Origin of the sequence: Neobacillus terrisolis, from assembly GCF_051233475.1 — a bacterium.
Taxonomy (GTDB): Bacteria; Bacillota; Bacilli; order Bacillales; family Cytobacillaceae; genus Bacillus_BU.
On sequence record NZ_JBKFGH010000039.1, the window covers coordinates 1 to 57,671 of the forward strand.

Below are 57,671 nucleotides of genomic sequence, written 5' to 3' on the forward strand. Positions count from 1 at the left end.
AATGGAACCTAAAAAAGATGACTCCTGTACAGTACAGGAATCATCTTTTACAGGTAGCCTAGGCCTTTTTTAAAATGTCCTTTACAAAGGGTACACTTTAAGGGTAACGGGTTCTATTTTGAAGTACAAAACCTGGAATGGCAGGTAAAAAAGCAAGTAATTTATCGTCAAAAAAGCACTGCATCTATCTCTAAAGGGTTGTGTTTTGAGGTGCATATCATATAAATAGCAATTAAAAAGGCTTGCAAACTGACATCAGTTTTGCAAGCCTTTTTTGGGGTTTATGGAGCTTTATTGACATATATCTTCTTATTCAACTTAACTGCTCCGTTCGTTTAAGTGAAAATCTTTACAATTAATAATTCCCTTTCCAGTTGTAATGCAAAAATCTGGCCCATAATAAAATAGGTTCATCACTTGTTTGAGATTTGCGCCCGTTTTGTTTAAGTACATTACTTAACAAACACATTATAAGAATACTGCCCAATAAAGAAAAAGCGATTGCTTTTAACTCTAAATCGCCACTATTCCTTCATATGATGGTAAATATCCCCTCTTATTAAAAAAGCTTATTCACTTTCAATCATAGACAACAATACTTTTTCCATTTCTTCTTTTGACAAATTATCTGCAGTCAAGATAATTTTGTACCCTTTTTCTAATACAGTTACCCTCATGACACCCCATTCTTCTTTTGGGGATAAATAATCCAACTCAAAACCATTTTAAAGTCTCCAGGAATGCTTTTGCCTGCAACAGTTGTAGCACATTTTTAATGTATATACATTATTATCCAGTACAAGCTTCTCATTATTGCATATGCTGTAACAAATCTATCAGAAAGGAGTAAAAAAAACATTTAGTGCAAGTATAAGGGTTTTCAAGAAGTTGGTGCCTTTTTATTTTCCACAAACATCTGTCCTTAAGGCTGTACCATGATGAATTTTCGAAATTAAGGATAATAGGTTTATAAATACATTTTTAGGAGGAATATTATGAGCGATAGTTTATTTATCGAAGACGGTAGCGACAACACCGTCAAACGTTTCGACGCAATATCTGGGGATTTCTATGGAACTTTTGTCGTACCAGGTAGTGGTGGCTTGAATGGTCCTCGCGGTCTTCTATTTGACCCTGTGGGCAATCTTCTTGTCTCAAATCAGAACGTGGACAAGCATAAGAATGGCAGCGTCTTAAAGTTCAACGGCCAGATCGGGGTGTTATTAGGCGAGCTAGTCAGTTCAAAAGATAAAAACGCACCTTTCTCACCGCGAGGCACCATCCTATCCGACGACAACGTTCTGTTTGTGGCGGATCAGATCAACAAAAATAACAAGAAGCCCGGAGAGGTACGGGCATATGATGGCTCCACCGGGGCATTTCTAGGTAATCTCGACCATTCTGGTTTCGACGGGGAGTTCTATCCGCGCGCTGTGATTATCGGTCCCGACGGCTTGTTGTATGTATCTGTCCGCAATAATCCCAATACAATTGAAGGTCAATTAGGAGGTTCAGTGCTGCGCTTCAACCCAGTGACGAGGATGTTACATGATGTGTTCGTTGAGAGCCATGATGACCTCCATCGTCCTGAAGGATTGGTTTTCGGCCCCGACGGCAACCTCTATATCACGAGTTTCCGAGAGGACTCCGATGACACGGACAAAATCCTTATCTTCAACGGCGAAGGCGATTTTCTCTTCAAGATAGACCTATATATTGCCGGACAACAGCCTCGCGCATTCGCACAAGCAATTCTGTTCGGACCGGATGGGAAACTGATTGTCCCTATTACAGGACCAGGTCCCCTTACAGGCAACCCTTTAGGACCTGATACTGGTTCAGTACGCCGATACACTGTCGACGTACTGAATAATAGTTTTGAATTTGAAGTCATCGTGCCTCCCGCAACAGAGAATGGACCATTAGGGGAACCATGGTATCTATCATTTGGAAATACGAACCACGCAACACTGGCTTATGGTTTTGAAGAGATGGGATAACAGCGATTGATGGATGAATCAGATAAGCGCCATTGCACCGGTGGAGCTGGTGCCTCTTGTTTACAAGGGGCACTTTACCGTTTTCATCTACTTTAAAGATTGTTATATTGCCCAATCGTATGATATAGTCAGCCAGTTTTTACAGTCTGACCGCCTTTATTTTAAGAGGGTATAAATTGGAAGCTCGGGAAGAACGATATTGCCTGTTGGACATAAACTGAATACTAAAACCATTCCTTATGCATTCCTTTTAGAAATTGTTCAGTGATGGGAAAACCTGAACTCTCACCAATTATGGAATCGATTCCACAATATGGACATAATGCTGTATTTTCATCATCACACCAATCTGTAATTTGAGAGGGATTAAAGGTTTTCAGACAATAAAAGCAGCCACATATTTTATCCTTTTCTAATCGCTTTCGATGATGGCTACTAAAATTGTGTGCAATTTCAAATTGTTTCTCCACTTTTTTCACCTTCTTTTAATTACACAAAGCCCCCGCCTTTTTATATGTATTCTTGACTTAGGACATAGAATCCTTCTTTAACTAGAGCCCCCGTTAGTGTAAGTACATCTCTTCACAAAGTACCCTTTTCTCTATGTTGACTGGCTCAATCTTTCTAGTAAAAAGAGCATTGATGTCGATTTAATGCTCTTTTTACTTGTTATCGTTTTTAACACAAAGCTGTGAAGCTATCTCTTGTACCCGTTCTATAGTTACTCCATCTCTAAATTCCACCGATAAAGGATGGTCGATTGGTTCGAGTTCTATGAAAGGTCGAATTCCATCTGGTCGAGGATGGACCATTGTTTTTAAGTTTACTGTTTCAGGATAACAAGGCAAATCGGTAGATAACCACCCAAACATTGGTTCCAATAATTCTTGTTTATCCCAGTGATCTTTTATATTGTTAAAATTAGCTTTGCTTAATGAAACCCATACACCCCAAATTAGGTGTTCATCGGTCCCAATAATAGGAATCTCAATACATCCACGAATAAAGCAATGTTCATTATCCATAATGCATAAATCGTCATCTAGCTCAAACCTATCCTCTCGCTCTTCAGGTGCAGCATCATAATAATAGACAGGAGCTTGATCTCCGTAACTTGTAGGAAGTTCTTCGTGATAATTACCGCAACAACTACAAGTGTATCCCTTAATTTTAGTCATTTTGTTCCTCCATTAACTAATTTCACCATTTAAATCTTCTTTAACTTCTTATTCATAATTCGTTATCCAAAATACTTATTCCTTCACTCAACTCCATCCGTTAGCTGACCAAGCAAAAAGACCGCCGCAGCGATCTTATCTTTAACTATTGCCCCCATTAGTTCAATAAAAATTAATAACTTCACCAAATGCTTGTAATCAAGCGAATTATCATTCTTGGTATAAACATTATGATGTTCCAGAATACTTCAAATATTATAGATCCACCAATCTCATCTAGCATTTCTTTAAAAATACCATCCTTCTTTTCTTTTTTTTCCTTTGTCATCCTACGTCTCCCAATCACATAATTTATACCATCTGTAACTAAACTGACCCGTTTGTTCAATAAGAAAAGTGTTGCCTTCGTAACTCCTTGTTGAGCTCTCGTACCCGTTGCGGAGGAAAAACTAAATTCTTTTATATAAATACCTTGTCTATTTCATTCCTGTCGTAATCCAAGATCCAATCATTGTATTCTTCATAAATATTTCTAATTGATTCGAGCGATGTCGCTAATAAATCACAACCTCTGTCATCGTAAACGTGTAAGATAGTTTTCTTATTGATATTTATGAAGTAAACTCTATGGAAAATACTCGGTTTCAACCCCAAGTCTTGATTGCAAATTGCGTTTAATAATGGGACGTATTTAAAATCAGATGTTTTGCAGCATAGAGAAAATCTATGAGTTTTATATGTACCTTCTTCATCATCCTATGGGAATATATAAGGTATTGCTTGGTGTTTTAACCTTAACAATAACGATTTTTCAACATAGCGAGAAAATTTCTTTAACTGATGTCTAATGTTTTTGCCCCTATCAAAATCATTTACATCCATCACGACAAAAATATCATCCATAGGAGAATGTAAAGCTTCAAATAACGTAATTGCCCTTTTATAACATCCCAGCACATAAGGGTAATTGGGGTAGTCATATTCTCTTTTCCACTCCACCCCTAGTTCAAACCGTATACCAATATCCCAACAATAAAACAAGGGTGGTCTAAGTTCTAAGTTTGGAAAATTCTCATTCATAAAACTGTTTAAAAGCATTTTGCACCTCTTTTCTGACCATCATAATAACATCGCACTTGAACTATCCTGCTTCTTTAGTTCAATAACAACATAACTTCATCGAATATATCTTTGTATTTCCTATAAATTTATCCATATGGATCGAAGAGTTTTCCTTTTGGTGTCTTTGGTAGACTTCCTATGTTCTGTAATGATTTTATATGATGTTCTAAGCATAAATTAAGACCTTTTATGGCTTTGTTATAATTTCAAACCTAATTTTCGGTAAAATTCAATTGGCACTTCTAAATTTTTCACAGGTAAATGTGCTTCATAAAGCCCCTTTATCAATTCTCCCATCCCCTATATATAGAAATTATTTACTTTAAAAAGAATATCTTCTTCAACAATCCTGCCCATAACAAAAATAGGCGCATCTCTTGTTTGAGATTTGCGCCCTTTAGCCGAATAAACTTTAAAAAATATTAAAGAATTTGTACAATTACATACCCGTAAAAAATAGGATAATTACGAGCTTTTTTTCTAGTTTTCGTTCTGCTGCTCATGTATTCTCCTTCTTCACTTTGTTCCTCTCAAAGCCTAAATATCGAGTCCCTTGAAAGTTTAGTATTCCAATGTCATCTTCAGAAAGTAAACCATACTCTTTACCAGAGACATGGAACTCAGAGCGGTCACCACTTTCGAACTCGAAAGTAACAAAATATCTTGTATGTGTGCTTAAAGAATGATGGTGATGGTTGTCTTGTAGATGATGCATATTGGAACTTTTGGAAACATCTACTCGTTTTGATTTAACAATAGCTGGCACACTTTGTTTCGGAGACTGCTCATTTTTGTGCCACTGACCAATCCCTTTGAAAACTGAAAATAAAATACTACCGATAACTACCACCAAAATAATTCCAATAAAAATAGGGACGATTTGAAACATAAGATCACCCATAAAAAATGGTTCTGACATGTAAACACTCCTTCGGTTACATCTTTGAATTATATACGAGTATAAATATGAAGAGTTTCATAAAGTAGATACTTCTAAATTCTGTATAGGTATTCCTTCTTTAATAAAACTGAACCATTACTTTCAATAAGAAAAAGCTCCTCAGTTATTGCTTCGGTTATCCTCAACAATCTGATCCGTTAGTTCAAGAACTTCAAAAAAAAGAGCGTCAAACCCTTCTTGATAAACGCCACCTATAGTGCAATAAGATAATAATAAACGTGCTTTATTTTATTAGCTCGATAGTTTCAAGCTTCCCATTGTCTGGTGAACGTTTAAAAGCTATAACTCTATAAACGCAAAATAAATAAATCCTAACATCCAATATAATGCAATTTTTTGATCTCTAAATAATTTGTTTATTTCTATCTCTTCTTTTTTATTTATATTCATATTCATTCCTCTCAAATAAATACTATTCCAGATGATACATTAACTAACTTGCTTGTAACTTCAACGAAATAATGTATTACTCCTTATTGAAGTAATGCCCCTGATAGTGAAATTAAAATCCATTGCCTTGAAAAAGGACCCTCAACAATTCAACACCAAGAAAATAAAAGAAAGTCAAAATAATGGAAATAGCTAATGAAACAGTTTTCCATTTCCCAAGTGGACTTAGTATAAAAAGAATAAGTGATGAAAGAGTGCCGATAATCATAATAATTCTAAATAGTGTCACATCCAGGCGTATATAAAAATTGGCAATAAAAAAAGTAATAATGAACAAACATAGAACTAAAGAAATTTCCCCAAACCTTTGTTTCACTTATGTTTCACCTCCTGTAAACTTCCAAAACTCTATTAGAATAGTATGTGGTGTCCTAATAAAGCCTCCACTAAGGAAATTAAGAAAATAGTTACAACAAAAGTTTACGTATTTATTTAATCCGAATTAGCAACAATTCCTTCTAACTTGTTAAAGGTTCAATAGCAAAAAAACAATTAATGTTCCCACAAACACAACTGCCTTATTTACCAAATATTAACACAATCGACCATCATTTTTGATTTTTTCTGTGAATTCTTATTGAACAAACCTGACCCGTTAGCGCAAAAAGAAAAGGCCGTTGGTAATGACAGCTCCAATCTCCAACTCTTGCAACCTGTTACTTTAATAAGCTACTTAATAAATTGGTGTCCAATTATAAATAACCGCTAAATAATGAGCACTTCTTAAAAATATTTCGGAATTTGATCTATTGACAGTCTTGAAATCAGTTTGTAATTCTCATCACTGCAGCGTACCATACAAACGGATTTGGGATATCGCTGCAAATTTTCGGGAAGTTCTTTAAAACCTAGCCGATCATAAAACATAGGGGATATATCGCTGAAAAGCATAAAAATAGGCTCGATGCAATTTTGTTCGATATGAAATAAACACTCTTTGAGCATTTCGTTCCCGTAACCTAGTCCACGATAATCGAGGTCTATGACAACGGAACCAAGCCCAAAAAGAGGAACAATCTTATCGGCAACTTTTATCTTCAAAGACAGAACAATGAGTGAACCGATAATATTGTTTTCTTTATCGACATAGACATATCGACTGCCAAAATCATCCTCTTTTTTATTTTCTTCGACATATCGCTCAAAGGTTCTCCCTTTTGACCACTCCTTATAGCCCATTTTATAAACATATTCCAGTTCCTGCGGTGCAATCTCTCGAAATATCATACTACTCACCTAGTTTCATTTTTATTTATCATAAACCAATCCATAATTACCTGATAGGTCCAATTATAATTAGAAGTCCTTCATCGGATAACCGGGAAGAAATTTACGAAAATCACCTGTGAATTTGGATAGAACTCGAATTAGGATTAAACTCAATCCATCCACCTAAAAGCATGATAAAAAGAACATACATTTATTCATTTTCTACATCTAAGGTTGATAAATTGATATTCCTTAATTTTACAAAATCATCTTCAAATTGTCCTTGGGAAGGGTGATAAAGAAAGAGAGGTCTATTTTAATATACGTTGTGACATTAGTTGAAATGATACTTAGATCTACTTCAAGCTAAAGAACCGACTATTTTTGTTACTGAACGGCATCCACATAAAATGAGCATCATTGCCCAGTTAGGTACATTATTAAACGAATTTCAGCCGTGCAGGGATCAACAAAGAAATCCACCTACACCAATTATTCCATAGCTATGCTACGCAACTATTGAATAATGGAGCTCCTATTGATGTAATACAAAGTTTACTAGGGCACGAAATCAGCGAGACCACTAGGTTTTATGCTCAATTTAGTGGAAGTATTAGAAGAGAATTTTATAGAAAAGATTTTTAGCTAAGTAAGAGAAAAAAAGCAACGGATCCGCTGCTTTTTTCTTTTCTGCCCACGTTTGTTTAAGTACAAAATTTCACAACTTATTTCTAAATAAGTTGTCAAAACAGATTTATCTTTAGATTTAAACACCCGTTGTTAAAGAACTTATGCTGTCTAACATTATCAACAATTCATTATAATTAGATAATGTTTCTATATCTTCAACTTTAGAACCAGATTTAAAAAACAAAATCTCCCCTGTACCATCGTTAATTTGATTTCTTGCTTCGAGAATTCGTTTTAAGTTTTTAGCAGTTCCAATACTTCCAGAAATAATATCCACTTCTTCAGGAAATATTTTCTTTATACTTTTTTCAAAATATGGGAAATGGGTACATCCAAGAACAATCGTTCCAAATTTCTTTAAATCAAACGAAGATAGTTTTTCTTTTAAATATGGTAAAACCTTCTCTTCTCTAAATTCAAAATTCTCAGCGAATTCTACAAGACCAGGAAGAGGTAGACTTTCAACAATATCTTGATGGTCTATACTTTTCACAAGGTTATGAAACTTTTCCTCTCTGAGAGTCAAATTAGTTGCCAACACTAATACCTTTTTTCGTTTTCCTCCACAGCTTTGAACAGCAGGTTTTACGGCTGGTTCAATACCCAAAATAGGGAAATCATACTTTTGGCGAAGGTCATCCACTGCGATACTGGTTGCAGTATTACAAGCAATGACTAATGCTTTAATTCCTTGATTTGCCATAAAATCAACAGCATTAAATATGTATTCCCTTACCTCTTCTTTTGGTTTTTCACCATATGGAACGTGTGAAGTATCCGCATAAAATATGTAATCTTCATTCGGTAGAAACCTCAATGCTTGATGAAGGACGGTCATTCCACCTATTCCAGAATCAAAAAAACCTATTTTCATGACTTTCACTTCTTTTCCTAAATTAATAACTAATTTAGAATATCATTTTTTAATAATTTTTGTTATTCCTTTATTCTTATTGAACTAACCTGACCCGTTAATACAATAAGAAAAAGCTGCCGGTAATGACAGCTTCGTTTTAGCCTAAATATTTTTAATCAATATAACCTTTACCCTTTAAAAACTCATAAGCTGATGTTTGATTTTCTTCCTTTATTTGAAACTCAAGTGAACCCTCAACCAGTTTAGCGCACCGTCCACCGTAAGGTTTAATAACTTCTTTAATTTCTTTTAAGTCAACAGTTTTTTTTAGTTGATAATTTACTTTTTATTAGAATAACATCTCCAATAGCATATAATAATGACTAAATTTATATTTTATTCAAAAACAATAATTCATTTCAAGTTACCCCTACTTTATTATTTTAAGCATGTCTTGAAGCCAGAACGCCAAGAAGGATATATTGGTTTCCATCCATATTCTTTCGCCTTACTATTTGAAGCTCCGCGTTCACCTCGATCACAACCATCTTCAACTATAGGCTCTGGAGCGTCAATAATAGAAGCATATACAGGTAACCAAACTTTCCCGGAAGCAGGCTCGTCATCGACTATATTCACTGGTCCATTCGGCCATTGTAGAGCTTGTACAGCAGCTTGTGCAGCATCTTCAACAGATAAAAATGAAGTTACACTATCATTTGCCTTTACCTCTTGATTAACGATTTGTTCAGCAATGATTCCTCCCTGCTCATACCAGTCCCCGGTCCATAAAGCATTCCATATCGAAGAATAACGTATTCGGGCATTTCAGCAACAGCTGACTCTAAAGCTGCTACACCATCAACATTAATTTTTCTAGGCATAGGTGCATCAAAAATCTAGAGAAACTTCTTCAGAAGCATGTATCTGACCCGGCTCATATGTGAAAGCTAAGCTTTGAGCAATAATTTTCTTAACACCAACTTCTTTACTTGCATCTACAAGTTTGCGTGTTCCTTCAACCCTTATTTTAGCATTGTCTTCTAAATTGAAGCTCGACAATGATGTTAGTTGATGAATAACAACTTCAGGTTGAACCTTGTGAAATGCATTGAATACAGAATCACGATCCAATGCATCCCCCTTCACTGGAGTAACCCCCATTTCTAGAAAAAAGTTGTCATTTTTGTTTTCTCTAGTCATTGCAAATACTTCGTGTCCTTCTTTCAATAATAATGAAACCATTTTACGTCCAATAACTCCAGTAGCTCCAGCAATAAAAAGCTTTATACTACTACCTCTTTCCGTATCATATAGAATATTTATTACTTAATGGTTGATTCATTAATGTAAAGGGTTATATAAATCTTCATTTGATAAATATGGTAAAAGTATCTAAAGTGGTTCATTGGGATTCCTTCTTTTTAAAATCTGAAACAAACACTATAAGATGTTCATTGGGAGTTGTTATTTTTCAGTTGCTGTATTCCCCATTGCAATAGAAATTCTATTCCAACTGTTGATTTGATTGATTATTAGAACAAGGTCAACATATTGTCTCTCGTCATAATGTTTGCGTACTCGTTGATAAAGCTCATCTGGCACACGTTTTGTCGGGATTAAAGTCACGTACTCTGTCAATTCAAGAGCTACTTTTTCTGCATCTGTGTAAAATGTACACTCTCTCCAAGCACTAATACAATATAAACGTTGTTCCGTTTCCCCCATTTTTCTAGCATCTGCCGTGTGCATATTTAAACAATACGCACAACCATTTATTTGAGAAGCACGAATTTTTATAAGTTCACGAAGTTTACGATCTATGTCTGTAGTTTTTGTATACTTCTCCATTTCCATCATTATTTTAAGTCCCTCTGACGCTACATTGTAATAATCAATTCGTTGTTCCAATTTAATTCCTCCTAAAAAGTTTAAAAGATAGAACCTTAAATACAATTACGGATAATATCAATCGCCGATTAACATTGTCTATAATATCTTATTTATTTTATTATGTCAAACCTCTGTTAACTGTTAATTGATACCAAAAGTACATGTTTGACAAAGAAATAAAACATATCTAAGATTAATTAAAATAGTCTCATTTATGAAGAAGGTGTTTTAATGCAGTATAGTATTGGAGTTGAGTATGCTCTTCACTGCCTCGTCTATTTAATTGATAATCCTGAAGATTCTCCCCTTGGAATAAAGGAATTATCCTTTTTTCAAGGCATTTCAGATACATATCTCTCAAAGATTTTTAGTAAATTATCTAAGGCTGAGATTGTAAGTTCAGTTCCCGGTGTTAAAGGTGGTTTTAAACTTGCTAAATCTCCAGATGAAATTTCGTTTTGGGATGTAATTGAAGCAGTTGAAGGTCCTAAGCCTATTTTTCAATGTAAAAACATTAAGGATAATGGTTATTTTTATAGAGAAAACTGCTGTTCAGCTCCCCCTTCTTGCACTATCAATTTAGTTATGCTCTCTGCAGAAGAAAAAATGCGTGATTTTTTGCGCAGTAAAACACTTTCATGGTTAAATGATGAGCTTGATCGTGTCTTACCAGAACAAATACGTGAAGATACTCGGAAATATTTTTCGAAGAGCGACATATAAAAAAACCTCTCGTGAAATTCCTTAATAAAGAGGAATTTAGAGAGGTTTTTTTAATTCAAGGAAAATGTATCTTTCAATTGTTTATTGATAACTTCAACCAATTCTCAACTAACCTGTTTCCTTTAGTTTAAGAATAATCTTTCATAATCTCTTCTAAATTTTAACCTATAAATCCAATTTTCTTTAAAGGCGTTGCTACACAATCTGGCCCGATTGTTGAATAAAAGCTAAAGACGATTCTTCAACTAAAATGCCTTTTACTTTAAGTACATTCCTTCACAATCTCAAAATATTAATACCCGTCCGAAGTTGAAGAAGTAACACAAAAATAAGCCTTAATTCTTAAAATATGTGTTAATCCTTCTTGAATCAACGCTTAGCTTAATATCCCTTACTGTTTTATTTCATATTATCTTCGTATTATAATTTTACCTTAAATAAAATTGAATTAATTAATTCTAAAAGTAAAAACTATTTATTAAAGGAGGATAATTAATGAAATATAAAGTAGAGAAAACTATCGAAATTTCATCCTGGATAATTGTGTCATTATTATTAATAAAATTTACACCAAAAAATAGAATTCGTGAATCACTAGTTGTATTTTTATTTAAACAAGTATTAACATGGATTTTTGGATTACTAGTGGTAGAAAAAAACTTAATTTCCTATCCTTCTCGCTTATTTTTCAAAAAAGCAAATAAAGCTTCTTTTTCATTTGAATACTTTATATATCCTGGACTGTGCGCTTTATTTAGTTTGTACTATCCAAAAAATAAATCTAACCTTTTAAAAGCCCTGCATTGCTGTATTAGTACTTCTGTAATAGTCATCTTTGAAATAATTGCAGTGAAATATACAAAATTAATTAAATATAAAAAATGGACTTGGTATTGGAGTTTTATAACAATTTGGATAACTGATTACTTAACACAAGCTTTTCACAACTGGTTTTTTAAAACTAAATTTCATGAATAAAAAGGGGCAGTTAGACTGCCCCTTTTATTAAGTTAAATGCACGATATCAGTCAAGTGCTATAAAAGATAGGACTGGATTTTTAACTCTCTAGTTCCACTCCACGTTACTTTACTAAGAAAAGCTGTCAGAGTTGGCAGCCCTAATTATTTAGGTTACCCTTTAATTTACCTAATTTCTTTAAAAATCCGACAAAAACTCTAATTGTAAACATTGTGAAAGTACCGATCTATTTTCAAAAATAATCGTTACGCCAGTTAAAATGTTCACCGTACTAATTTCCCAATTTGTTAGTCTGCTAATTCTATAGACATTAATCATTAGTTCTAGAGGAACAAAAACCATAACAGCGTAGAGAATACTAGTAACATTTAACTTAATGAAATACTTCATTAACTAAGCCCCCCTTTTAGTTAATAAATTATTTAGTTAATTGAATTATTTTTCCTGTTCCGCTTCCCAAGAGAAATCGCAGAAGCAAAAAGAAATATCAATGCTAATCCTCCAACCATCATTGAATAGTCAAAAAATTCTTTAGTACCAGACCACCCGCAATAGATGCAATAAACAACAAAATAAATAATACAGTATAATTTCTTTTCACAATTTTTCACCGGCCCTCAGAAATATTTTACCATAAAAATCCATTTTTACTGTTAATATAACCTGACCCGATGCCCAATAAAAAATGCGTCTCCACTTTGAAGACACGAACATTTGCACAAACTTATTTAATTAGGAAATTGTATAATATTGGAAAAATTTTAAAATTCCATTAAAATACAGTAAAAAGCCAAATACATTGGGAGGTGAATTAAAGTGAAATTCCGTTCAAAAACAGACAGTTTTTTTGTAGTAATCATATCAATCACATTATTGGTCATTCTTACTGTATTAATAATTCCTCTTTTCCTAGATAAAGAGAGAACATCTATTGATATTTTTACTGTACTTTCCTTATGTATTTTATCAATTGGATTTGTTCTGTGGTCTGTATTTTCTATTAAATATGTTTTCGAACAAGACCACCTGTTTATTAAAGGGGGATTGTTTAAGAGCAAAATTCCATATGATGAAATAACAGGATTAGCACCAACAAAAGATATTTTTACTGGTTATCGACTGTTATCATCAAAAGACGCTTTAGAAGTATTTTATAAATCAGCATCTTTTGGAAGTGTAAAAATTACACCAAAAAATAGAGAGCTTTTTATTTCCGAACTAAAAAAACGCTGTCCTAAAGTGTAAATTAATTAATAGACATTTAAGTGAAAAATGGAATCCAAAAAACAAAAGGCTTCAGAGTAAAATGAAGATCTTTTGTTTGTAACATATTTCCACATCCTTATTGAAAGGATAGTAAAAATAATTTAGGTTAAAATCGTTAGGACTAATCTAATTGACATTACTACCACAAAGCAAAAAGGACATATGAAGCTCCCAATGGCGTTTGCATGTATTGCATACGCTTTTTTATTTTTAGATGTTGTTTAAGCAAATCGCTGATTTTGTCCTAATACGATGATGTTTGCCCAATCACTCCTTGTCTTATGAAAATATATATACATAGTAAGAGTGGTTTTCTATCGAATATTCCAATGGGTGGTGAAAAGACATGTGTTGGTCCTATGGCTACGGCAGTGGGTATGGCTACGGCGGTGGGTATGGTGGCAGTAGCTTTGTACTAATCGTTGTATTGTTCATTTTGTTGATTATTGTACTTTCCAGTTGGTGTTAATGTTCAAAACGTACTTTTTAAGTAAATGCTGGAGCTGTTATAAATGAGTGATAGATTGGGAATGTCTTTTGCGTTAATCGTGGTATTGATTATTCTACTGGTCATTATAGGAGCTTCTTTCCTGAGCTACTAAATTATACAGGGCAGGCAAGGTTAATCTGTCCTTTTGTCTGAAATGAAAGGAGGATGAATTAAATGCCATTTTTTAGATTTGACCGAAGAGATCGGTTTAGAAGAAGACGGTTTTTCCCTTTTGTATTTGTAATCGATATAGAGAGAAGAAGACGGTTTGAAATAGAGAGAAGAAGAAGATTCTTTTAAGCAAATGATTTAAACAGTATTTCTAGGATCCAACGGATAAGAATGAGCTGCCACCACAGACAGCTGTTCTTATTGAGTTAAGAAACTGGTTGATGAAGGCTATTCTAGGACCTAAATGGGTCCTTATTGTTTTAGTAAATATCCACTTTAATATTTTACAGGGCTATTATTAAAAAAAATCCCTTTTTGCACTCACCCGATAGTTTAAGTACAAACCTTCACATTCTCAACTATTATATTAACATAAATCTCCAATCTACCCGACTTCGTTTATTGAATAAGAAAAGCGATACCTTTCTTACCCATAAAAAAATCTGATCCACAAGCATAGTTATATGCTGTAGATCAGAATATTGATGGTTTTTATAAATGGAAACTAAACTCAAACAGCGGACTTACTGGCATTTCATCATGAATGCGGCGAATTGCCTCCACCAGCAATGGTGCAACGGATAGTACCTTCATTTTTTCGATCATTTTCTCATCAGCCATTTTAATCGTGTTGGTTACGACTAATTCTTTAATCGGTGACGCTTCAATATCCTTAACTGCTGACCCAGACAGTAAAGCGTGAGTGCAACAAGCGTATATCGTTTTTGCTCCTTCTTTTTCTAAAGCGTGAGCTGCTGTTGTTATCGTCTCGGCTGTATTGATTAAATCATCAATGATAATCGCATTTTTCCCTTTAACCTGTCCGATCACATTAATAGATTCAGGGCTATCTGGCTCTGAATCTCGCTTATCAATTAAGGCGATTGGAGCCTGTAATTGGCTGGCCAGCTTTCGTGCTCTGGTAACTCCACCTTTATGTGCGGCTACCACGACGACATCCTCTAATTTCATTTCTTCATAGTAATGAGAAAGAATCGGAGCGCCTCTTAATTCATCTACAGGGATATCAAAAAACCCCTGCATTTGTGGAGAGTGGAAGTCCATGGTAATCACTCGTGTCGCTCCGGCAGCCTCGATCAGGTTTGCTACCAGCTTCGCAGTGATCGGTTCCCGAGCCCGAGCCTGGCGATCTTGTCTTGCATACCCAAAGTACGGAATCACCACGTTAATCTCTTTGGCAGAAGCCCTTTTCAACGCATCCACCATGATAAGAAGTTCCATCACATGTGTATTGACCGGTGTGCACGTTGACTGGACTACATACACATCACAACCACGTACACTTTCGTCGATACTAATTTGAATTTCCCCATCACTAAATTGAGTGACAGAGCTTTTCCCCAACCCACAGCCCAACAGTTGGGCCATCTCTGCTGCAAGTTCTTGATTTGAATTTAATGCAAAAATCTTAAGATCACTTGTCTGTTTAACGTTCACCTTTTTTCCCCCACGAAAAAAATTAATCAATTACTTGCCTATTAATCTAATATTACTATAACGCTTCCTAGAAGAAAACATGAATGTGAACAAGGGGACGGTTCTCCTGTTTCTTTTGAAACAGGAGAACCGTCCCCTTGCGTCCCTTCACTTGACAAAATCCAGTTATTGAAGCATGTTTTAAGAGAGAAGTGAATAAATTCATACAAAATGACTCTACTGAAAAGAGTGATAATCATGAAAGCCATTTCTTTTAAAGCATTTGCAATCACAAATGAAATTGATTTGAACAAAATTGCTATTTCCTGCGGGATCCCAAAGAAATTCACCTGGGAACAACCGCTAACCCTCAGAGGCGATATTCTAACCTCCATCCTTCAAAAAAAAGTGGACGAGTCCCAAATGGTTTTGATTTTTTCTTTCGGCAGCGTTGTCTTCATCAATCTTATACATATTGAAGAGATTATGGTGTTTTTGGATTACATTCAATCCTTCGAACCGGATATCGACCTCAGAAATGCTGACAGATATTTTGACGATTATAGCCTTCATATTGGGGAAAACGAAACAATAGAGTTGACCGATGAATTTGTCGTCGTTCCTGAACTCGAAAGCTTCCACCCTGAATTAATTTCCACCGTGCTCGCTAAATCAGTGGCACTTGAAAAAACCGAGGAACAACTCGGACAAATTCACGATAAGCTTGAAGCTATGATCGACCGTCTGGAAAAAGGAAAACTGCGTATTGGAAACAAGGAACTGGCAAGAACCACCGCAAAAATTGTTCGCCATGAATATAACACACTCGCGTATATCATGATTCTGGATAAACCGGAAATCACATGGACAAGCAGTGTTGCAGGTGAATTTTATGACAAAATGCTAGAATTCTTTGAATTAAACGATCGATATAAAATATTAAAAAGCAAAACAGAGATTTTATACAATATTATGGATGGCTTCTCCACCATCAGCCACTCAATCCGAGGTCTATTCGTGGAATGGATTATTGTTATCCTCATCGTATTTGAAATTTTCTTAACCCTACTTGAAAAATGGATTTGAATCGAGGGGACGGTTCTCCTGCGTCTTTTTAGTGACGTAGCAAGAACAAATCACTCCGCAATAATTTTTCTACACATAAGCAAATAATCATGAAATGGGGTAATGGTGATGCGGTTACAAATATCGAAAATGTCCCTTGCCATATTTCTTGTGCCCATTGGAATAATCATCATTAGTTATTATGGTGGTGGAATAATTGGAGCTTTACTAGGAATGAACATGGTCAATGAATGCAGCAATTGCGACGATTTCGTCGTCAATGGGTTACGTGGATACGAATCGCTAGGGTATCTTGGTAATATCATAGGCAGACGTATTGGATTAATATTTGGAATTATTACTTCTATCATCATTTTAGGGTGTAGAATCATTAGAAAATCCAAACAGCGATGATGCATTTCAATAACAAGCTAGCCTTATAATCAATCCTCATAAAAACATGAATTTTTTCTGTAATGAAATCCATTCCAAGCCCATAAAACATAATCATGCTGGTTTATTTGGAGGGGTTTTCGTGACAAAAAATTATCATTTGGATCCTGGTTATGTAACCATACCCGAGGCCAATAAAATTGTGCTCCGCATTCTCGGAGTCGCTAATAAAGACGATAAATCTCATTATAATAAAATTTTAAATGGTGCTAAAAAAGGATTGTATGGCGGCAAAAAGCACGGCAGCAGAATGTACCAAGTTCGAAGGGAAGATATCATCCAATATGCCGAAGAACTGCTCCAAGTAGAAAAAATCAATTTATTCGATTTTGATTTAGAAACAAATGCGAAAGAAATCGAGAAACTAAGCAAATTACCAGACATCGATCAAAACACGGCAACAAAACTCTATGTATATCTAAAAACATTAAAATTCCATGAAATCATCACACAAGAGGCCTTTCATGATGCAGAGAAAAAAATCATCTTAAGAATGAATATGGGTAAACTTACTCATCAAACATAAATTTATAATTTGAACGAACCCCATAACCATAATGGGTCTGAGGTTTATTTGTTGTTCTTAACTTACCCTTGGAGCCATGCTATAACTCTATATATAACAACCTCGTTTCATGTTAAAATAGAAGGAACGTTCGTTCTTCAAGACATGATCTGGTTCGATATATTGTCTTTACTATATAAATACATTTGGGGGAAAATTATGGCGGTTTCGTGTTTATTGGAAATAGAACCAAGTCAATCATTTGATGGTTTTTGCCTTGTAAAAGAAGTAAAACAGGAAAAAACAAAAAAAGGCGATCCGTACCTAAACATCACTGTAGCGAAAAAACATAAATTGGTAGTCTGCAAGCTGTGGAATAACGGGTTTGGCGGGAGAACCATTGAAGAGCTGTTGACGATTTTTACAAATGGAGCCATGGTCCACCTTATCGGAGATGCTTCTGAGTATAATGGACAAGTCCAAATGACGATAAGCAGCTTCCGTTTAGCAGAAAAAGGTGAAGTGGATATTCGGGAGTTCATTGAAGCAGCTCCTGAGTCCGTTGAAAGCATGGAAACGGAAATTCGTGCGTTTATTGATGAAATCAAGATTCCTATCCTGCACCAAATCACCTCTGAGCTATTTGAAGAAAATAAAAAGTATTTTATGCATCATGTCGCAGCCGTGAAAATGCACCATAATTTTAAAAGCGGCCTCGCCTATCATACATTATCACTACTAAGAATCGCCAAGAACATTTGCGATCAATACGGCGAAGCGGTTAACCGCAGTAAGATGTATGCAGCCTTAACCCTCCATGATATGGGGAAAATCATTGAGATGACTAGAGATTATACCGCACCGGAATATACGCTCTTTGGCCAATTTTTAGGACATATTCAAATTGTGAACCAAATGATTGACCGAAAGCTGGTCGCCATTCGCAATGATCGCTCCGTTTCCATCGAAGAAGTGACGGTTGTTTATGAGTTAATGAATATTATCTCCAGCCATCATGGCCCTCTCAGCAACGGCTGGGGAAGCACAGCAGAACCGATCACACTCGAAGCTCACCTTTGCCATATGATCGATAACATTGATGCCAAAATCAATATGATTTCAAAAACCACAGTCGATATGCAAGAAGGCGAAATCCAAAAAATCTGGGGACTCGGCAAAATCTATAAACCACCAGCTCATTAGAAAACAAGGGGACATACAGTCCTTTATTTCGGTAAAAACCAATCAAAATTCGTATCACGCGGACATACGTTTCGCTATTTCGTTAATTTGAGGCTGATTTGAAGGAATATTAGGTAAATAACGGAACTGGTGTCCGGATAAATGCTGAAATAGACGTTTTTCATCAAAATAAGGTATTCTGTGTCCGCTTAAATAAAACGAGGCTCAACTCTCCATGAAAAAATCAGATCAGCGCCTCTCCCCCTACGTTACACTTTACTTATAATGAAATCCCTGTTTTTTAACCGTTGGACTCGAGTTTTCTGCATACTCCTCAAATCCGTTATCATAGAAACGAGCAATTTTACTCGACCAGTCACTGGAATCTTGGCCACCTGTCCGTTCAGCCATATAAGAGGAAATAGTCGTATCATATTCATCAATGCTTTCTTTTTGAACCTCAGCATCATACTGTTCTTTATGATGAGTTGCCTTAAGCGGCAGTCTTGGTTTTTGATCTGGGATCGCTCGTGGAACACCAACAACCAATCCGGAAATCGGAAAAACATACTCGGGGAGATTAAACAGTTCCACAAAGGTTTGCGGATTTCTCCTAACCCCACCTATTGGAACAATTCCAAGCCCCATTGATTCAGCTGCAATCACAGCATTAGCCAAAGCGATTCCAACGTCTGTTGATCCAACCATCACGGCCTCGATATCCTCAACGATTTTTAAATGAGTTCCATTTTTTTCAGCAGCCAGCTTCGCCCGGTAAAAATCCATGCAAAACAAAAGGAAAACAGGGGCCTCTTCAATCCACCGTTGGTTGCCTGCCGCTTTTGCCATTTTTGATTTCTTCCGAGGGTCTCTCACTTCGATAATACTCACTTGCTGACCATTAGCCCAATTTGGTGCAGCCATAGCGGCCTTAATCATCGCTTCTAACTGGGCTTCGCTCACATCTTTTCCAGGGTCGAATTCCCGTACACAGCGATGGTTTCCTAATAATTTAATCGTCTCATTCACATTAATCACTCCCCTACTAAGCCTACAAGTTGGCATCCTGCCCCAAAAAATTCTCCAGGTATGTGCGTCTTTCTTTTAAAAATAAAACCTTTCTACTATCGTTCGGCGTTTTCCTTCAAAACAGGCTTACCCATATCAATCAATACTTTGTTGTTGGCTAAGAAAAAGGTCAGAACCATGGTGAGCAATCCGGTACCAATTAACAACCATTCGATTTCGACCACATCGGCCAACGGTCCAAACAACAGCATCCCCGCTGGCATCATGGACGTCGAGATCATCCCAAACACACCAAAGATTCTCCCCAAATAATTCTCCTCCACTGACTCCTGCAATAAAACAGTGGTTGGAGTATTGAAAACCGGCATCGCAATTCCGAAAATGGCCATAAAGGCTAAGTAAATCCAAAACATCGGCACCACCCCAAGCGCTACTGTACATGCACCCATAATCAAGCCGGAAAATGCCATTGTATGGATCTTGTTCTTGAATCCTCCCCAAGCAGCAATCAAGCCCCCGCCTGCCATCATTCCCACTGAAAACGCAATCTCAATAGCCGTCAAGCGCCAAACTTCATCACCAAAGCTGCGCGTCACCTGCAATGGTGTTAAAAAGGCTGCAGGTGCCAGAAGCACAAAGAATATCGCGAAAAACAGAAAGAATTTTTTCAAATAATCGTGATTTTTAATAAAAAGCACACCTTCTTTTAAATCATGAAAATAGCTCGTGGTTTGCTTTTCGGCAGCCTTCGAATGTATGGATATTTTCAAGAAAAATAATAAAATCATAATCGCAATTGCAGCCGTAACCACATCGATAAAGAAGATGATTTCAATCGAAGACATGGTCAAAAGCGCTGCACTCACCATCGGAGCCACAAACATATTGACTGCTTGCAAGCTTCCATTAATTCCGTTCACTTTTGTCAACTGGTCTTTCGGCACCAATTGCGGCAAAATCGCTCCAACGGCCGGTGTTTGAACACCTGTACCAATCGCGCGAACCGCTGCCATCACAAACATTAACCATACTGATTCGTAACCAATTAAAAATAAAATCGCTAAAATCAGTGTCGCAAGGGCAATCATCGCATCGGATATCATAATCAAACGTTTTCGATTATAGCGATCCGCCCACACCCCGGCAACAGGTGATAACAGAAAGGTCGGAATGAAACCGCAAATAATAAATACGGTCATCATCACGCCAGATTTTGTTGTAAGCGTCACATACCACATAATCGCATATTGGACTAAAGACGTTCCAAATAATGAAATGGTCTGGCTGCTGAGAAAGAGAATGATATTCTTTTTCCAATTATCCATTAGCTGTTCAGGTGCATTTGTCATATAATCACAACCTTATCTCTTTACCCTGTTAAATTTCCAAAAATCAACTCTACCTTAACATAACTGAAGTCATAAGCCTATTTCAAGCTACGGAATTCCTGTACACACTGAAATTATTTGATATGATTGAACTATAGGAAAAAACAAAATAAGGAAGTTTATTTAATAAAAAAATAGAGGTGCGTTTTTATGACAGGTACAATTGCAGTCATTATGGTGTTCTCGATTCCCATTCTCGGAATTTTAACCTCACATTTTCAAAAACAATCCAAGATCAAACTAAGAATAATCGAATCTCAATTAGAACTAGAAAAACTCAAACACGAAAACTATATTATAGAAACACAAAAAATGCGCATCGAACTCGAACAAATGAAACTCGAAAACTCCCAAGACAAAATCAAACTTCATTGAGTACACGGGGACGGTTCTCGTGTTCTTTTTCTTTTAATAGATTTTCGTTTCGGCCAAGTTTTGAATACATGGGGACGGTTCTTCTGTTCTTTTTCTTTTAATAGATATCGTTTTGGCCAATTTTTGAGGTTTTGTAAAGTTAATAGGGCCTGTTTATAAATGAAATGAACACAGCAGAACCGTCCCCTTGTTTGCCCCTTGTTTGCTATAATAGGAAGGGTAAAATATAGATAGAGGTGACCTTTCTTGGCAATACATGTTGTACTATATCAACCAGATATTCCGGCTAATACTGGAAATATTGCACTTACTTGCGCTGCAACGGATTCGGCCTTACATTTGATCCGGCCACTCGGCTTTTCAACAGAGCCAGAAATGTTAAAACAAGCTGGTATTGATTTTTGGGACTCTGTAAAGGTAACGTATTATGACTCATTGGATGACTTTTTTTCAAAAAATCAAGGTGAGTTCTACTATATTGAGACCTTCGGTGAAACAACACATTCATCCTTTGATTTCAGTGATGAATTAAAGGAACATTATTTTATGTTTGGTAAAGAAACAACCGGCTTACCTAAGGATTTACTCGAAAACAATAAAGATCACTTTTTGAGAATCCCCATGAATGAGCATGTTCGTTCCCTAAACCTTTCGAGCACCGCTGCTATATTGGTGTATGAGGCATTGCGCCAGCAAGGATTTCCAAATCTAAAATAAAAAATCTTCCTCATTGGAAGATTTTTTTTATGATTTATTTCAAACAAATTTTAACAAAAGACAATGTGTTGTTTATTCCGATTCAGGAGTGAGTTGATAGATTTTTCTGAATATTACAAATAAAATGTATCCGCTTTCATAAAAATCTTATATAATAAATTTATCTAATTTTTTCAAGGAGGGGCATTTGTTGATAATTCCGAAAGAGGACATTCACTATCTAGTAGAACAAATAAGAGAAAAAGATACTCATCTGGTATACCAGCTCATCAGCTACATAATTCAAAAAGGCAATTTTGAGGAAATCGGGTTGGATATCGATTTTTCTCCATTACCAGAAAGAGAACAAACACTGCTAAATCGAGCAAAAATCAATACAGAAATCGATGAACTTATCGGTTGGTATGACCAGCATATATAGATGAATACACGGGGACGGTTCTTGTGTTCTTTTTCTCTTAATAGATTTCGTTTCAGCCAAGTTTTGAGGCTTTATAAGACTAGAGCCTGTATTAACACGAAATGAACACGGAAGAACCGTCCCCATGCACCTGAAAAAATCTTGCTGTTCGCTTTTTGCTCTTCCAGATTGCTCACATTCTTTGCAAATATGCTTTCTATGTCCTTTTCCACTAAACTTTTCGTTGGCCCTTGTACGGGAACAAATGTAGCAAAAATGGCCGCCGCGTTTTTTCTTTGCCATCATAGCCTCCCAAAATATAACTAATGTTAATTATATACATATTATTAATTGATTTTCTGAAAAAGTTAGGCAGTAATCATTTGTGGAAGCTTTTAGCGCTATAGCCACACTTTTTTTGGATTTCACTAGATTACATATCCTTAATATGCTCACTGCAATATTTATTTTTTTACAACATTATCCATTACGGGCTTGTCAATAATGCATACACTATAAATAAACATCAATAGGGAGAGAAACAACTTTGTTCCAATACTTAAGATTTCCTAAATACTTTCTCAATCTACAATTCTCCCATTGTTGAAAAATAAAAATAAGAAAGGTGAATTTTTTTGAAAGAATTTCATTCCACTAGGAATAGCAATCGTCAGGATGTTGATCCATCTAAACCAGATACAATACCCAAATTTGTTGATGAACTTCCAATTCCAAAGGTGCTTAAACCAGAAGATCGTAAAGATGGTTATGATTACTATGAAGTTGAAATGAAGGCTGCAAAGCACAAATTTCATAAGGACTTTAAGGAAACGTTAATCTTTGGCTATAACGGTATGTATCCCGGACCTACATTTCAAACGATGAAAGGACAGGCCGTTAAAGTAAAATGGATTAATAACCTTCCGTTCAATCACTTTTTGCCCGTAGATAAAACAATAGATGGTGCGACGGGCAACCCAGAGGTCCGCACGGTCGTTCATCTTCATGGAGCCAATGTTGCGCCTGACAGCGATGGCCATCCTGATGCTTGGTTTTCACGAAACTACAAGTATACAGGTCGAAAATATTCGAGACAAGTATATGAATATCCAAATCAACAACAAGCCGCGACGCTTTGGTATCATGACCATGCATTAGGAGCTACACGACTCAACATTTATGCCGGGTTGGCGGGCTTCTATTTCATTCACGACTTTCATGAGCAGGCCCTTCCCCTTCCAAAGGGCAAATATGATATCCCTCTCATGATTCAAGATAAAAGCTTTAATCCAGTATTTTGATTAGTTAATCATAAAAAAGAGACTTTAAAAGTAATTAATGAAACAGAATCACTTTTAGGGTCTCTTATAATTACCAGTTAAAATTTAATTGTCTTCAATGAATCATTTTTTCTTTATTCCAGCGAGTCAAGGTATTTTTCTAAGTGGTTTTTTTCAGCGACATTTTGGCACAATACCAAAAGCTTTTCTTAAACCGCCCTATTTTACTGAACAGGTATGCACTTGTTGCTTATTAAACAATCAAGTGCCGTCAAATTAATAAAAGTAAAAGTCAATCAACCTACTGTTGTTTATACTAAGTATTCAACTTCCCATTTATCTTGTTTCTCATCAGGACTAATTTCTGATATGTCATCATACCCATAGTTAAGTTTCATTCGACCCATGTTATCCAAGGTATATGTTAAACTTGTCCACTGTTCTTGGTCTTGAACCTTAAATTCATTCCAAAGGTCCTCAAAACATTCGTATAACTCTTGTTTTAATTTTCTATGCTGAGTTTTATCAATATTAAAAACATCTACAATATCCAAGCTATATACTGGTTGTTTTTGATTTATAGGATAGTAATAGAAATATACTTGAGAAAACCCCTCCCTGACCTCAGCATATAGTAAAATCTTTTCCCATTCTTCTGGTATCATTTCAACTAAAACATTCGCTACCTTTTGGTAGATGACTTCCATGTTTTTTGTCTCCAAATTTAACTACCCCCATAATAATTATTTAAATTAACTTCATACTTCTTGCCGTTAATTTTGTACACTACTTCAAACTTCGAAGGACGAGAAGAATTATATTTATAAATAGGTTCAAGTTTAACTTCCACTGTTTTTCCATCTTCTAATGCCTTTTTCCAAGAAGCCTCTAAAGCTTTGTACTCTTTCCTATTAAGAGTAGCATTCATAGGTACTAAGTTGTCAATTTCACCCGAGCCTTTAAAAATGCTTGCTATCAAATGCCCTCCATCATCATTAGATAATCTGTCCTCTCCACCAACAGTCCTTTGCGCATATTGATTCCGTTCTGCTTTTCCAAGTTCTAACTTTGCTTCTACATTTGATATTCTTCCATTACCATCGGTTTTATACTACTTAAGCTGAAACTTCTATATTGATATTTTCATTTAGCTCTAAAAAAATTAAAGACTATCGCTCATCAAAAGTGAGGGTAGTCTAAATAAAAATAATTATTAGTAAAACCATTAAATTCTTTAAGTTATTGGTCTTTTTTTCTTGTATATATCTTTGAATAATCGCTTTTGGTCTTTCCCCTTCTTTTATAAGCCCTATATTCTTATATTTCCAAATAATCTGTTGTTCATATGAATCCACTTCACACAAATCTTCATGATTATAATCAATATTAAACTCACGTTTACACCCAGTCAGATTCAGTGCAAGAACTCCAGTACAAATATATATTTTAATACCTTGTTGAAAATAAACCCACCTCTGTCTATTTATCTAAAAGCCCTTTTTATACCTAATATTGTTGGATGAAATAAATAATTAACGCTTAAGAAAAAACTAGAGCCCAATTAGCTGGATTTCAGCTAATTGAGCTCTTTTGTGGGCAAAACTTTCAATTGTCCTCACAAAAAACCGTCCACTGGTTCCATTTGACTCTTATTTTTATAGACTAAAATAATATTTTTTCTGTTCTTAATCTTTTGATAAAATTATCTAAAGCATCACTTTCATTATTAAATTTTGTAATAGAACCTGTAACTACACTTGCCCTTTCATCAGTTACATATACTTCCCATTGATAATCATCAACTCTAATTCCTACCTCATTTTCTCTTAAAGGATGTTCATCAAACCAGTTGAAACGTTTTAACATTTCTTTCTGAATTATTTCCATTGCTTCCAATCTCGTCATTTTTTTCTTCTCCTTTATGTAAAAATATTAAATTATCTTTTGAAGTTATTACTTAATTTCTTTTAACATCCCTAATCCCTCAAGCCACTCTACCGGTAAAGGAAGTTCATATTGTATTCCACCACCTGGTGACCCGAAACCTTTTGCAATTACCCCTTTATGTGGTATAACCTTGCTGTAACCTCCATTGTAGTACCTTTCAATCTGAGCTTCGACTTTTAACTTAATTTCCATATTATCACAATTCATAACATACTCTTTTAATCTTGAAAAATCTCCTATTACTTCATACTGATGATATTTCGTTGCATCCTCTACGTAGGGTAATGACCTTTGTACATAGTCATACGGCCTACCCTCCATTACAGGTGATGTATATCTACCATTTGGTGGTCCATACCTGTCAATGATATCTCCTTGTTTTGGTTGAAATTCTTCTTTAATAGCATTCCCTTTCTTATCAAGCACATAACCACCATTAGGCACTTCGGACCAATTTATTGAATAATCTTCGTTTAGTACTCTTGAGTCTTTGGGTATCTGGATATCGTCGGGCCACTTTCCAAATGATACAAATTCTTCAGCAAAATTAGTCCCTTTGTATTCATCTATTTTCTTAAGATAATCTGTTAATTCATCTATACTGCATGTAGATTTCTTTAACAAGCCATCTATATGTTTATCCAAACCCTTAACGTCTTTCCAAACCGATCTATTGTCAGCTACTTCGCTTGCCATTTTAACAAATAAGTCCTTCGCCTCGCCAAAAGCTTCTCCAACTGTTTTCGGAGGCATTGGACCTGTAGCAGTTGCCAATTGCTAACAGACTTCTGGCAAACGAAAATCTGCAATCTGCCTAACAGTCCGATCCAACCAAAGCTCGGTTGCCGCCAGCGGAGCCTTTATTACTTTCTTGTATATCCCATCAAAAACTTCAATGACTTTCTTTGCATTCAAAACATTTTTCAAGGTATTAAAAGTAGGAAGATTTTTCGCAAAAGATGATAACCCGAACTTCAAACCCGCTTTTGCTGCAGCATTCACGCCTTTGACAGCGACTTTCCCCCCAACCACTACAACCTTCGCAGGTGGAAAAAGAGAGAGTGCCAGCATCCCAGTCGCCAGTAGCCGATCTCCAACCGAAACCTTTCCCTCGTGATTGGGTCATACTCACTTAAAATTAGTTGCAAATCATAATACCTCAGCATTTCTCTTACCATCATGAGCTTCTGATTGAATATCGAGTTATATATTAAATATTAAAGAACGTTAATAAATCAAAGAACCTTGAAAGGCATCTAATTACCCCTCAAGGTCCTAATCTTTACAATTTTCTAGATAAATATTACTTAGTCTTTTTATATTTTAATTATTTGTGAGTCAATTTTCATGTTCGGTTCCTAGTAATAAAATATACACACAAAAATTAATGAAACACTTTTTTTAGATATTTCTATCCCTTTAAACACTATTCCGTGAAAGGGTTATAATCAATCTCTGCTTTTTTAAGGCCATCTATTACTCTATTAATCCTATTTGTTAAATCTGTTATTTCATCTTCGGTAAGTTCATCTTTTGCATCTTGCGAGTTAAACATACTTAATCTTTTGTTTATACCTTCAACATATCCAATAAAGACCTTTTCGTGTGATAACAATATTTCACCTATAGCGGTATCAACAATAAAATCTTCTACTTTTCCAATATTTATATACTCGTCAACCGTTCTTGATATGGCATATCCATAACCTCTATTTAATTTTAAAAAATCATTATAGTCCTCATTAATTGCCTCAAACAATTCATTGTATTCCCAGTCTTCCACTAAAATATCCCTCCAATTTTATGGTTTTAGTCTCTCTCCGTTATTGTGTATGACTTCCAATTCAATATTTTTATATTTTGTGGCAAATTCAGCAATTACTTTGCTACAACTATCACACGTATCAAGTTCAGTGAATAGCTTAATTTTCCCAACTGCATTTACATCACCACCAAGTTTTGAAGCTATTTCATTCAAAATTTTATACTCAGTGTCAGAATCTCGCAAATAAGGTTTTCCATCTTTATCTGGTGCTAAGGATGCCTTGAAAATTGGTTCATTTGGTTTTAATGAAATATCCGGAACTATTTCTTCTAAATTCGCTTTAAATTCATCTATTTTACTTAGAGCATAAAATTCTTTTTTGCTTAATCCACTAACGTCCACTTCTGCTAATGCAAAATTACCAGATTTCTTATATTTACTTGTTAAATTACCTCTTAGCTCTTTCACCCTATCAATTATATGTAATTCTGATACTGGATCGATTTGTCTTGTTGGATACACTTTACCAGTACCCTTAGCATCTTTCCAAACCGCCCTATTGTCAGGCTTCTCCCCTACCATTTTAACGAATAAATCCTTCGCCTCGCCAAAAGCTTCCCCTACAGTTTTCGACGGCACCGCTCCCATAGCGCTTGCCAGCTGTGGACCAATTACTGGCAAACGAAAATCTGCAATCTGCCTTACAGTCCTATCCAACCAAAGCTTGGTTGCCGCCAGCGGAGCCTTTATTACTTTCTTGTATATCCCATCAAAAACTTCAAGGACTTTCTTTGTATTCAAAACATTTTTCAAGCTATTAAAAGCAGGGAGATTTTTCGCAAATGACTCAAACCCGAACTTGGAACCCGCTTTTGCTGCAGCATTAACACCTTTAACAGCAACCTTCCCACCAACACCTACAACCTTCGCTGGTGGAAAAAGAGAAAGTGCTAGCATCCCGGAAGCCAATAGCCGGTCTCCAACCGATACCTTTTCCCCAGTGATTGGGTCATACTCACTGAAAATACGTTGCACGTCATAGTAGCCCAACATCTCGAGACCAAACTCCCCAGCCTTCGCACCGAGATTCTTTTCCGCCTGTCTCATCGCCGCTTCAGTTTTCTTAACCAGCAACTGGGCATGATCCAATTTTTCTCTGTATTTATGTATTACTTTCTTATAGGAGGCCTCAATATCCTGAATTCTACTCGTCGATACACCTGGAATGTTCGCTAACAATGAATTCAAATCCACATTCAGATGCCGGAGTGCTTCCCCGCATTTGTCCTCGACATCCCCTATTATACTAGCAAACTGCTTTAAATCCCCTTCATTTACCTTAATTTTGCTCATCTTAATTCATCTACTTTTCCTTGAAGCTTCCGAATCTCCTTGTTTACCTCAGCAAGAAGGTCTTCACCTAAATAATATATATTTCGTTCCAATCCACCTAACTCATTCGCAATCGAATCAAAAGCCCCCCTGGCTTCGCCTTGCCACGGAGTGACAAATGTAGAGTGCGCATTGCGGTACATTCTTTTAGCAATTTCTATATCCTCTTTTGCCTGCTTCACATTCGACCGGTAGCCTTCTAATATATGAATCTTTGCTTGGTATAGCTGCCTTTTTGCGGCCCTTTCCAACTCATCGACCAGTTCGATCTCCATCGTCCCCTCTCTATCTTTAAGTTTTTATGGAATGTGACAAAAATCACCACAAAATCTCTCTGTTTTTTATTTTACCAAAAATATCCATAAACGTAATAGGAAGAAGGCAATTTTAATGAAAATAAAACACAGGGGCGGTTCTTCTGCTCTCAAAAGAGGCAAATGAACAGTCCCTGTGTCTATAGCTACTCCACACTATTAGAAAGGCTAGATATTGGAAAAATGAAAAAAATGTCGATTTATTGACCGACACCATTACTCCCAAATATTGTAAACTGGATTTATGCGGTTTTAGGTTTCTATTATTTGGAGGTGCTAAATTGAAAAGATTAAGAGTATTAATGTTGACGGTTGTATTTATATTGTCTATGGCTCTACCTGCAATGGCCCAAGGTACTCAAAGTAAAACACCAGTACAAAAAAGTACTTATGAAGGTGCGATGTTCTTTGGTAATAAAGACTCTTTCGAAACCTTTGTTAATCTTTCTTCTTATTCTGAGATTAATGGACAATATGATTTATATTTTGGAAAGTACAATTCAAACACTGATGAATATTACTATGGAAGTGCTGTGGTACCAGCTTCAGAGGTAGTTTTCAACACAACCAAAGGTTCTGTAAAAGTAAATAAAACAGTTTCTGTATATAAAGTGGAATTTGTATATGACGAAGAAACAGATTCTTATACTACTAATGAGACATATGTGGGAGATGAAACAGTAAATCTTTCTTGGGCATTCAATCCGAAAGAATTTTCTACCCATAAATACCAGGATAGAAATATTCAAATTGGTTATGACCAATATCTTAAGCTTTCAAAAGGGACCTTTAAAGATTACAATAACGTAGCAGTAACTGGAAATATTGGCGATTCAGGAATTGAAGATTTTGAATACTCCGGTGCTAATGTTTCTACTGGGACAGGTTTTGATTTAATAAAATAATAACAAAGTTCTTTTATCAATAAGCCTAAACCCGCATTCAATACATAAGAGGTCGGCTATTTAACTGGTCTTTTAGAATACAAACCTTTTTTAAAGCCAGCTCCTTCCAAAGATTTGGGAAGAAGCTGGCCTATCTTAACTTTATAAAATTACTATTGATTCATCTAATAGCATCTATTAATTCACTTTCTCAATCCCGCTTTTCTTCTGACTTCTCTCTTCTAAAATCCGATCCAAATACGTTGTGAACTCCGATTCTCCGGAATAAGACAAGCATAGATACTCCTTTGCCCTAGTCATACCGATATAGAACAAGGAAACCTCGCGCTCGTGGTCCTCTTCCAGTTTAAACGGCATCGAATCAACATTGACGATAAACACAGCTTGGAAATCCAAACCTTTACTGCTATCAATCGTACTGATTTTCACTTTACCGTCCTCTTTTTCAAACGTTCGCTTGGAGACATCGTTTTCAGTAATCCAGTAATAAGGGATACCAGAATCGTTTAAGGAACGTTTAATGATATCGACAATCGGAGTTTTATGTGTCCGTTTCACCCTGTATAAAATCAACATTTCCTCAAACGGAATCTTCCGCTCTTCATTCAGCTTCTTAATAGCTCGTGACACCGTTCTCATTTCCTCAAAGAAATTAGCTGCCTTCACAATAGCCGGCACCGGACCATTCCGTTTTGTACTTTGCGGAGCAATGATTTCGCCATCGAGATCACGATTGACCACTTTATTTTTAAATACTGAATGCTCCCGGTAAAAATCCCAGGCAAACTTCACAATTTGTCGGGTATTCCGATAGTTAATCGATAACACCTTGGACCGCCCCTGAAAGCTTAACCCAATATCCTGAAGGTAGGAACGTTTTCGGTTATATATCGTTTGAGCTCTATCTTCAACTAACAAAAGCGACTGAGTATCCGAACTAATTAATAACCCAACTAAGCGCAGCCAATCAGCTTCAAAATCCTGGCCCTCATCAATTAATACCGCATCGTATGTAGGAAGGATCGTCTCTTTCTTCTCAATCTTCTCGATCATTTCCGAAAGCTGAGACTCTTTCATTTTCAAATCATTCTTTAACCAAGAATGGAAATTCCTCACGACAATATTCTGGTTCTGAACCGCCTTCACATTTGGGTCAAAATCAAACAGATCCTCGGGCTCATTCAGCATATGATTGATCATTTGTTGGATCGCATTTGATAGAGAAATATTGTAGCAAAGAATAAGAATCTTCCAGTCTGGATTCTGTTTAGACAGCATTTTCGCCCGGCTGGCCAGAATAATTGTTTTTCCGCTCCCAGCAACTCCGCGGATCAACCGGTTCTTATCTCCAATTTGTTTCGCCATATTTTCCTGATGAAGATCCATCGTCTTAATATCATGAAGCGATAACAAAAGTTGATCCTGGTATGGAACGGGTGCTTTGAACTCCGCACTAATGCGAACTTCAGGAAATAAATGATAACGAATCGCATTGATATCCTCAATGGATAAAGGCTCTCTTAACCGGAATGGAACAATAAACATATTTAAGATTTTTTCCATAAGGATTTCTTCGGAAAATAACTCTTTATCCGGATCGATTTCATCTCTCGTTAAGCACAGACTAGGCTCAATAACAGAATAAAGACTGTTTTCTATAAAATCTTTATTGTACATTCTTGTAAAAACGACTCCATAGCCGTAAGGGAACTTCAAATTAAATTTATACTTACCATCTAATTGAACAAGATTTTTATCTTTTTTCAATACATCCACAACATGAAACACATTCTCCCTTGCTTGCTTCATCGGGCTTTTGATCACTGCTTGATCCCCGGATGTTGTAATGATATGCCATTCATCATGGTTAATTTGGAATAAGGTGTTTTTCGTATAGTCCTTTACTTCCAATACAACAAGTCCGAGATCCGGACCAATAATCACAAAGTCAGGCCGTCTTCCTTGAATGGATGGCTCGAAGTAAACTATATAATCATCCGGGAGAAACAATTTTAGAGTACGGAATAATAACCTCTCCCCTGCAGTGGCAGATGATCGAATCGTTTCAGGTACCGTAATCGCCATAACAACCTCTCCAAAAGTCACATTTTTCCTTTATTATACTACAAAAGGTTAATAGTCCCAGAGTTTTTACAAAAATTAACTATATTTTCGGATAAAAACCTACTAATTTATCAAACTTCTACCATAAATAACAAAAAACTTCCGAATCGCTCGTTTTTAAGGGGGAAATTTTGGTAAGATAATAAAAGACTACTAATACATAGAAAAGACTCTTTGGAAGAGGAGTGGGGACATTGATAAAAGGAATCTTCGATAAACTATTTAAACAAAATCAAAATACAACTCAAACGCAGGTTCAACCGATAAGCCATGAAGAAGTGGAGGCATTGGTTGATGCTAAAATAAAAGAACATGCGGCAACTTTACAAACAAACACTGCGGATCAAAGCAATCACCAAACTCAAGCAGGGGTTGAGGATGATTACGCCTTAACAGCCAAACAAATTGACTACGCCCTATCATTAATAGACAAGGTAAAGGATGAATATGTGCTCGCAATTGAACCATCAAAATTGAGGATCAAAGATTTGAATAGATTAATTGCTTATCAGAGGTATAAGAATAAGGGGACTCTAGTTAATCTTGTGAAAAAAGGGGTATTGAAGCGTAAATAAAAGGTATTTACCACAAAAAAATAAGGGTGGAATAGGAATGACTACATATAAAAAGATTCAGGAATATATTAAACAAAATCATGGCTATACCCCTAAAACTTGTTGGATTGCCAATATGAAAGAAATATATGGTTTAAATCCCCGAGTTGCTCATAACAGATATTCACCAAATTCTAGAACGAACCCTTGCCCAGAAAATAAAAAAGAAGATTTAAAAGAGGCTTTTAAATATTTTAAATTAATCTAAAATTGCATAGATTTCTTACAAAATAATTGATATTTGGAAATTACTTAAGAAATACCCCCTTCCCTTAATGGGACGCGGGGGTATTTCCTTTTCGCTCAAAATGATAATGAAGCCGATATTCACAAATCTCTTTTGTCCAATCAAATAAAATCTGTTGATCTTCTGGAACAACATCAAAATTAAGTGTAAACACATCGTTTTCAAATGAATTTAGTCCCTTTGAACTGCCACTCCATTTTGTCATCGGCATTGTGGCAATTAGTTTACTAACTCCTTCAACATCGTAATCCCATAAACGCTTTGAGGACTGATCGGAAAAATCAATCCGTTTTCGGTACTCCTTTGCCATTAAATATTGATGGAAAAATGGTGCGACTTCACCAAGAGTGATTTGGTTAAACCAATTTGCAGGACCTCTCTCTAACATCGCAAGCAACACAATCATTTTATAGCTTTTGGTCATCCCTGTTTTTTCTGTTTCTTCCAGCCACGGTCTATAGCGATGAAGGACTTCTTTTTCCCTATCATTTAACTCATTAGCCCATTCTAAGAAACCAACATAGGATTTAAACTCTTGTCGGTATTGAACTGAATACGCTGAACCTTTTAAGTGTAATTCTATATAGGTTGGTCTTCTTCCAAGTTCATTTTTCAATGATGTGTAAGCGTTTAACATCATTTCACGGCGTGGATACTTCTTAGCCATCATTTCTTTTAATAGGTCGATAACCTGAACATCTAAATTCACTTCACAAAATTCAGGTACAACAGGATGAATCTTTTTTGTAACTTTTTCTACCGGATTTGTATCAAACAAACTGAGTTTAATATCTGCATTACGGTAGTTTCCGATTAAATCAATAATGACACAGGATTCCTTTTGAACATGTAATCGGAGCCCACGACCAATTTGCTGAGTGAAAACGGTTAGCGATTCCGTTGGCCGCACAAATAACAATGTATCGACTGCAGGAATATCAACACCTTCATTAAATAGATCCACTGTAAAAATGACGTCTAACTCCCCATCCGAAAGCTTTTGTATTTCAGCTTTTCTGCTCAAGCCTATCTGCTGAGAATGGAGACTAACTGTACGATAGCCGTTTTGATTAAAGTAGTGTGATAGATAATTTGCCTGTTTAATTGACGAACAAAAGCCAATTGTCCTTGTTTGCTTCTTTTCCTTCCATGCATGGAGAATTTTCACAGCTAGTTCTTCTTTTAATTGCGCCTGGAGTAATTGTTCCTCATCGTAATGCGTACCTAGCCAGCGGATCTGCGAGTAATCGGTATCATCATAAATGCCATAATATTTAAATGGAGCTAGCCACTTTCTCTCAATTGCATCTAAAAAATCAAGCCTGAATGCCACATTCCCATCACAAATGGCATAAACATCTTTATTATCATTTCGATCAGGAGTTGCTGTTATCCCTAGTAAAAACTTGGGAGTAAAGTAGTCTAATACTCTTTGATAGGAATCAGCAGCTGCATGGTGAAATTCATCAACAATGATTAGATCAAACTCATCCGGTTGGAACTGTTGAAGATGTGTTTTCATGCTTAATGTAAAAATTGAGGCAAAGATGGCGTCCGCATTGCCTTCCTTCACTTTCCCATTGTATATCCCAAATTTCTTTTCAGGCATAATCCTCTGAAAAGAATCTTTGGCTTGGTAAAGAATCTCCTCACGGTGAGCAATAAATAAAACCCGATTAAAATTTTGAGCAAAGAAGCCGGCTAAATAGGTTTTGCCTAAGCCAGTCGCCATTACAACAAGAGCTTTATTGTATTCTTCTTCTAACGTTTTATGTAACTCTTCAAGTGCGCTAATTTGTGCAAAACGAGGGGTGATTTTACCAAATGGTGCCCGCTCTTCTTTAATGATTTCAGGTTGACCAGTTTCTTCCGGTTCAGTTGGTAGCATCAAGTCTAATTCTTCCATATAAGACCACTTTTGGGCCAAATCAGGATTCTTCACATGATACTGATTGTATCTTTCAGCATATTCTTTTAAAGTTTCTTTGTTCAATTGAATCGTTTGTTTTGAAAAAAAGGTTTTCAAGAACAGGTCCAAGGCTTCCTTAAACACTTCTTCCTCATTACTTACAGAAAGATTCCATTCCACCCCATTACTTAGAGCCGATTTTGATAAATTTGATGAACCAATAAATAAGCAATCCTCTTCATTCGTTTGAAAGAGATACGCCTTCGGATGAAAAGAGACTCCGTTACTTTGCCAAAGACGAACTTTGATTCTATCATCAATGAATAGTAATTCTTTTAATGCTTCTGGTTGTGTGACAAATAAATAATCACCAGTGCAAATCTTAATATCTGCACCTTTTTCAGCCGCTGTTTTTAATGAGCTTTTTATGTATTCCACACCCGATTTCATAACGAATGACGTTAAGATACAAATAGATGAAGCAGTTTCAATTTGCTCCAGCACATGTTTCCCTAGATTATTGGTAATTAACCGAACGTTACTCATCTTCAACCTCGATTAGGAAGATTTTTCCTTTGAAGCCGCCTCGCTTTTCTGCTTTTTGCTTTCGGACTGCCTCTAATTTAACAAAGGATGTTCCGTGATATTCAGCGAGCGCGTGAATAATTTCCAGTAGATCAGCTAGCTCTTCTATGGCATCATCATCATTTTGAGTGTTCATATATTCTTCGAGTTCCTCGTAGCTTTTTTTCTTTAGTTCTTTTATGTATTCTTCGTCACTCAGTATGCGAGCCGAAAAGTTTTTTCCTGTTTTTTCGATGATTTCTGGAATGCCGTCCCTAACTAGTTTATTGTGAATCGGCATATTATCCCTCCATTTTATAAATCTTTTCTCTTCAATTCATCCAATGTGCGGTTGTGTTTGTCTTTCCAATCAGTCCAACCGTTGGATGCCCCTTGTAATACAAAGCTTGAAGCAGCAGAAGGTGTGTTAAAAGGATGATCACTTAGAAAAACATATCTACCGTTTTGCTCACCCAATATTCCTTCAGCTAATAATTTCCGTATCTTTTCGTTATGTTTTTCCAATTTCGACTCAAAACCTGGCAATGGACCGCTGGACATCATTGATCCTTTGTAAACAACAAAACCATCACCTGTCCATTTTCCGAATGCTTTAGTATCCCTTCTATTACAATAAAATAATTCTTTATCTTCCTCGTTAGGAAGCACCTCTTCTTGAGTATCTCGATAACTTTCAAAAATCGGGTACCCAAGTGTACCTAATAATAGACTAATCGTTTCAAATATATCTGCCAGATCTTCTTTTCTCCATTCTGGTATAAACGGATTCGTTGGAACTGTTTGATTGATTGTGTACCGACCTGCACTTACTGCTTCATGATAAGCTAAATGTTCCAAAAATTTCACATCGGCCTTAGTAAATTGATTTTGATTATTGTTGGTGACTACCAATACAGCTGTTTCCCAAAAGTCTTTGCCTGCATTATGTTGCTTTAACCGATCATAGCCTACTTCCGCTTCCCCGATATAAGCTTCTGTTCGTGTGTCTTCATCGTTATTTCCAAATAAAAAATACAGGGCGACATTTTTAACTTCTATTCTATCCTTTACTGTGTTTAGAAGGCTCCGCGGGATGAGAATGGCCTGGACGGTTCGGTTTGTCACTTCAGCAAATTTCACCCCTCTTGGATTTCCATTTGGAAGGAATATTTGAATCGTTTTCGCTCTGCTTTTTTTCATCGTGCACCTCCATTATCCTATTAAGAAGGATTGAACTAATTCATGCCTGATTAATTTTATCATGCTAGTTCATATGTAACACTCATATTTCTATACTAGGTACATACAAAAAAGGAAGCAAAAAATCTCTTCATGCTCCCAATTGCTTCCTACTTAATTAACAAATAAACCAAAATCCCCAAAATAGGCAAGGCCATAACTATATTTATAATTGTATATTTTTTATTTGCTTGTGATATTAACTTTAATACAGATTTCTGCTCATCTTGTATACGATTTAGTTCGGTTAATATTTGCTGTTTTAGTTCTGCCAAACTCTCAATAATTCTTTTCTGATTATTCTCGAGGAACTGTTGTTTTGCTTCAAGATTTTTGGATGTAGTATGAAATAATTCAAGTTTGCTTTCGACAATTTCTTGATAAACTTTTAGATTATCGCCTGATTTCTCTAAGTTGACCGATGCATTTGCAACCTCACCCTGGAATTGTTCAATTAATTTTAGGTATTCAGATGCCTTCTTCACTCTTTTTATTTCATCACCTAGGTCATTAATATATGTTTCCAATTGCTCAATTTGTTCTATGTTTCCCATGGGTAACCTCCATAAGATTTCTCTCTTATTGTAGAATGAAGTGTTTTAATCATACTTCCATAACTGAATTTATCTTCTAGACTTACATGAATCTCCTTTAAGTCCTCCATTAAATTAAACCCATTTGAAATTAACACTTCACTTAACTGGTTTTTCTGATCCTTGGTTAAAAAAATATCCGTTTTATTTAATATAGACGTTAACATTTCTTGTCGTAGATTAGAATCTAGATTTGAAATTTCACGGACGGCCGATGCCATTCTTTCTCGCCCATCAAGAGAGTCGAATACCCCTTCGGCTAAACTAATTACGCCATTAATCAGGTTTAAAGAAATGTCATTATTATAGCTTTCAAGGAACCGGCTAACTGTAATCTTTAGACTTTTGAAGGTGCTTGCTGCTCGCGGGAGGTCTGGTTTCCCTTCCTCCTGTACAAAGAAAATCCTAAACCAATCCTTTAGCCTATCCTTTTTTGCAACAATCTGCTCTAATAAATAAACATCATTGTTCCGTTTAAAATAGATCTCTATTTTCTGTTGTAAAGATTCACTATCTGTGAACTCATCTGCATATTGCTTCATCAACAGCATCGAACGTTTTCTAGAATAAATTACATTATCGTTATACCATTTTAACAATACAAATAGCGCTCTTTTTAAAAATGGATCCTTGCTTTCATGAAATTTATTAATTAAATCCGAATACTGTTCTGAATATTTTTCACTTTTATTCAATGTAAACATGTAATCATATTTTCTAATGTAATCCGTTAGTTTCCTTACAACTGTTTGCTCTTTACAATGCGATAATTCAACCTCTATCTGTTTACCTTTCCAATCCAACGTCCAATCGTCAACAATTCCTAATAAAGCTAATTTGTATATACATTTTTCTTTGCGCTCACGATCTTTGTCATTACCATAATCGATTACAATCGTATCATTTTTTGTGGAGAGATAGGTTTGGTGGAATGTATATATTTCTTTAACTTCTTCCTCTATATCCATTAAATTAGTTGCTAAAAAAAATAATAATGTATTGAGATCACCAGTAAAATTTTTCTTTTCACTATCCAAAAAGGACACATTCGTATTTACTCCAAAAATACTTTGTAATTGCACCTCGTCCAAATGGTCCGGGCTATATAATACTGTGCAATAAGATTTATTCTTATCACGTCCTGCTCGTCCGGCTTCCTGATAAAAGGATTCAAGAGATCCAGGAATTCCATAATGAATGGTTTGTCTAATGTTCCCCTTATCAATTCCCATCCCAAATGCTTTTGTAGCAACAAGCAATTCAATTTCGTCTTTCATAAACGAATCTTGAATTTGGTCTTTGTAATCAGAAAAAGGAATTCCGCTATACTTCGTAGGTGAACTGCCAGAATAAAATCCAGTTTTTACCCCTAAAACACTATAGATATAATGACTCAATTCATAACAACCAGAAGAACCATTAACTGTTGGCGTAAAGACCAATTTAGCACCTTGTTTACGCGTGTTATTTTTACTATCATTTCTTAAAAAATCTATCAATATATCCTGCTTATTTTTTCGATTTACTTCAATAATGTTAAATTCAAGTTCAGATCGAGTGAAATTTGATATGGTTATTACATTATTACTTTGAATCTCTAATTCAGTCATAATATCTTTTAGTACCTTTGAAGAAGCTGTTGCTGTTAGGGCCAAAAACCTTGCTGATGGAGCATACTTCCGGATAGTATTAGCCAGTGCTAGGTATGAGGTCCTGAAATCATGTCCCCATTCTGACAAACAATGAACCTCATCTATAACTGCAAGCGATATGGCTTTCGTACGATTTACCAACTCAATATCTTTTCTGAACCCTTTTACTTGGAAACGCTCAGGGGTAATAATTAAAAAGAAGTATTTTCCTGAAGCAAAATCCCTTAGCCGCTTACTAGATTCTGCAGGTGTCAAATCACCATTAATATAGCTAGCATGTGAAATATAATGTTTTAAATTTAAATTATGTATTTGGTCCATCATTAAAGACTTAATCGGCACAACAACAAAACTAATAGCTGGTTGAAGCATGACACAAAGTTGATAAGTAAGAGACTTCCCCCCACCAGTCGGAAGTAAGCCCACAGTATCTTCTCCATTTAAACAATTAATAATAATATCCAACTGACCTTCATTAAATTGTTTAAAACCAAAGAGATTTTCAAGTAAAAACTCTAAGGGTTTTTGGTGAGATTTAGTAGTTAGTGCATAAACAATCGGTTCACTTATTTTTACATTAAAATAATTTGCGTCATCATCAAAATCGGTACGAATATGGTAAACATTAGGTTCCCAAACTGAATCATCCCACCGTTTAAATAAATCAAATTTAATATTAATATCCTGTTCATTACGAGGTAAATCTAACTCATTCTCAAAAATCATAATCCTTACTTGGGGCAAATTAATAATCTTGTTAAATAATGCAGCTATATTTGAAATCCAAAGTTCTAAATCCTTTAATGCTAACTCTAAAAAGCTTTTGGCATCTACTGCAAAAACGTTGAAATTCCAATAATTGTCATCAAAAGATATAACTCCTCTATCCAACAACTCAAGAATAAATAGTTGAAATCTAGCAATAGAAGTTAATTTAATCTGTATAGCGAATTCTTGCGAATTAATTGATATATACTTTTGATATTCATCGACTTGATAACGATATGTTTTATAGATTTCTCGAAATTCCGATAAAAATCTTTTATAATCTCTATTTTTAATGTCCCTGGTACTAATTCGAACTACATTGATATTATTCCGTTCAAAAGCTTGATCTCTTTTTTTATCAAGTGCAATCTGATTACTATGGCCTTCTCCGTCCACTTCAATTACTGTTTTCATTAAAGGAATGAAGAAATCAACCTGCTGTTTGAGAAAAGCTTGATTGTCATCGGGCAGGATATCAGTAATGGGGCATTCAGCAATCGCGAGGTTTCGAATAAATCCAACTCTATTTAGAATAGTACCTAAATCGTTGTAAAATTGTTCTGCTGGAAAATCATTATTTCTATCGTCACCTTTTATTGTCTGTGACCAGTTTAAATTCTCATTTGAAATAAATTTAACCTCTTCCAATTGTTTAAGATAGTCTCTTTGCAACCCTAGTTCTTTTCTTAAAAACGCAGAGGCAATAGTTGGAGTACCACGATTGATCATGTTTTGAACAATACGGATAATGTTGCTATTAGGAATGGTAACCTGATTATCTGGTAAATTAGTTATAATAAAATTAGAATTTGAATGGCAATAATTTGCCGAAAACCTCTTCATGTAAAAAACCCCTAATTAATTACAATTTATACCTCTATTATATGATTAAAGGCCTATATTTTGGAAGGTGTATACTATATTTGTACGTAAAATACCTTGATTGTTCTGATTCATAGATATTGCAAGTAATGGTTAGTTGAAGGTGTATTTAAATCTTTATCACTTAATAATTTAATAAACATAATAACAAATAATTGAATGATCCTGGCATCCTGAATTATTCAATGTCTTAACCTAAAAAGTCTAACACTATAAATAAAGCGACATAAGAATGGTTAAAAACATCCCTAGTTACTTTATGTTAAATTTCCTTTCATATGATTTCGTCTAGTTCTGAAGATGGTAGACATTCTGTTGCATTTAATAGACTAACCACTATATGTTACCAAAAGAAATAATTAGGAACGTAAAATCATTAGAAATTGACCATTCCCCAAATCAATCGAAAATGGGAAATTGATTTAACTCTTCCAATAAGTCTTCTACCTAGGCTTTGTTAAAAACCGCGACTCCCTCTTGACCTGTCAACATCCTAAGCAGTTTCTTTAAGACCTGGAAAAACTCGTCGTAGGAATAGTCCTGCGCTTGCATGGAGTGAAGTCAGTGCATTTAGTTGAATGAACAAACAAGAATATGTGCGGAACTCATTCAAGCAGCATATCCCGAAGCCTCCATCTTGTTTCAATCCTTAACTCCTTTAACCCCTCGCTCAATCTCCGAAATATCAGACTGGGAAATCTGTACGTTATAATCAACTTCAAGCGCTGCCGCTAATTCAATTTGGTGCATTTTAGCGACTTGTCTTGCTTTCCTTATACTTGGCCCGCAGATATTTGCCCTTTGCATGTATTGTTCATTCCCCCGGGTTTTGTCCTGTAGTTTCAAAATAAGAAATTAGGACATTCCCGGTAGACGATAATCGGCTATATGATTGTTTTTTTCGTATTGGTGAGATTTTTTTTAAAACGAGAGGAAAAAATTCGGGTTAGCTATCGGTTTTTCTATTAAAAATATTGGAATGAGTGGAAGGGAATCGGCGACGAATATAGTGATAGATTTATCTAAATGTCCAACTCCACTGCTGCCATTATTGTCACCACAATACTCACATCTATATCTGAGCTCATTCATGAATTTCACCGAAATACTGACTGCTAGTGAATTCGGTTTTTTCTTGGTAAAGAAATAATTGATACAGTTTTTGACAATCAGTATAAATATCAAGAATTTCATTTATATGTAGGTCAAATTGCTTAATCATTTTCAAAGCCTTTTCAAGAGAATAAGCTTCGGCAATATTTAAAACGGATTGATAAGCTCTACATCAAAATGATATTTTTCGATAAATCCTTATTCATTCACTTTAACAATCCCTCCCCCTATTCTTTGGCCCTTCGTTGAACCGTCAATATAGTACTCTATCATTCGGTAACCGCTCTCTTTACTATCATCCGGTTAATGACCTCATAGAAAAACAATTATATAAAAAAAACATCATGGGTTTCTTTTTATAAAACTCCCCTAATTCCTTTTTATAAATGAAATTTACCTTTAGCCTCCAAAGACACGACAAATTACTTCTTACTCGACTGGAATCCCAACTGCTATATAATACGATTTATGCTCTGCCGCTTAAGCAACCGATCGTTATATTAGATTAATTATGTTTTTACCATTGATATGTTGTTAATTTAGATTTATTATATTAGTAGAGTAATAAGATTGTAGCAAAAGTTTCACAAAGTATGTGAATCACGAAAAATGTAATCGCTCACAAAATCATCATGAATCCTTTTACAAGGAATTCTTTTCATATTTAGGAGGCCAGGAGAATGGAAAATCCATTTATAACTGCACTTGAAGAGATTTTAGATCGAAAATATATCATTACCAATCCCTCAAAGACCTTACGTTACCGCAAAGGCTATCGCTCAGGACGCGGGGATGCACTAGCTGTTGTTAAGCCAGGTAATTTGACAGAGCTCTGGCAAATTCTAAAAACGGCTGTCAAATTTGACAAAATCATCATTATGCAAGCGGCAAATACAAGTTTGACAGAAGGATCCACTCCTGCAGGCGGCTATGATCGTGAGGTCATCATTGTGTCAACCACACGGATGGACAACCTTCAGTTAATCAACCAAGGCACTCAAGTTTTGGCCTTTCCGGGCACAACGCTCTATACACTTGAAAAAGCGTTGAAGCCGCTTGGACGAGAGCCACATTCTGTGATTGGTTCGTCTTGTCTCGGTGCGTCGGCCATCGGCGGGATTTGTAATAACTCGGGGGGCTCGCTCGTCAAACGCGGCCCTGCTTATACGGAGTTGTCACTATTTGCAAGAGTCGATGAAAATGGTGAGTTGCAACTGGTGAATCACCTTGGAATCGACTTAGGCGATACACCTGAAGAAATCATTGCCAATCTTGATGCTGGAAATTTCGATCCGAATGCTGTCCCACAATCTCCAAAACACGGGCACGATCCTACGTATCAAACGCGTGTCCGTAACATTGATGCAGATAGCCCAGCTAGATACAATGCCGACCCTAATCAGCTCTATGAAGCATCAGGTTCAGCTGGCAAAATTGCCGTGTTTGCCGTGCGGCTCGATACGTTTCCGAAAGAACAAAACGAAAAGGTTTTCTATATCGGAACCAATACCCCGCGTGTGCTAGAAATGATTCGGAGAAAAGCACTATCGGAGTTCGAAAACCTCCCTGTCGCTGGCGAATACATGCACCGTGAGATTTACGATATTGCCAAAAAATACGGCAAAGATTCATTTATTGTCATCAATAAACTTGGAACTGACAGTTTGCCTTATCTTTTTGCCTTGAAAGCGAATGCAGAGCGGATTTTGGACAAAATGAAAATTTTTAAGCCTTATCTTCCTGACCGTATCTTGCAAAAACTCAGCTATCTTTTCCCGAACCATTTGCCAAAAAGAATGGAAGAATTTCGCGATAAATATGAGCACCATTTGATGCTCAAAATGTCAGGCGATGGTAGCGCTGAGGCGGAGGCTTATCTGACAGAACTTTTTAAAGAAGCTGAGGGTGATTTCTTTGTTTGCACACCAAAAGAAGGAGCGGATGCGTTCTTGCATCGGTTTGTGGCGGCTGGCGCTGCGATTCGGTTCCAGGAGGTGCATCAAGACGAAGTCGATGATATTTTGGCACTTGATATCGCCTTGAGACGAAATGATATGGACTGGTTTGAAGAGTTGCCTGAGGAAATCTCCAGCCAGATTGAGCATAAGCTTTACTACGGACATTTCCTTTGCCACGTGCTGCATCAGGACTACATTGTGAAAAAAGGAGTCGATGCGCATGCCTTGAAGGAACAAATGCTGAAGCTTCTAGATGCGCGCGGTGCGATTTATCCAGCGGAGCATAATGTTGGACATCTCTATGAAGCCGCTCCATCACTGGTTGATCACTACAAAAAAGGCGACCCAACCAACAGCTTCAACCCAGGAATCGGTAAAACCTCTAAACTTAAAAATTGGGCTTAATCATCATCATAAAGAGTGCACCTTTTGACAAATTTGGTTTACAAGTAAGACTTAGAAAATATGCTAAATTTTAATTTATTGCGATTGAAAAAGAAAAACTGAAAGTCCACCACGGGCTTTCAGTTTCTTTTTTTAATCAAATTACAATATAAGACTGATTCTATTAGTAAAATATTAGCACTAAAATCACCTAGTTTTTAGACCCAACTGTTGAAAGCAAAGATGAATAGTTAAACCCTCAGATTTATTCTAGTCTAGTGAATCTGCTTTTCAAACAATAAGTATCGGTCATTATTTTTTGAAATGACGCTCCATAATACCAGATTCACCATTAATAATCCTACTGATATTAGGATGATTAACTGAACTCCCAGTAAAAATAGTCCACTAACCTGTCCAATCAACAGTGCAATTACAGGTAAAAGGATAATGCCTCCAAAGTTCTGGGCTTCCTGGTACGTCTTCACCCTTGAAGATATGAGGATATTCAGCAACACCGTAAGCAAGATCACCATTGGGGAAAGACAAGTGATTAACGCCACCCAGTTAACCGATGGGAAGATTAGCTCGCCAAACAATTGATACCCCAAAGAATTAATAATGACTCCACACAGTACAAAACTGATGACAGATACACAAAATGGCGGTAAGAATGATGCGATTGTCTTGCTTAAAAATAGCTTTTTAATAGAAATGGGTGAAAACAATAAGCTTTCAAGTGTCCGGTTTTCCTTTTCTCCAACAAAGCTGTTTGCTGCCACTGACATGGCTGTAATGATCGGAACCAGTAAAAATAAGTTTGGTAGCATATAATTTATGAACATATAGATAATTTGCTGCTCCATTGTATAAGAAGAAAACTTATCACCCGTAGTACTCTTAAGAAAAGAATCTATTAGTTTCTGTACATCATTTCCGGCAATTTTTTCGGCATCAAAAAAAAGAGCACCTCCCACCAAAATTGAAGGGAAAATAACGGAAAACAGAATCGGGATGATAATCATGGTTACCAGTAATGTTTTACTTCTAAAAATATCCTTTAGATCTTTTTTAATCAGAGCTTTGCTAATATAGGTATCCATTATTTATACCCCCTTACCTTGAAATAAATCGATTGTAAATCATTGTTCATGATCGTAACCGAATAAACAGGATCCGTCTTTAGCAAGCTATTTAGCAAATTGGGGATATCATTTTTTGAAGGCAGATCGAAAACCACCATGGATTCTTCTATTACTCTGCAAGGAAACCCAGAGAAATGGTTATCTTGTGGCTTAAATGTCGTATTCACTTTCACGGTGACATTTTGAACATATTTTTCCTCTAACTCCGTTAAAGTTCCTTGTTCCGCTATCGTTCCATTGTCGATAAAAGCAAAAGAATCACAGATTGTCTCCAATTGATGGAGGACATGTGAACAAATAATCATCGTGGTCCCTGTTTCCTGATTATATTTTTTCAAATAGGATAAGACCATCTGAATTCCATCAGGATCCAATCCATTTGTCGGTTCATCCAAAAACAGAATGTCGGGTTTATGTAACAGCGCTTTAGCCAATGCCAACCGTTTTTTCATTCCGGTACTATACTTTCCCACTGGTTTATCGCGATGTTCTGTCAAATCAAAAAGGTCAAATAGCTCTGTCACTCTCTTCCTATCTGGTACCCCATATAATTCAGAGAATAATTCCAAGTTCTCTATTCCACTCATCTGGTGATACAGTCCCGCACTTTCCGTCACGATTCCAGATATTTTTCTAATTGCATCTCCCTCTGTGGCTGGGTCCATTCCGTTTAATGAAATCGACCCATTTTCCGGTTTAATCACTCCGTTCAAAATACGTATAAAGGTCGTTTTCCCTGACCCATTTGGGCCCAATAACCCTACTATTTCCCCTTTTTCCACCTTAAAGTTAACATTTTCTAATACTTTTTGTTGACCAAACGATTTATACAAACCAGATACGGTTATGAAACTAGTCATTTATTTCACGGTCCCTCCAGGTCTCTTGGGTAAATTTTTCCATAATATATATTCAATACAAAAATCTTAAATACCTTTATTGGTATTTCATTTCTTTAAAGCAAGGCTCTAACTTAAAAACCACTATTTTTATTTTTTTAAAAAAACATCAGACATTTATAGTAAAATTAAACCAATTAAATTTTTGGGGGAAGGATTATGTTCATACATAAGATTGATGAAAAAGTTTCCTTAAAATTAATTGAGTTAAATGATGCTGAAAGAGTTTTTGAACTTACAGACAAATCGAGAATTTATTTAAGAGAATGGCTGCCATGGCTTGACATCACCAATAATGTCGAGGATACAAAAGATTTTATCCGAGGATGTTTAAAGGGATATGCTGAAAATAAAAGTTTAAATACTGTTATTTTATTCAATGAAGAAATTGTTGGAGTCGCAGGCTTCAATAGTATAAATTGGTCCAACAAGACGGCCTATATTGGGTATTGGCTTGGAGAAGAATATCAAGGAAACGGGATTATGACCAAAGTTGCTAAAGCGTTGACCAACTATGCTTTTCATCATCTCAACTTAAATAAAGTAGAAATTCGCGCTGCCGTCGAGAATAAAAGCAGCAGGAATGTCCCAGAAAGACTAGGCTTTGTAAATGAAGGAACGATCAGGCAGGCTGAATGGCTTTATGACCAATATTTTGAACATACCGTTTATGGAGTATTAGCAAGTGAATGGAGAGACATTCATTCAAAACAATGAGCCCTAAAAATTATATCTCTTTTAATATTATCAATACAGATAAACTAGGGACAATCTCCTAGTTTTTTGTTTGTTAACATAATCATACTATCGTTAATAGTTTTTGTCGAAGTCCCTTGTTGGACAAAAATTCTCAAATTCCCTTTCTAAAAACTCCAAAAAATCATTTATCTTGCACTAACTCTAACACCCACTAACTGCCTCCTTGATCGCCACAGCTTTTAGCGGAGAACACTTACCTGATGGAAACTTACTAGCTAGAAATCCCCCCTTCAAAATGGATCGTATTTGTGGTGGACAGTTTATACCAGAGGCAATGTAGATACGTGAAATATAATTTCTGTATGATGCCTGTCACTCGTTCCGGTGTTTCCATAAAAAATGGTAATCAGGTTAATTGAACAGTGTAATAAGTAGAGAAAGGAGGGGAAAACATGGACCGCGTTATAAAGGCTATTCAACAAATGGAAGAAAGGATGAACGGGAAATTTAAAAACCTAGAAGGAAAAATCAAATTGGTAACAAACCAACTTAATCGAATGGAAGATTCATTAAATATTGTTGCTCAGACTGCAAGCGATAATACGATGAGCATTCTTAAGCGTATTGATGTGAATACTAGTAGCTCTAAGCAAGACGTTGACTATCTAGCCAAACAAGTTGGAAAACATGAGATGTATTTTAATCGCTTAAATAAAAGCTGATCCCCCTAACACTGTATTCGTACACCAATTAAGTATGAGAATCAAGTTTAACCTTCAATATAAATCTTCAAACCCCTCCTACTCGTTTTCCCTATCACAATTGTCCCATAACATCCATTTTCAACACGCTTTATACCTGAATCGCGTGAAATTTGTTATCGGCTGAATTTCTCGTTTCACAGACCATTAATATTGAAATACCCCTAATTTCCCATCTTCATCACTGGCTAAAGTACTTTGCGGGGGGACAATCCTCCTAAATGCCATTACCCCTTTTCTTGGAAATCCTTCAACAAATTCAGCATATGCGATTTTAACATCGGGCTTTGGAAGCGGCGAAAATGCTGTGTTTGCGGGCGTCACATTTTTCGAAATCATTGGCTTTCCAGGTGGAATGGGATTAAACCAAATTTCAGCTTCAAAAAGTTGATTGGAATGATTGGTGATGGTAAACGCATTAACAAATAAATTGACATCGGATTTAAACGGGTTAACTAAGCCTCCCCACGCATTTTTCCCTTTGCCGAAACGAATGTGTTCCGTTTGTCCAACAAAATATCTTCCCTGTAAGGATTGATACAAGGGGTTAGGTATATTAACGGCTTTACTAAATCGGTCATTATTAAACAATGGCATAAGAAAACTTCACTCCTTCATAACAAGATATTCATGAAGGGAGACAGGGGCATGGTTGTTAATCAAGGAAATAAAGAAATTGGGATACTAAATAGTTATCAAATTACTTTGTATGGAGGATTAGTTTCTACAAGCCCTTGCTGTATCTTTTCAATTTTATTGTCAATTACTTCGGTGTATGCGAGCAATAGCGTAAATTCGTACATAAAAGTATTAGATTAGTCATGCCTAGGTCCATTTTAAAAAATTGGGTATTGCTAGGTCTAGTTTCGTTTTGCCAAAAATGTGAAATTGCCGTTTATTATTTTCAGGATAGTATTTAACAAAAAGAGTCAAATTGAACAGTTGTTTTTCAGTCTTTTTTCAAATCGAGAAACATATACTCAATAAGAATGACTTTAGAATAGGAGGATCTAAATGACAAACAACAACCTGTTAAGCTTTTATGATCCCTTTGTTTATCAGACATTAACAACCATTGTTGGTAAAATAGTTACTGTTCAAACCATAAGAGGTAGCGTTCGTGGCTCCTTGAAAAATGTATTGCCAGACCACATTGTTGTCGAATCTAACGGAACTCCCTTTTTTATTCGTACCCAGCAAATTATTTGGGTTTTTCCTGGTTAACAAAAAGGAAGTGGAGGGGAAATAATGTTTAAAAGAATAAATAAATTGGCAATTGAACTTCCTATACCCGCACACGGCGATATGAATGCCGCAGCAGCAGTACAAGAGCTCTTGGGTGGCAAGTTTGGGGAGATGTCTACCTTAAATAACTATATGTTTCAGTCTTTTAACTTCAGAAATAAAAAAAAGCTTAAACCATTCTATGAGTTAGTGGCAAGCATTACAGCAGAAGAATTTGGTCATGTAGAACTTGTTTCTAATACGATTAATTTGTTATCGGTAGGTAATACTTTTCCAGGGAATCCGGATATCACTCCACTTCAAAATGGGAAGGATGCGAGAAACACCCACCATTTTATTTCTACAGCTCAAACGGCTATACCAGGTGATTCAATGGGAAGACCTTGGACTGGTGATAATGTTTTTAATAGCGGAAATCTGGTTTTAGATTTAACACATAACTTTTTTCTAGAGATTGGTGCACGTACACATAAAATGAGAGTTTATGAGATGACTGATAACCCAGTCGCTAGAACCATGATTGGGTATTTACTTGTTCGTGGAGGAACACATATCCTCGCCTATGCGAAAGCAATCGAAATTGCTACAGGGGTAGACTTGACGAAAATGCTTCCAGTTCCAAATCTTGATAACTCAAAATTTGATTATGCCAGACCGTTCATAGAAAAAGGCTTAAGCAATGTGCTATTCACATGGAGCGAAACAGAATACAGGGATATCGGAATGATTTGGAAAGGAACAAATCCGGAAAATGGGCAACCGCTTGAAGTGAAAATTGGTACTCCTGAAGGCGGACCAATTCCAGACTTAGAGGAATTACCTGAAGAATTTGCCCCTGGAATTACTAGGGACGATTATGAATTAATCAAAAAACGTCTAATGGAAAATTTATAATGGATTTTTTGTTCCCCTTAAAACCTAGATATAAAGCCATTTTAGGACACACTAGAAAACTATAGAAAATTTTACTTTCCACGCTGGCAACGAAGATGTCAGTTTTATTAGTCTCCATAGTTCATGACAATATATAAGAGCCTCCCCACTCCGGAAAGGCCCCCTACTCACTGTTACATCTTTATTTATCTTTACTTACAAGTAGTGAACAGCACTCCACATGTGCGGAATGTATATGGCAACACATGGGGTGCTGTTGAGCTTACACAAGACCGAACCATCTTTTTGTATGGTAAATGAAATTTTCTGAGCAAAGAACCTTCTGTCCTTCTATTCTTTAAAAATGTTTTTCAAATTAATTTGCATATCGTTAAAAATACCTACAGATAGTAAATCATCTTTCCCAAAGACCGCAGCTTGAGTATAAGAATTCCCCACGAGGCTATAGATTTCAACAGACATATTATATGGGTCAACAATCCAATATTCCTTTACTCCGGCTCTTTCATAGCTATTAAATTTAATCAATCGGTCATTTCTTGCTGTTGACGGCGACAGTACTTCTATCACCAAGTCCGGAGCTCCCGTAATATTTTTATCCCCGATTTTATTTTTATCACAAACCACCACCAAATCAGGCTGTACCCAATCCTTTATTTCTTCTAGATTCGTTTCTTTATTGGCAAATAAACAGACGTCAATAGGCGATGAAAATGCCATACATTCTTTTCCCCGAAGATACATCTTAAATTCTGCTGTCAGTTCATCTACAACATCCTGATGTTTCGGTGTTGGAGATGGTGACATGCTAATAACGTTTCCATCAATCATCTCAAAAAAAATATCCTGTCCCAATGCAACGTAATCAGCGTAAGTGTATTTCGTTCTTCCTTCAGGTATACTCATTGAGAATCACTCCTTACCAATGAAGGTATATTTACCAATAATTATATAATACAGATTAGCAATTTTAAGAATAATTGCGTTTTCCAATCATGTAAAAAGGGAACTAGCCCTCTTGTTGTCATAAATACGTCCCAGCTTTAAAAGTTTAGAAGCAATTACCTTCCTCAACGTTTTACCATTTTGTTAATTTTATCATGTTTGCTTGAACGTTGCATTGAATCCTTTTATAAGTGCCTAACATCCACGAATTTAGTGAAGGATGACTTCAGTTTCCCACATAAATCAACCACTTTTATCTATGTATTTAATCAATTCTTCTATTTCCTCATCCGATAATTCATAGCTCTCTTCAACATGATCCATCCCATCGGCAACTATCCATTCGTCCTCACATTCCATTTCTTCAATTTCCCACCTATCAAGATTACCCATCAAATGAGGATTATTCTGGATCCCCTCTTCCTCCATCTCAATCCAATCATCATATGTGACTCCATATGGAACACCACCTGAGGTATATCCAGCAATGAAGGCAAACGATTCTGTCTATTGATTATTTTTATCAGCATCCGGACCAATTTTTTCAATTTGCTTTTGAGCATCTTTATCACCCTGATGCTGAGCCAAATGATGGACATAGGATTTTAGCAAAATGGGAAAAAGAAGGCCGCGTAACATCGATCATTACCCAAAACATTGATGGGCTTCATCAAAAAGCAGGAAGCGAACATGTGATTGAATTTCACGGAACGATGAAAACGGCCACCTGTCAAAACTGTGAAACCAAAAATAGCGCAGACGAAATGGTACTGCGTAAGAGTAAAATGCCCGATTTCTATGTGTGCGACAAGTGTAATACTCGCAATAAACAAGAACGCTATATTAAACCGGATGTTGTTCTTTTCGGTGATACGGGCGAATGGTTTACAGAAGAAGGTTTCCAAACGATTCTCGGGCAAATCGAACAGGCTGATTGTTTGTTGGTACTGGGAAGCAGCTTAAAGGTCACACCGTTCTCTCATTTTCCAGAATATCGAGCGGCTGGTGTCCCTTTGTTAATTATTAATATAGGAGAAACAAGGTATGATTTTCTGGATGATACCTATGTCGTTCAAGAGTCAATTGGAGAGACGTTGGTACAAATAGATAACTATTTGAAAAGATAAAAAAAGGTGACAGGCACCATCCACTTTTCTGGATGGTACCTGTCACTCGTTCCGTGATTAAAAAATGGGGAAATCCGCTTAATTGAACAGTATAATGAGTAAACTCATTGTTCCTGAATAACTAATTTAAAGTGTTTAATGTTACCTAAACTTTAGCATTATTCATTAATTTTTATTAAAATAAGATACCCCATGTCCGCCAAATACACACGAATATCGCAATTTAAAAATCTCAATCGATACACTGCTAATCTTATCGTTTAATGATGATATGGCTATTAGGGTAAAGGATTTGTACGAAAAAAAACTAAACAAGACATCCTCCATTGCTGGTGGATGCCTTAATTTCCTAACCGTATTTAATGAACCCAACTACCTTACTTTTTTGAAACAGTTGGATTATGTTTGACAACGAAGCTTTCAAGAATTTATTAGGATATATTCATCCCTAATCTTACTTCTTTAATCCTCTCAACATACTTCCTTGCTTTTTCAGTAATATTTTCATAGTCTCCGTTTTGAGCAACTGAGGTTAAATTCCCACCAACTCCCACTACCACACAGCCTGCCTTGAACCATAGCTCCAAATTGTCGATAGTTACACCGCCAGTTGGCATAATATTTACCTGTGGAAGAGGTGCTTTAACAGCTTGTACAAACTCAGGTTTATACATATTGCCAGGAAACAGTTTAATGATATCAACGCCATATTGGAGAGCTGTTTGCATTTCTGTAACGGTCATGCAGCCTGGCAAATAAGGAACTTGATATAAATTGCACAGCTTTGCCGTTTGTTTATCGAAGCTTGGGCTGACAATATATTTAGCTCCGTTTAGTATAGATATTCTAGCCGTTTCGGAGTCCAATACAGTTCCAGCGCCGATGACGACATCGGAATTCTTAGCATAACGGTCCGTAAGTTCCTTTATTGCCTCGATGGCATCCGGTGTGGTGAGTGATAATTCAATGGTACCTATTCCCCCATGAATGAGCGCATCAAATACTTTAATTGCTTCTTCTTTCGATTCCGTTCTTACAATTGCGACTACCCCAGATTCGGTTATTTTTCTTAAAATGTTTACTTTTTTCATAATATCCCCCATCATTTGTCCCTTTTTCGTAAACTAATTTGTACTGCCTGTCACTTCTATTGTAACTGTGACTGCTGGAATAATCTTGTATCACATAATTGTATTATAAATATAGCTGTGACAACACGAAAAAGCATGTTTATTGCTTTTTTAATGAATTTTGGTGAGGCATGAGGGATGACATTTTTCAGTATTAGGATAATAGTAAAAAGGCATCACCCCGTTTTCTGGATGATGCCTTTCCTTATTGTCTTTCTTATTTATTAAAGGCTTTTCTTTAATTCTTCAATTACACTAAGATCGAGCTTTGTAATCTTTGCAATCGTGTCTAAACTCATTCCCTCTTTTAGCATTTCGAGGGCTACCTCACTTCTAGCTTGTGTGCTCCCCTCTTTAATACCCTCTTTGATCCCTTCTTTTATACCTTTTTCTCGCCAAGAATTAGGCAACTTAAAAATTTGTTCAGATTCTCGCTTATCCAATTGGTTAATTTCTTCCATCAATTTTGCCTCCTCCTGTTTATTTAAGATTAAATATGTTTCAAAGAAGCCGTTTATGAGTTCTGCTTTTGCTGGATTTAGTTCCATTTTTACTAACATCCGTAAAAATTCCTTTTTTACTTGAACCTTTTCCTTTTCAGTGTACCCCATTTTACTAAGTAGAGCCGCAGCAACAGGATTATTGGTTTGCACATATGCACGCCAATTCAGTTTCTTTAGTTCTAGCATCAGGAACTGAAATGTCAAAACATGAAAAAATGGGAAAGTAACATTGAATTGATTCATTTCATTTCTTTTTTGATCATAGGTAAAGATGGCGATGGGTAAAACTGGTTTCCTATATCTATTATAAAGGAGACTGAAATATTGATACATTCTTTCATGAAAATTAGGCTGTATATAACTTTGGGGCTCTACGTGGATGATAATAATCGTATCCTGATTTTTCAACTTTGTTTCAATGATAAAATCGGCTCTCCTACTCTCTCCCTCCAACAAATCAGTAAACATCTCCTCTGATAACGGCTTTAGTGCTGAAAAATCAATCGATTTGTGGACCTCTGGAAAAAAAGCTTCCAAAAACTCTGCGAAAAACGTCTGGAGAATTTGTTTAAATAATTGATCGTGTGGGATAAACTGATTGGGGTTTTCTCGAACAAACATCTCAAGCGCAATTGCCATGACAACACATCCTTTTCGGGAATGGAGGAAGTTAACTTTAGGTGATAATTATCTTAAGTTTTATTAAGGTTTATCCGTTTGTTTCTTTTCTGTAGATGTTTTTTTGGGGGACAATAATATATAAGATTAGAAGGATATAGAATACAAACGTTACATATGACTGTAATTACAATTATAGTAGTTGGAAGAATAAAATAGTGAAATCTGAAGAATTCAGCAAGCAGTCTTATAAAATATTATCCAAAATACACTCTCACACACCCCTCCTTTTGTGCTGTTGCTAAACAGTTTTGAATAAAATCCATGATTTGTTTTTGATCCCAATTTTCAAATTTATTTTCAGACTGCGAATCTCTATTTTCAAAAAATTGATTAAATCCAATCAAAGCCTTTTCAATTTGTTGGATTGTGAATGTAGAGCTGCCGCCTGATCCACTAACACCTGCATAGTATTTATTTGCATCGAGTAAATTGTACAGTATTGTAGCATTATAATTCCCCATGCTAAAACGTGCATAAGCAATTTCTTCTCCTGCTTTATTGTATCCTGAAATATCGTGACCCATTTAATATCCTCCTTAAATTTAATTATTACCAGATTGCTGTACTAGATTTTTAGTTTATAAATACAAATAATTAGCTCACATGTTTTATCACTCCTTTCAGATTGATTTTTCAAAAAACATTAGTCGGAACAGTATGGCAGAAAAAAGTGTTAAGGTAGGAAAATGGTGAAGATTCAATTTGGAGGTTATTTGAAATAGTAGGATCATTAATTAGCGGGATTTAAATATGTATAAAAGTGGAAAGAAATGTGTGGAAGAACTAGAGGAATTATGAGGTTGTCCATTTAATAGTTTCATAATTTAGGAAAATTTTCAAGATTAAAATTCGAGACTAATTCGAGACTTTATCTACCTATAGTCTCTTTAAAAAACTCTGACAATACACGAGCGGCAAGTTTTCCTGAAACTCCACCGCCTATTATAATTGCTTTTTCATGACGTTCCATATGTACACCTGCCACTTTTTTTAAAATAAATAGCATAATCAGGTATTCTATGGTTCTTCCCATTCTATGCCTACTACTTTTTTGCACAGGGACAGTCCTTTTTGACTTTTTAACTTAAATTTATAAAGCTCTTTTTATAGCTAAAGAGTTAAGACATGCGGTTAAATGTATTAAAAAACCTAAGTAAACTTCAATGTAAAGATTCTTCAATATGAATAATACAAAATATTCAATATTTTATTTACATTATAATTTGAATACGATACTTTTATCTCTAGGGAAAAGTATGCAAAAGAGTTCCATAATAAACCTTTACGGGTGTGGAAGTTTTTTAATATTGTGTTGAAAATTCAAGGTGGACAATACGAAGCCTATGACCGGTTCTTAAGCTATTTGAAACGCATTCTATAATTCTACTATGTAAAGAGAAAGATTACTTGGGAAGTGTAAATTATGAAAGACAAAGATACAACTAAAGCTATAGCATTTTTCTTACTTTGCTTAATTGTACTCCTGTTTGTTGGGTGGTTTTTGATGACTAGCCATGTCGGATCGAGCTCCTATGATTATGTCCTTGAAAGAGCTTTGCCATACCCGTATGTCTCTTGGGTTGGTTGGATAGAGTTTGGATATTGGACTATTGGAGCAATCTCTCTTACCGGCTTTATACTTGCTGTATGGATAAATCCTAAAAAAGAAAAAATCATTATATTTTTGGCTATGGTGCCAGTGTTTTTATTTGCTTTTGGTTTAATAATTAATTACCTTATTGCACTGATTAAACTCGGCAGTGAACATTTCCTACCCATTTTCATAATCGGATTTATAGTATTTATTAGTCTACTATCCTATTTTATTTTAAAATTAGGAAAATCCGGGTATTACCTGGTAACCATTTTGGTATTAACGTTTTCTATATTCTCAGGTATCCTTCTTTGGCTATCCGAACCGACTAATGATTTATACCTTATTGTTAAAAAAGGGCATGTCTTGAGTAGTTTTTCAACAAAGGCATTGCTGACAATTATTATATTTCTTTCTACAGGCATTATTGCCTTTGTATTTGGAGGATTAGTCCAATACAATTTTTCGGAGGAAGAAAAGGTGTAAATTGACTTGTATTTATGTGATTGAAAGAACGGACGGAAAGAGTGCAAATGAAGGGGCTATTTGCCGGTAGACCCATGGAGCAAATGATGATTAAGACGTCACGCTAACAGGATTGATTTTTTTTGCAGATTATTTAGTGGATCAATATCTTAATGGTTTAATTTAAGGAAACGTCAACTTCTTGATCGCTTGTAAATTCCTTAGAAAACTTGCATTTTTTATAACATAATAAATATTATGCGAAATGGTTTTCTTCACTCCGGGTTGGCTGATATCACAAGAAGTTCTGGTGGCCATTTTAATAAAAATACGGACATACGATCCGTTATTATGACAAAAAGTGAGCATTTCATAGGCTAAGCGGACACAGGATTCCTTATTCGTGAATATTGGAGACTTATTCATTCGTTTTTATTAAAATAAGAGATCCTATGTCCGCTAAAAGTAGAAAACAGGGTAAAAACTCAAAAATAGGGTCCCTGATGTCCGCCAAATACAAACGAAGAGTCCCTTTTTAAAAAATTTGATTCCCAAGACGTATCCATTCAAATTGTAAAGTTAGGATATGACTGACTCTCATTCAAAAAGAAACCATAAGAACCGTCCCCTTGGATCAATCTGCTGCAAGTAGTGTGATGCAGCTTAAGTATAAAAGGACGGTTCTTCTGCTTCCAAAAGGAAGCAGGAGAACCGTCCCCATGCACTCATTTTTTCACACTATTGGTTTCCGTAAAGTTATGTGTTTCATCCTCTAATGACCAGCCCAATTTTAAGCCAAGGACAAACCAGCCAAGTGCTAATATTCCTGCCGCAAAGATTAGATCACCTATCATGCGTAGCCATGTTAAGTTCAGGATGATATCCTGATGAAGGAATTCTGCAGAGCGGGCATACCACATACCATGTTCCACACTCGCCCATGTTTGCAATAAGCCGATTGGCAATAGGCTTATAATTACCATCAAGCCAAGTCCGATATTGATGCTCCAAAACGCAAACGACAGCGCTTTTGTTTTCCACTTCCTCATTCCGGTCAAACCTTTTAGACAGAACAGCATAAGCCCAATTCCAAGAATCCCGTAAACTCCAAATAGTGCTGTATGTCCATGAACAGGGGTTGTGTTCAAGCCTTGCATATAATAAAGTGCAATCGGCGGATTAATTAGGAACCCAAAGATTCCTGCTCCTAATAAATTCCAGAAAGCTACAGCCACAAAACAGTAAATTGGCCATTTATAGGCTTTAATCCAAGGTTTTGCTCGACTCAAGCTCAGATTTTCATAGGCCTCAAAGCCAATTAACACGAGAGGCACTACTTCAAGTCCACTAAATACCGCTCCGAAGGCTAACACTCCAATTGGGGTGCCGCTAAA

General features: G+C 35.9%; 63 protein-coding genes and 5 pseudogenes (1 of these 68 running past the window's edge). 26 read left to right on the plus strand and 42 right to left on the minus strand.

Features of this window, described 5'->3' with window-relative positions:
- Positions 1-569: 569 nt before the first annotated feature.
- Positions 570-713: a hypothetical protein gene (locus ACI48O_RS20345; protein ID WP_435563665.1), complete on the minus strand. Its 144-nt coding sequence runs from the start codon at positions 711-713 to the stop codon at positions 570-572.
- A gap of 282 nt (positions 714-995) precedes the next feature.
- On the opposite strand from ACI48O_RS20345, the gene ACI48O_RS20350 reads away from it, so the two are divergent.
- The gene (locus ACI48O_RS20350) at positions 996-2,000 is read left to right on the plus strand and encodes a Vgb family protein (protein WP_435563666.1); all 1,005 of its coding nucleotides are present in this window, start codon (positions 996-998) and stop codon (positions 1,998-2,000) included.
- A 224-nt stretch (positions 2,001-2,224) separates the two neighbouring features.
- Here the strand turns inward: ACI48O_RS20350 and ACI48O_RS20355 are convergent, their stop codons facing one another.
- From ACI48O_RS20355 to ACI48O_RS20390, 8 genes and pseudogenes are all read right to left on the minus strand, one after another.
- On the minus strand, positions 2,225-2,470 hold the full coding sequence (locus ACI48O_RS20355) for a cytoplasmic protein (RefSeq protein ID WP_435563667.1): 246 nt from the start codon (positions 2,468-2,470) through the stop codon (positions 2,225-2,227).
- 192 nt (positions 2,471-2,662) lie between these two features.
- On the minus strand, positions 2,663-3,178 hold the full coding sequence (locus ACI48O_RS20360; protein WP_435563668.1) for a DUF2199 domain-containing protein: 516 nt from the start codon (positions 3,176-3,178) through the stop codon (positions 2,663-2,665).
- Positions 3,179-3,359: 181 nt separating this feature from the next.
- Complete coding sequence (locus ACI48O_RS20365) at positions 3,360-3,506, minus strand: hypothetical protein (protein WP_435563669.1); 147 nt, start codon at positions 3,504-3,506, stop codon at positions 3,360-3,362.
- 131 nt (positions 3,507-3,637) lie between these two features.
- Positions 3,638-4,258: pseudogene (locus ACI48O_RS20370) on the minus strand (DUF3885 domain-containing protein).
- A gap of 243 nt (positions 4,259-4,501) precedes the next feature.
- Positions 4,502-4,588, minus strand: a pseudogene (locus tag ACI48O_RS20375) (VOC family protein); the annotation flags it as partial.
- A gap of 211 nt (positions 4,589-4,799) precedes the next feature.
- Positions 4,800-5,219, minus strand: a complete 420-nt coding sequence (locus ACI48O_RS20380) for a DUF2500 domain-containing protein (protein ID WP_435563670.1) — start codon at positions 5,217-5,219, stop codon at positions 4,800-4,802.
- A 544-nt stretch (positions 5,220-5,763) separates the two neighbouring features.
- Positions 5,764-6,027: a hypothetical protein gene (locus ACI48O_RS20385; protein ID WP_435563671.1), complete on the minus strand. Its 264-nt coding sequence runs from the start codon at positions 6,025-6,027 to the stop codon at positions 5,764-5,766.
- Between the two features lie 407 nt (positions 6,028-6,434).
- On the minus strand, positions 6,435-6,938 hold the full coding sequence (locus ACI48O_RS20390; RefSeq protein ID WP_435563672.1) for a GNAT family N-acetyltransferase: 504 nt from the start codon (positions 6,936-6,938) through the stop codon (positions 6,435-6,437).
- 258 nt (positions 6,939-7,196) lie between these two features.
- Between ACI48O_RS20390 and ACI48O_RS20395 the strand changes: the two are divergent.
- Positions 7,197-7,565, plus strand: a pseudogene (locus ACI48O_RS20395) (tyrosine-type recombinase/integrase); the annotation flags it as partial.
- Positions 7,566-7,686: 121 nt separating this feature from the next.
- Here the strand turns inward: ACI48O_RS20395 and murI are convergent.
- The 3 genes and pseudogenes from murI to ACI48O_RS20410 form a co-directional block, all read right to left on the minus strand.
- Entirely contained in the window at positions 7,687-8,484 is a 798-nt protein-coding gene (murI, locus tag ACI48O_RS20400) for a glutamate racemase (protein WP_435563673.1), read from the minus strand.
- A gap of 420 nt (positions 8,485-8,904) precedes the next feature.
- A pseudogene (locus ACI48O_RS20405) lies at positions 8,905-9,756 on the minus strand (NAD-dependent epimerase/dehydratase family protein).
- 177 nt (positions 9,757-9,933) lie between these two features.
- The gene (locus ACI48O_RS20410) at positions 9,934-10,377 is read right to left on the minus strand and encodes a carboxymuconolactone decarboxylase family protein (RefSeq protein ID WP_435563674.1); all 444 of its coding nucleotides are present in this window, start codon (positions 10,375-10,377) and stop codon (positions 9,934-9,936) included.
- Between the two features lie 213 nt (positions 10,378-10,590).
- Between ACI48O_RS20410 and ACI48O_RS20415 the strand changes: the two genes are divergently transcribed.
- Positions 10,591-11,082, plus strand: a complete 492-nt coding sequence (locus ACI48O_RS20415; protein WP_435563675.1) for an RrF2 family transcriptional regulator — start codon at positions 10,591-10,593, stop codon at positions 11,080-11,082.
- Between the two features lie 495 nt (positions 11,083-11,577).
- The gene (locus ACI48O_RS20420; protein ID WP_435563676.1) at positions 11,578-12,060 is read left to right on the plus strand and encodes a CBO0543 family protein; all 483 of its coding nucleotides are present in this window, start codon (positions 11,578-11,580) and stop codon (positions 12,058-12,060) included.
- A gap of 178 nt (positions 12,061-12,238) precedes the next feature.
- Here the strand turns inward: ACI48O_RS20420 and ACI48O_RS20425 are convergent, their stop codons facing one another.
- Positions 12,239-12,451, minus strand: coding sequence for a hypothetical protein (locus tag ACI48O_RS20425; RefSeq protein ID WP_435563677.1), 213 nt, complete (start codon positions 12,449-12,451; stop codon positions 12,239-12,241).
- A gap of 426 nt (positions 12,452-12,877) precedes the next feature.
- On the opposite strand from ACI48O_RS20425, the gene ACI48O_RS20430 reads away from it, so the two are divergent.
- The 4 genes from ACI48O_RS20430 to ACI48O_RS20445 all read left to right on the plus strand — a co-directional run bounded on the left by ACI48O_RS20430 (position 12,878) and on the right by ACI48O_RS20445 (position 14,117).
- A complete protein-coding gene (locus ACI48O_RS20430; RefSeq protein WP_435563678.1) occupies positions 12,878-13,306 on the plus strand; it encodes a PH domain-containing protein in 429 nt (142 codons plus the stop codon).
- Between the two features lie 367 nt (positions 13,307-13,673).
- The gene (locus ACI48O_RS20435; protein WP_435563679.1) at positions 13,674-13,796 is read left to right on the plus strand and encodes a YjcZ family sporulation protein; all 123 of its coding nucleotides are present in this window, start codon (positions 13,674-13,676) and stop codon (positions 13,794-13,796) included.
- 43 nt (positions 13,797-13,839) lie between these two features.
- Positions 13,840-13,929 (plus strand): YjcZ family sporulation protein, encoded by a 90-nt coding sequence (locus ACI48O_RS20440; RefSeq protein ID WP_435563680.1) that lies wholly within the window; start codon positions 13,840-13,842, stop codon positions 13,927-13,929.
- 62 nt (positions 13,930-13,991) lie between these two features.
- Positions 13,992-14,117 carry a hypothetical protein gene (locus ACI48O_RS20445; protein ID WP_435563681.1) on the plus strand — a complete coding sequence of 42 codons (126 nt, stop codon included), beginning with the start codon at positions 13,992-13,994 and terminating at the stop codon, positions 14,115-14,117.
- Between the two features lie 363 nt (positions 14,118-14,480).
- Here ACI48O_RS20445 and ACI48O_RS20450 read toward each other — a convergent pair whose 3' ends face one another.
- Entirely contained in the window at positions 14,481-15,446 is a 966-nt protein-coding gene (locus ACI48O_RS20450) for a ribose-phosphate diphosphokinase (RefSeq protein ID WP_435563682.1), read from the minus strand.
- A gap of 237 nt (positions 15,447-15,683) precedes the next feature.
- Here ACI48O_RS20450 and ACI48O_RS20455 point away from each other — a divergent pair, with 237 nt between their 5' ends.
- The 4 genes from ACI48O_RS20455 to ACI48O_RS20470 all read left to right on the plus strand — a co-directional run bounded on the left by ACI48O_RS20455 (position 15,684) and on the right by ACI48O_RS20470 (position 18,651).
- Positions 15,684-16,511: an RMD1 family protein gene (locus ACI48O_RS20455; protein ID WP_435563683.1), complete on the plus strand. Its 828-nt coding sequence runs from the start codon at positions 15,684-15,686 to the stop codon at positions 16,509-16,511.
- A 108-nt stretch (positions 16,512-16,619) separates the two neighbouring features.
- Entirely contained in the window at positions 16,620-16,904 is a 285-nt protein-coding gene (locus ACI48O_RS20460; RefSeq protein ID WP_435563684.1) for a hypothetical protein, read from the plus strand.
- A 121-nt stretch (positions 16,905-17,025) separates the two neighbouring features.
- Positions 17,026-17,469, plus strand: a complete 444-nt coding sequence (locus ACI48O_RS20465; RefSeq protein ID WP_435563685.1) for a hypothetical protein — start codon at positions 17,026-17,028, stop codon at positions 17,467-17,469.
- A 198-nt stretch (positions 17,470-17,667) separates the two neighbouring features.
- Positions 17,668-18,651 (plus strand): 3'-5' exoribonuclease YhaM family protein, encoded by a 984-nt coding sequence (locus ACI48O_RS20470; protein WP_435563686.1) that lies wholly within the window; start codon positions 17,668-17,670, stop codon positions 18,649-18,651.
- 255 nt (positions 18,652-18,906) lie between these two features.
- On the opposite strand, the gene ACI48O_RS20475 is transcribed toward ACI48O_RS20470, so the two are convergent.
- Together ACI48O_RS20475 and ACI48O_RS20480 are read right to left on the minus strand one after the other, a co-directional pair.
- Positions 18,907-19,659: an NADPH-dependent oxidoreductase gene (locus tag ACI48O_RS20475; protein WP_435563687.1), complete on the minus strand. Its 753-nt coding sequence runs from the start codon at positions 19,657-19,659 to the stop codon at positions 18,907-18,909.
- Between the two features lie 95 nt (positions 19,660-19,754).
- The gene (locus tag ACI48O_RS20480) at positions 19,755-21,008 is read right to left on the minus strand and encodes an MFS transporter (RefSeq protein ID WP_435563688.1); all 1,254 of its coding nucleotides are present in this window, start codon (positions 21,006-21,008) and stop codon (positions 19,755-19,757) included.
- A 189-nt stretch (positions 21,009-21,197) separates the two neighbouring features.
- Between ACI48O_RS20480 and ACI48O_RS20485 the strand changes: the two genes are divergently transcribed.
- The 4 genes from ACI48O_RS20485 to ACI48O_RS20500 all read left to right on the plus strand — a co-directional run bounded on the left by ACI48O_RS20485 (position 21,198) and on the right by ACI48O_RS20500 (position 23,840).
- The gene (locus ACI48O_RS20485; protein ID WP_435563689.1) at positions 21,198-21,422 is read left to right on the plus strand and encodes a hypothetical protein; all 225 of its coding nucleotides are present in this window, start codon (positions 21,198-21,200) and stop codon (positions 21,420-21,422) included.
- A 246-nt stretch (positions 21,423-21,668) separates the two neighbouring features.
- Complete coding sequence (locus ACI48O_RS20490; protein WP_435563690.1) at positions 21,669-22,139, plus strand: tRNA (cytidine(34)-2'-O)-methyltransferase; 471 nt, start codon at positions 21,669-21,671, stop codon at positions 22,137-22,139.
- 190 nt (positions 22,140-22,329) lie between these two features.
- Complete coding sequence (locus ACI48O_RS20495; protein WP_435563691.1) at positions 22,330-22,560, plus strand: hypothetical protein; 231 nt, start codon at positions 22,330-22,332, stop codon at positions 22,558-22,560.
- Between the two features lie 614 nt (positions 22,561-23,174).
- Complete coding sequence (locus tag ACI48O_RS20500; RefSeq protein ID WP_435563692.1) at positions 23,175-23,840, plus strand: multicopper oxidase domain-containing protein; 666 nt, start codon at positions 23,175-23,177, stop codon at positions 23,838-23,840.
- 290 nt (positions 23,841-24,130) lie between these two features.
- Here the strand turns inward: ACI48O_RS20500 and ACI48O_RS20505 are convergent, their stop codons facing one another.
- The 9 genes and pseudogenes from ACI48O_RS20505 to ACI48O_RS20545 all read right to left on the minus strand — a co-directional run bounded on the left by ACI48O_RS20505 (position 24,131) and on the right by ACI48O_RS20545 (position 29,198).
- On the minus strand, positions 24,131-24,526 hold the full coding sequence (locus ACI48O_RS20505; RefSeq protein ID WP_435563693.1) for an immunity protein YezG family protein: 396 nt from the start codon (positions 24,524-24,526) through the stop codon (positions 24,131-24,133).
- A gap of 17 nt (positions 24,527-24,543) precedes the next feature.
- Positions 24,544-24,918: pseudogene (locus ACI48O_RS20510) on the minus strand (DNA/RNA non-specific endonuclease); the annotation flags it as partial.
- A gap of 97 nt (positions 24,919-25,015) precedes the next feature.
- Positions 25,016-25,306, minus strand: a complete 291-nt coding sequence (locus ACI48O_RS20515; RefSeq protein ID WP_435563728.1) for an immunity protein YezG family protein — start codon at positions 25,304-25,306, stop codon at positions 25,016-25,018.
- A 175-nt stretch (positions 25,307-25,481) separates the two neighbouring features.
- Positions 25,482-25,724, minus strand: a complete 243-nt coding sequence (locus ACI48O_RS20520; RefSeq protein WP_435563694.1) for an Imm59 family immunity protein — start codon at positions 25,722-25,724, stop codon at positions 25,482-25,484.
- Positions 25,725-25,772: 48 nt separating this feature from the next.
- A complete protein-coding gene (locus tag ACI48O_RS20525; protein WP_435563695.1) occupies positions 25,773-26,540 on the minus strand; it encodes a TNT domain-containing protein in 768 nt (255 codons plus the stop codon).
- Between the two features lie 3 nt (positions 26,541-26,543).
- Entirely contained in the window at positions 26,544-26,837 is a 294-nt protein-coding gene (locus tag ACI48O_RS20530) for a hypothetical protein (protein WP_435563696.1), read from the minus strand.
- 355 nt (positions 26,838-27,192) lie between these two features.
- Complete coding sequence (locus ACI48O_RS20535; protein WP_435563697.1) at positions 27,193-27,549, minus strand: Imm3 family immunity protein; 357 nt, start codon at positions 27,547-27,549, stop codon at positions 27,193-27,195.
- Between the two features lie 18 nt (positions 27,550-27,567).
- Positions 27,568-28,884, minus strand: a complete 1,317-nt coding sequence (locus tag ACI48O_RS20540) for a deaminase domain-containing protein (protein WP_435563698.1) — start codon at positions 28,882-28,884, stop codon at positions 27,568-27,570.
- The gene (locus ACI48O_RS20545) at positions 28,881-29,198 is read right to left on the minus strand and encodes a hypothetical protein (protein ID WP_435563699.1); all 318 of its coding nucleotides are present in this window, start codon (positions 29,196-29,198) and stop codon (positions 28,881-28,883) included. The genes ACI48O_RS20540 and ACI48O_RS20545 overlap by 4 nt, the downstream gene beginning before the upstream one ends.
- A gap of 320 nt (positions 29,199-29,518) precedes the next feature.
- On the opposite strand from ACI48O_RS20545, the gene ACI48O_RS20550 reads away from it, so the two are divergent.
- Positions 29,519-30,142 carry a hypothetical protein gene (locus tag ACI48O_RS20550; protein ID WP_435563700.1) on the plus strand — a complete coding sequence of 208 codons (624 nt, stop codon included), beginning with the start codon at positions 29,519-29,521 and terminating at the stop codon, positions 30,140-30,142.
- A gap of 177 nt (positions 30,143-30,319) precedes the next feature.
- Here ACI48O_RS20550 and ACI48O_RS20555 read toward each other — a convergent pair whose 3' ends face one another.
- Positions 30,320-32,227, minus strand: coding sequence for a 3'-5' exonuclease (locus tag ACI48O_RS20555; protein WP_435563701.1), 1,908 nt, complete (start codon positions 32,225-32,227; stop codon positions 30,320-30,322).
- Between the two features lie 224 nt (positions 32,228-32,451).
- Here ACI48O_RS20555 and ACI48O_RS20560 point away from each other — a divergent pair, with 224 nt between their 5' ends.
- Both ACI48O_RS20560 and ACI48O_RS20565 read left to right on the plus strand, forming a co-directional pair.
- Positions 32,452-32,841, plus strand: coding sequence for an ABC transporter ATP-binding protein (locus tag ACI48O_RS20560; protein WP_435563702.1), 390 nt, complete (start codon positions 32,452-32,454; stop codon positions 32,839-32,841).
- Positions 32,842-32,878: 37 nt separating this feature from the next.
- The gene (locus tag ACI48O_RS20565) at positions 32,879-33,088 is read left to right on the plus strand and encodes a hypothetical protein (protein ID WP_435563703.1); all 210 of its coding nucleotides are present in this window, start codon (positions 32,879-32,881) and stop codon (positions 33,086-33,088) included.
- Positions 33,089-33,152: 64 nt separating this feature from the next.
- Here the strand turns inward: ACI48O_RS20565 and ACI48O_RS20570 are convergent, their stop codons facing one another.
- The 6 genes from ACI48O_RS20570 to ACI48O_RS20595 form a co-directional block, all read right to left on the minus strand.
- A complete protein-coding gene (locus ACI48O_RS20570) occupies positions 33,153-35,582 on the minus strand; it encodes a DEAD/DEAH box helicase family protein (RefSeq protein ID WP_435563704.1) in 2,430 nt (809 codons plus the stop codon).
- Positions 35,575-35,901, minus strand: a complete 327-nt coding sequence (locus ACI48O_RS20575; RefSeq protein ID WP_435563705.1) for a nucleoside triphosphate pyrophosphohydrolase — start codon at positions 35,899-35,901, stop codon at positions 35,575-35,577. Before ACI48O_RS20575 ends, ACI48O_RS20570 begins: the two co-directional genes overlap by 8 nt.
- 14 nt (positions 35,902-35,915) lie before the next feature.
- Complete coding sequence (locus ACI48O_RS20580; RefSeq protein WP_435563706.1) at positions 35,916-36,800, minus strand: GIY-YIG nuclease family protein; 885 nt, start codon at positions 36,798-36,800, stop codon at positions 35,916-35,918.
- A gap of 149 nt (positions 36,801-36,949) precedes the next feature.
- Entirely contained in the window at positions 36,950-37,393 is a 444-nt protein-coding gene (locus ACI48O_RS20585) for a hypothetical protein (protein WP_435563707.1), read from the minus strand.
- Positions 37,381-40,695, minus strand: coding sequence for a RecQ family ATP-dependent DNA helicase (locus tag ACI48O_RS20590; protein ID WP_435563708.1), 3,315 nt, complete (start codon positions 40,693-40,695; stop codon positions 37,381-37,383). Before ACI48O_RS20590 ends, ACI48O_RS20585 begins: the two co-directional genes overlap by 13 nt.
- Before the next feature lie 681 nt (positions 40,696-41,376).
- Positions 41,377-41,541, minus strand: a complete 165-nt coding sequence (locus ACI48O_RS20595) for a helix-turn-helix domain-containing protein (protein WP_435563709.1) — start codon at positions 41,539-41,541, stop codon at positions 41,377-41,379.
- 986 nt (positions 41,542-42,527) lie between these two features.
- Here ACI48O_RS20595 and dld point away from each other — a divergent pair.
- Positions 42,528-44,210: a D-lactate dehydrogenase gene (gene dld / locus ACI48O_RS20600; protein ID WP_435563710.1), complete on the plus strand. Its 1,683-nt coding sequence runs from the start codon at positions 42,528-42,530 to the stop codon at positions 44,208-44,210.
- Between the two features lie 254 nt (positions 44,211-44,464).
- On the opposite strand, the gene ACI48O_RS20605 is transcribed toward dld, so the two are convergent.
- Both ACI48O_RS20605 and ACI48O_RS20610 read right to left on the minus strand, forming a co-directional pair.
- On the minus strand, positions 44,465-45,292 hold the full coding sequence (locus ACI48O_RS20605; protein WP_435563711.1) for an ABC transporter permease subunit: 828 nt from the start codon (positions 45,290-45,292) through the stop codon (positions 44,465-44,467).
- Entirely contained in the window at positions 45,292-46,194 is a 903-nt protein-coding gene (locus ACI48O_RS20610) for an ABC transporter ATP-binding protein (RefSeq protein ID WP_435563712.1), read from the minus strand. The genes ACI48O_RS20605 and ACI48O_RS20610 overlap by 1 nt, the downstream gene beginning before the upstream one ends.
- Positions 46,195-46,392: 198 nt before the next feature.
- On the opposite strand from ACI48O_RS20610, the gene ACI48O_RS20615 reads away from it, so the two are divergent.
- Both ACI48O_RS20615 and ACI48O_RS20620 read left to right on the plus strand, forming a co-directional pair.
- Positions 46,393-46,950, plus strand: coding sequence for a GNAT family N-acetyltransferase (locus ACI48O_RS20615; RefSeq protein WP_435563713.1), 558 nt, complete (start codon positions 46,393-46,395; stop codon positions 46,948-46,950).
- Between the two features lie 434 nt (positions 46,951-47,384).
- A complete protein-coding gene (locus ACI48O_RS20620) occupies positions 47,385-47,654 on the plus strand; it encodes a hypothetical protein (RefSeq protein ID WP_435563714.1) in 270 nt (89 codons plus the stop codon).
- Between the two features lie 186 nt (positions 47,655-47,840).
- Here the strand turns inward: ACI48O_RS20620 and ACI48O_RS20625 are convergent, their stop codons facing one another.
- On the minus strand, positions 47,841-48,290 hold the full coding sequence (locus ACI48O_RS20625) for a DUF6143 family protein (RefSeq protein ID WP_435563715.1): 450 nt from the start codon (positions 48,288-48,290) through the stop codon (positions 47,841-47,843).
- A 417-nt stretch (positions 48,291-48,707) separates the two neighbouring features.
- On the opposite strand from ACI48O_RS20625, the gene ACI48O_RS20630 reads away from it, so the two are divergent.
- Both ACI48O_RS20630 and ACI48O_RS20635 read left to right on the plus strand, forming a co-directional pair.
- Complete coding sequence (locus tag ACI48O_RS20630; protein WP_435563716.1) at positions 48,708-48,917, plus strand: YuzF family protein; 210 nt, start codon at positions 48,708-48,710, stop codon at positions 48,915-48,917.
- Between the two features lie 24 nt (positions 48,918-48,941).
- A complete protein-coding gene (locus tag ACI48O_RS20635; RefSeq protein ID WP_133371856.1) occupies positions 48,942-49,832 on the plus strand; it encodes a manganese catalase family protein in 891 nt (296 codons plus the stop codon).
- A gap of 330 nt (positions 49,833-50,162) precedes the next feature.
- Here ACI48O_RS20635 and ACI48O_RS20640 read toward each other — a convergent pair whose 3' ends face one another.
- Positions 50,163-50,738, minus strand: coding sequence for a Uma2 family endonuclease (locus ACI48O_RS20640; protein WP_435563717.1), 576 nt, complete (start codon positions 50,736-50,738; stop codon positions 50,163-50,165).
- Between the two features lie 282 nt (positions 50,739-51,020).
- Positions 51,021-51,206, minus strand: a complete 186-nt coding sequence (locus tag ACI48O_RS20645) for a hypothetical protein (RefSeq protein WP_435563718.1) — start codon at positions 51,204-51,206, stop codon at positions 51,021-51,023.
- Between the two features lie 80 nt (positions 51,207-51,286).
- Between ACI48O_RS20645 and ACI48O_RS20650 the strand changes: the two genes are divergently transcribed.
- Positions 51,287-51,904 (plus strand): SIR2 family NAD-dependent protein deacylase, encoded by a 618-nt coding sequence (locus ACI48O_RS20650; RefSeq protein ID WP_435563729.1) that lies wholly within the window; start codon positions 51,287-51,289, stop codon positions 51,902-51,904.
- Between the two features lie 431 nt (positions 51,905-52,335).
- Here ACI48O_RS20650 and ACI48O_RS20655 read toward each other — a convergent pair whose 3' ends face one another.
- From ACI48O_RS20655 to ACI48O_RS20670, 4 genes are all read right to left on the minus strand, one after another.
- On the minus strand, positions 52,336-52,995 hold the full coding sequence (locus ACI48O_RS20655) for a bifunctional 2-keto-4-hydroxyglutarate aldolase/2-keto-3-deoxy-6-phosphogluconate aldolase (RefSeq protein ID WP_435563719.1): 660 nt from the start codon (positions 52,993-52,995) through the stop codon (positions 52,336-52,338).
- A gap of 263 nt (positions 52,996-53,258) precedes the next feature.
- Positions 53,259-54,176: an Rpn family recombination-promoting nuclease/putative transposase gene (locus ACI48O_RS20660; RefSeq protein WP_435563720.1), complete on the minus strand. Its 918-nt coding sequence runs from the start codon at positions 54,174-54,176 to the stop codon at positions 53,259-53,261.
- Between the two features lie 236 nt (positions 54,177-54,412).
- Positions 54,413-54,742 (minus strand): hypothetical protein, encoded by a 330-nt coding sequence (locus ACI48O_RS20665; protein ID WP_435563721.1) that lies wholly within the window; start codon positions 54,740-54,742, stop codon positions 54,413-54,415.
- Positions 54,743-55,086: 344 nt separating this feature from the next.
- On the minus strand, positions 55,087-55,251 hold the full coding sequence (locus tag ACI48O_RS20670) for a hypothetical protein (protein WP_435563722.1): 165 nt from the start codon (positions 55,249-55,251) through the stop codon (positions 55,087-55,089).
- A 390-nt stretch (positions 55,252-55,641) separates the two neighbouring features.
- Between ACI48O_RS20670 and ACI48O_RS20675 the strand changes: the two genes are divergently transcribed.
- Complete coding sequence (locus ACI48O_RS20675) at positions 55,642-56,298, plus strand: hypothetical protein (RefSeq protein ID WP_435563723.1); 657 nt, start codon at positions 55,642-55,644, stop codon at positions 56,296-56,298.
- Between the two features lie 704 nt (positions 56,299-57,002).
- On the opposite strand, the gene ACI48O_RS20680 is transcribed toward ACI48O_RS20675, so the two are convergent.
- Positions 57,003-57,671: the 3' portion of a nitric-oxide reductase large subunit gene (locus tag ACI48O_RS20680; RefSeq protein WP_435563724.1), read on the minus strand. It continues 1,620 nt past the right edge of the window; 669 of the gene's 2,289 nt are visible here — the last part of the coding sequence; the start codon falls outside the window, past its right edge — the gene reads right to left on this strand; the stop codon is at positions 57,003-57,005.

Bases quoted from the DNA above. Each gene is read 5' to 3' on its own strand.
- ACI48O_RS20350 (WP_435563666.1), top strand. From the start codon at position 996: ATGAGCGATAGTTTATTTATCGAAGACGGTAGCGACAACACCGTCAAA.
- ACI48O_RS20360 (WP_435563668.1), bottom strand. From the start codon at position 3,178: ATGACTAAAATTAAGGGATACACTTGTAGTTGTTGCGGTAATTATCAC.
- ACI48O_RS20365 (WP_435563669.1), bottom strand. From the start codon at position 3,506: ATGACAAAGGAAAAAAAAGAAAAGAAGGATGGTATTTTTAAAGAAATG.
- ACI48O_RS20380 (WP_435563670.1), bottom strand. From the start codon at position 5,219: ATGTCAGAACCATTTTTTATGGGTGATCTTATGTTTCAAATCGTCCCT.
- ACI48O_RS20390 (WP_435563672.1), bottom strand. From the start codon at position 6,938: ATGATATTTCGAGAGATTGCACCGCAGGAACTGGAATATGTTTATAAA.
- murI (WP_435563673.1), bottom strand. From the start codon at position 8,484: ATGAAAATAGGTTTTTTTGATTCTGGAATAGGTGGAATGACCGTCCTT.
- ACI48O_RS20415 (WP_435563675.1), top strand. From the start codon at position 10,591: ATGCAGTATAGTATTGGAGTTGAGTATGCTCTTCACTGCCTCGTCTAT.
- ACI48O_RS20420 (WP_435563676.1), top strand. From the start codon at position 11,578: ATGAAATATAAAGTAGAGAAAACTATCGAAATTTCATCCTGGATAATT.
- ACI48O_RS20425 (WP_435563677.1), bottom strand. From the start codon at position 12,451: ATGAAGTATTTCATTAAGTTAAATGTTACTAGTATTCTCTACGCTGTT.
- ACI48O_RS20435 (WP_435563679.1), top strand. From the start codon at position 13,674: ATGTGTTGGTCCTATGGCTACGGCAGTGGGTATGGCTACGGCGGTGGG.
- ACI48O_RS20440 (WP_435563680.1), top strand. From the start codon at position 13,840: ATGAGTGATAGATTGGGAATGTCTTTTGCGTTAATCGTGGTATTGATT.
- ACI48O_RS20445 (WP_435563681.1), top strand. From the start codon at position 13,992: ATGCCATTTTTTAGATTTGACCGAAGAGATCGGTTTAGAAGAAGACGG.
- ACI48O_RS20455 (WP_435563683.1), top strand. From the start codon at position 15,684: ATGAAAGCCATTTCTTTTAAAGCATTTGCAATCACAAATGAAATTGAT.
- ACI48O_RS20460 (WP_435563684.1), top strand. From the start codon at position 16,620: ATGCGGTTACAAATATCGAAAATGTCCCTTGCCATATTTCTTGTGCCC.
- ACI48O_RS20470 (WP_435563686.1), top strand. From the start codon at position 17,668: ATGGCGGTTTCGTGTTTATTGGAAATAGAACCAAGTCAATCATTTGAT.
- ACI48O_RS20480 (WP_435563688.1), bottom strand. From the start codon at position 21,008: ATGACAAATGCACCTGAACAGCTAATGGATAATTGGAAAAAGAATATC.
- ACI48O_RS20485 (WP_435563689.1), top strand. From the start codon at position 21,198: ATGACAGGTACAATTGCAGTCATTATGGTGTTCTCGATTCCCATTCTC.
- ACI48O_RS20505 (WP_435563693.1), bottom strand. From the start codon at position 24,526: ATGGAAGTCATCTACCAAAAGGTAGCGAATGTTTTAGTTGAAATGATA.
- ACI48O_RS20520 (WP_435563694.1), bottom strand. From the start codon at position 25,724: ATGACGAGATTGGAAGCAATGGAAATAATTCAGAAAGAAATGTTAAAA.
- ACI48O_RS20530 (WP_435563696.1), bottom strand. From the start codon at position 26,837: ATGCTGGCACTCTCTCTTTTTCCACCTGCGAAGGTTGTAGTGGTTGGG.
- ACI48O_RS20540 (WP_435563698.1), bottom strand. From the start codon at position 28,884: ATGAGCAAAATTAAGGTAAATGAAGGGGATTTAAAGCAGTTTGCTAGT.
- ACI48O_RS20545 (WP_435563699.1), bottom strand. From the start codon at position 29,198: ATGGAGATCGAACTGGTCGATGAGTTGGAAAGGGCCGCAAAAAGGCAG.
- ACI48O_RS20555 (WP_435563701.1), bottom strand. From the start codon at position 32,227: ATGGCGATTACGGTACCTGAAACGATTCGATCATCTGCCACTGCAGGG.
- ACI48O_RS20565 (WP_435563703.1), top strand. From the start codon at position 32,879: ATGACTACATATAAAAAGATTCAGGAATATATTAAACAAAATCATGGC.
- ACI48O_RS20570 (WP_435563704.1), bottom strand. From the start codon at position 35,582: ATGAGTAACGTTCGGTTAATTACCAATAATCTAGGGAAACATGTGCTG.
- ACI48O_RS20575 (WP_435563705.1), bottom strand. From the start codon at position 35,901: ATGCCGATTCACAATAAACTAGTTAGGGACGGCATTCCAGAAATCATC.
- ACI48O_RS20580 (WP_435563706.1), bottom strand. From the start codon at position 36,800: ATGAAAAAAAGCAGAGCGAAAACGATTCAAATATTCCTTCCAAATGGA.
- ACI48O_RS20585 (WP_435563707.1), bottom strand. From the start codon at position 37,393: ATGGGAAACATAGAACAAATTGAGCAATTGGAAACATATATTAATGAC.
- ACI48O_RS20590 (WP_435563708.1), bottom strand. From the start codon at position 40,695: ATGAAGAGGTTTTCGGCAAATTATTGCCATTCAAATTCTAATTTTATT.
- ACI48O_RS20595 (WP_435563709.1), bottom strand. From the start codon at position 41,541: ATGCAAAGGGCAAATATCTGCGGGCCAAGTATAAGGAAAGCAAGACAA.
- dld (WP_435563710.1), top strand. From the start codon at position 42,528: ATGGAAAATCCATTTATAACTGCACTTGAAGAGATTTTAGATCGAAAA.
- ACI48O_RS20605 (WP_435563711.1), bottom strand. From the start codon at position 45,292: ATGGATACCTATATTAGCAAAGCTCTGATTAAAAAAGATCTAAAGGAT.
- ACI48O_RS20610 (WP_435563712.1), bottom strand. From the start codon at position 46,194: ATGACTAGTTTCATAACCGTATCTGGTTTGTATAAATCGTTTGGTCAA.
- ACI48O_RS20615 (WP_435563713.1), top strand. From the start codon at position 46,393: ATGTTCATACATAAGATTGATGAAAAAGTTTCCTTAAAATTAATTGAG.
- ACI48O_RS20620 (WP_435563714.1), top strand. From the start codon at position 47,385: ATGGACCGCGTTATAAAGGCTATTCAACAAATGGAAGAAAGGATGAAC.
- ACI48O_RS20625 (WP_435563715.1), bottom strand. From the start codon at position 48,290: ATGCCATTGTTTAATAATGACCGATTTAGTAAAGCCGTTAATATACCT.
- ACI48O_RS20630 (WP_435563716.1), top strand. From the start codon at position 48,708: ATGACAAACAACAACCTGTTAAGCTTTTATGATCCCTTTGTTTATCAG.
- ACI48O_RS20635 (WP_133371856.1), top strand. From the start codon at position 48,942: ATGTTTAAAAGAATAAATAAATTGGCAATTGAACTTCCTATACCCGCA.
- ACI48O_RS20640 (WP_435563717.1), bottom strand. From the start codon at position 50,738: ATGAGTATACCTGAAGGAAGAACGAAATACACTTACGCTGATTACGTT.
- ACI48O_RS20645 (WP_435563718.1), bottom strand. From the start codon at position 51,206: ATGGAGGAAGAGGGGATCCAGAATAATCCTCATTTGATGGGTAATCTT.
- ACI48O_RS20655 (WP_435563719.1), bottom strand. From the start codon at position 52,995: ATGAAAAAAGTAAACATTTTAAGAAAAATAACCGAATCTGGGGTAGTC.
- ACI48O_RS20660 (WP_435563720.1), bottom strand. From the start codon at position 54,176: ATGGCAATTGCGCTTGAGATGTTTGTTCGAGAAAACCCCAATCAGTTT.
- ACI48O_RS20665 (WP_435563721.1), bottom strand. From the start codon at position 54,742: ATGGGTCACGATATTTCAGGATACAATAAAGCAGGAGAAGAAATTGCT.
- ACI48O_RS20670 (WP_435563722.1), bottom strand. From the start codon at position 55,251: ATGGGAAGAACCATAGAATACCTGATTATGCTATTTATTTTAAAAAAA.
- ACI48O_RS20675 (WP_435563723.1), top strand. From the start codon at position 55,642: ATGAAAGACAAAGATACAACTAAAGCTATAGCATTTTTCTTACTTTGC.